Annotated in this window: 52 protein-coding genes and 1 pseudogene (1 of these 53 running past the window's edge); 18 read left to right on the top strand and 35 right to left on the bottom strand. The window is 60.5% G+C overall.

The window, feature by feature from the left end:
- The 5 genes from J4G14_05815 to J4G14_05795 form a co-directional block, all read left to right on the top strand.
- Positions 1-768, top strand: partial view of a DNA-packaging protein gene (locus tag J4G14_05815; GenBank protein MCE2457315.1) — the 3' portion only. The gene continues 417 nt to the left of window position 1, outside the view; only the last 768 of its 1185 coding nucleotides appear in the window; its start codon lies off the left edge, out of view; the stop codon is at positions 766-768.
- A gap of 401 nt (positions 769-1169) precedes the next feature.
- A complete protein-coding gene (locus J4G14_05810) occupies positions 1170-1457 on the top strand; it encodes a GIY-YIG nuclease family protein (protein MCE2457314.1) in 288 nt (95 codons plus the stop codon).
- A gap of 550 nt (positions 1458-2007) precedes the next feature.
- Entirely contained in the window at positions 2008-2358 is a 351-nt protein-coding gene (locus tag J4G14_05805; protein MCE2457313.1) for a hypothetical protein, read from the top strand.
- Between the two features lie 174 nt (positions 2359-2532).
- Complete coding sequence (locus J4G14_05800; GenBank protein MCE2457312.1) at positions 2533-3000, top strand: (2Fe-2S)-binding protein; 468 nt, start codon at positions 2533-2535, stop codon at positions 2998-3000.
- A gap of 83 nt (positions 3001-3083) precedes the next feature.
- Positions 3084-3947 carry a xanthine dehydrogenase family protein subunit M gene (locus tag J4G14_05795; protein ID MCE2457311.1) on the top strand — a complete coding sequence of 288 codons (864 nt, stop codon included), beginning with the start codon at positions 3084-3086 and terminating at the stop codon, positions 3945-3947.
- Positions 3948-4204: 257 nt separating this feature from the next.
- Here the strand turns inward: J4G14_05795 and J4G14_05790 are convergent, their stop codons facing one another.
- The 9 genes and pseudogenes from J4G14_05790 to J4G14_05750 form a co-directional block, all read right to left on the bottom strand.
- Positions 4205-5350 (bottom strand): aminotransferase class I/II-fold pyridoxal phosphate-dependent enzyme, encoded by a 1146-nt coding sequence (locus J4G14_05790; protein ID MCE2457310.1) that lies wholly within the window; start codon positions 5348-5350, stop codon positions 4205-4207.
- A 50-nt stretch (positions 5351-5400) separates the two neighbouring features.
- Entirely contained in the window at positions 5401-5775 is a 375-nt protein-coding gene (locus J4G14_05785; GenBank protein ID MCE2457309.1) for a four helix bundle protein, read from the bottom strand.
- A 10-nt stretch (positions 5776-5785) separates the two neighbouring features.
- Positions 5786-9146, bottom strand: a pseudogene (carB, locus tag J4G14_05780) (carbamoyl-phosphate synthase large subunit).
- Entirely contained in the window at positions 9143-9907 is a 765-nt protein-coding gene (locus J4G14_05775; protein MCE2457308.1) for a glycerophosphodiester phosphodiesterase, read from the bottom strand. The pseudogene carB and the gene J4G14_05775 overlap by 4 nt, the downstream one beginning before the upstream one ends.
- Positions 9904-10284: a PIN domain-containing protein gene (locus J4G14_05770; GenBank protein ID MCE2457307.1), complete on the bottom strand. Its 381-nt coding sequence runs from the start codon at positions 10282-10284 to the stop codon at positions 9904-9906. Before J4G14_05770 ends, J4G14_05775 begins: the two co-directional genes overlap by 4 nt.
- A 23-nt stretch (positions 10285-10307) precedes the next feature.
- Entirely contained in the window at positions 10308-10547 is a 240-nt protein-coding gene (locus tag J4G14_05765; protein MCE2457306.1) for a type II toxin-antitoxin system VapB family antitoxin, read from the bottom strand.
- 92 nt (positions 10548-10639) lie between these two features.
- Positions 10640-11704 carry a glutamine-hydrolyzing carbamoyl-phosphate synthase small subunit gene (gene carA / locus J4G14_05760; GenBank protein ID MCE2457305.1) on the bottom strand — a complete coding sequence of 355 codons (1065 nt, stop codon included), beginning with the start codon at positions 11702-11704 and terminating at the stop codon, positions 10640-10642.
- A 178-nt stretch (positions 11705-11882) separates the two neighbouring features.
- Positions 11883-13031 (bottom strand): hypothetical protein, encoded by a 1149-nt coding sequence (locus J4G14_05755; GenBank protein MCE2457304.1) that lies wholly within the window; start codon positions 13029-13031, stop codon positions 11883-11885.
- Positions 13032-13120: 89 nt separating this feature from the next.
- The gene (locus J4G14_05750; protein MCE2457303.1) at positions 13121-13981 is read right to left on the bottom strand and encodes an enoyl-CoA hydratase/isomerase family protein; all 861 of its coding nucleotides are present in this window, start codon (positions 13979-13981) and stop codon (positions 13121-13123) included.
- 314 nt (positions 13982-14295) lie between these two features.
- On the opposite strand from J4G14_05750, the gene J4G14_05745 reads away from it, so the two are divergent.
- Both J4G14_05745 and J4G14_05740 read left to right on the top strand, forming a co-directional pair.
- Positions 14296-15060 carry an SDR family oxidoreductase gene (locus J4G14_05745; protein ID MCE2457302.1) on the top strand — a complete coding sequence of 255 codons (765 nt, stop codon included), beginning with the start codon at positions 14296-14298 and terminating at the stop codon, positions 15058-15060.
- A 40-nt stretch (positions 15061-15100) separates the two neighbouring features.
- On the top strand, positions 15101-15343 hold the full coding sequence (locus J4G14_05740; protein ID MCE2457301.1) for a hypothetical protein: 243 nt from the start codon (positions 15101-15103) through the stop codon (positions 15341-15343).
- Positions 15344-15523: 180 nt separating this feature from the next.
- On the opposite strand, the gene J4G14_05735 is transcribed toward J4G14_05740, so the two are convergent.
- The 8 genes from J4G14_05735 to J4G14_05700 all read right to left on the bottom strand — a co-directional run bounded on the left by J4G14_05735 (position 15524) and on the right by J4G14_05700 (position 21467).
- Entirely contained in the window at positions 15524-15901 is a 378-nt protein-coding gene (locus J4G14_05735; protein ID MCE2457300.1) for a DUF5615 family PIN-like protein, read from the bottom strand.
- Positions 15898-16134 carry a DUF433 domain-containing protein gene (locus tag J4G14_05730; GenBank protein ID MCE2457299.1) on the bottom strand — a complete coding sequence of 79 codons (237 nt, stop codon included), beginning with the start codon at positions 16132-16134 and terminating at the stop codon, positions 15898-15900. The genes J4G14_05735 and J4G14_05730 overlap by 4 nt, the downstream gene beginning before the upstream one ends.
- Positions 16135-16180: 46 nt before the next feature.
- Positions 16181-17458: a dihydroorotase gene (locus J4G14_05725; protein MCE2457298.1), complete on the bottom strand. Its 1278-nt coding sequence runs from the start codon at positions 17456-17458 to the stop codon at positions 16181-16183.
- Between the two features lie 58 nt (positions 17459-17516).
- Positions 17517-17924 carry an NUDIX hydrolase gene (locus J4G14_05720; protein ID MCE2457297.1) on the bottom strand — a complete coding sequence of 136 codons (408 nt, stop codon included), beginning with the start codon at positions 17922-17924 and terminating at the stop codon, positions 17517-17519.
- A gap of 6 nt (positions 17925-17930) precedes the next feature.
- Positions 17931-18341 (bottom strand): NUDIX domain-containing protein, encoded by a 411-nt coding sequence (locus J4G14_05715; protein MCE2457296.1) that lies wholly within the window; start codon positions 18339-18341, stop codon positions 17931-17933.
- A gap of 173 nt (positions 18342-18514) precedes the next feature.
- Complete coding sequence (locus tag J4G14_05710) at positions 18515-19552, bottom strand: aspartate carbamoyltransferase catalytic subunit (GenBank protein MCE2457295.1); 1038 nt, start codon at positions 19550-19552, stop codon at positions 18515-18517.
- Positions 19549-20082, bottom strand: coding sequence for a bifunctional pyr operon transcriptional regulator/uracil phosphoribosyltransferase PyrR (pyrR, locus tag J4G14_05705; protein MCE2457294.1), 534 nt, complete (start codon positions 20080-20082; stop codon positions 19549-19551). The genes J4G14_05710 and pyrR overlap by 4 nt, the downstream gene beginning before the upstream one ends.
- Before the next feature lie 305 nt (positions 20083-20387).
- Positions 20388-21467, bottom strand: a complete 1080-nt coding sequence (locus J4G14_05700) for an SIS domain-containing protein (protein ID MCE2457293.1) — start codon at positions 21465-21467, stop codon at positions 20388-20390.
- A 298-nt stretch (positions 21468-21765) separates the two neighbouring features.
- Between J4G14_05700 and J4G14_05695 the strand changes: the two genes are divergently transcribed.
- Genes J4G14_05695 through J4G14_05685 form a run of 3 tightly spaced genes read left to right on the top strand, consistent with a single transcriptional unit; the run spans position 21766 to position 25313 of the window.
- Positions 21766-22857, top strand: coding sequence for an Ldh family oxidoreductase (locus J4G14_05695; GenBank protein MCE2457292.1), 1092 nt, complete (start codon positions 21766-21768; stop codon positions 22855-22857).
- A 9-nt stretch (positions 22858-22866) separates the two neighbouring features.
- Positions 22867-24348: a hypothetical protein gene (locus J4G14_05690; protein ID MCE2457291.1), complete on the top strand. Its 1482-nt coding sequence runs from the start codon at positions 22867-22869 to the stop codon at positions 24346-24348.
- Entirely contained in the window at positions 24345-25313 is a 969-nt protein-coding gene (locus J4G14_05685; GenBank protein MCE2457290.1) for an inositol monophosphatase, read from the top strand. The genes J4G14_05690 and J4G14_05685 overlap by 4 nt, the downstream gene beginning before the upstream one ends.
- A 14-nt stretch (positions 25314-25327) precedes the next feature.
- Here the strand turns inward: J4G14_05685 and J4G14_05680 are convergent, their stop codons facing one another.
- From J4G14_05680 to J4G14_05665, 4 genes are read right to left on the bottom strand one after another with little or no spacing between them, the layout of a single operon-like run.
- Positions 25328-25879 carry a Uma2 family endonuclease gene (locus J4G14_05680; GenBank protein MCE2457289.1) on the bottom strand — a complete coding sequence of 184 codons (552 nt, stop codon included), beginning with the start codon at positions 25877-25879 and terminating at the stop codon, positions 25328-25330.
- Positions 25880-25921: 42 nt separating this feature from the next.
- Positions 25922-26698: an NAD(P)-dependent oxidoreductase gene (locus J4G14_05675; protein ID MCE2457288.1), complete on the bottom strand. Its 777-nt coding sequence runs from the start codon at positions 26696-26698 to the stop codon at positions 25922-25924.
- A gap of 51 nt (positions 26699-26749) precedes the next feature.
- Entirely contained in the window at positions 26750-27133 is a 384-nt protein-coding gene (locus tag J4G14_05670) for an aspartyl protease family protein (protein MCE2457287.1), read from the bottom strand.
- Positions 27134-27181: 48 nt separating this feature from the next.
- Complete coding sequence (locus J4G14_05665) at positions 27182-28309, bottom strand: alkaline phosphatase family protein (protein MCE2457286.1); 1128 nt, start codon at positions 28307-28309, stop codon at positions 27182-27184.
- A gap of 131 nt (positions 28310-28440) precedes the next feature.
- Here J4G14_05665 and J4G14_05660 point away from each other — a divergent pair, with 131 nt between their 5' ends.
- Both J4G14_05660 and J4G14_05655 read left to right on the top strand, forming a co-directional pair.
- Positions 28441-29733: a hypothetical protein gene (locus J4G14_05660; protein ID MCE2457285.1), complete on the top strand. Its 1293-nt coding sequence runs from the start codon at positions 28441-28443 to the stop codon at positions 29731-29733.
- The gene (locus J4G14_05655; protein MCE2457284.1) at positions 29734-32496 is read left to right on the top strand and encodes a hypothetical protein; all 2763 of its coding nucleotides are present in this window, start codon (positions 29734-29736) and stop codon (positions 32494-32496) included.
- Positions 32497-32523: 27 nt separating this feature from the next.
- Here J4G14_05655 and J4G14_05650 read toward each other — a convergent pair whose 3' ends face one another.
- The 3 genes from J4G14_05650 to J4G14_05640 form a co-directional block, all read right to left on the bottom strand.
- Positions 32524-33642 carry an aryl-sulfate sulfotransferase gene (locus tag J4G14_05650; protein ID MCE2457283.1) on the bottom strand — a complete coding sequence of 373 codons (1119 nt, stop codon included), beginning with the start codon at positions 33640-33642 and terminating at the stop codon, positions 32524-32526.
- A 268-nt stretch (positions 33643-33910) separates the two neighbouring features.
- Positions 33911-34633 (bottom strand): sulfurtransferase, encoded by a 723-nt coding sequence (locus tag J4G14_05645; protein ID MCE2457282.1) that lies wholly within the window; start codon positions 34631-34633, stop codon positions 33911-33913.
- Positions 34634-34664: 31 nt separating this feature from the next.
- Positions 34665-35000, bottom strand: coding sequence for a hypothetical protein (locus tag J4G14_05640; protein ID MCE2457281.1), 336 nt, complete (start codon positions 34998-35000; stop codon positions 34665-34667).
- Between the two features lie 651 nt (positions 35001-35651).
- On the opposite strand from J4G14_05640, the gene J4G14_05635 reads away from it, so the two are divergent.
- Positions 35652-37016 (top strand): DEAD/DEAH box helicase, encoded by a 1365-nt coding sequence (locus tag J4G14_05635; GenBank protein MCE2457280.1) that lies wholly within the window; start codon positions 35652-35654, stop codon positions 37014-37016.
- Here J4G14_05635 and J4G14_05630 read toward each other — a convergent pair.
- Positions 37013-37408 carry a RidA family protein gene (locus J4G14_05630; protein MCE2457279.1) on the bottom strand — a complete coding sequence of 132 codons (396 nt, stop codon included), beginning with the start codon at positions 37406-37408 and terminating at the stop codon, positions 37013-37015. The two genes, J4G14_05635 and J4G14_05630, sit on opposite strands and share 4 nt — an antisense overlap.
- A gap of 17 nt (positions 37409-37425) precedes the next feature.
- A complete protein-coding gene (locus J4G14_05625) occupies positions 37426-38559 on the bottom strand; it encodes an LLM class flavin-dependent oxidoreductase (protein ID MCE2457278.1) in 1134 nt (377 codons plus the stop codon).
- 261 nt (positions 38560-38820) lie between these two features.
- On the opposite strand from J4G14_05625, the gene J4G14_05620 reads away from it, so the two are divergent.
- Positions 38821-40032 carry an MFS transporter gene (locus J4G14_05620; protein ID MCE2457277.1) on the top strand — a complete coding sequence of 404 codons (1212 nt, stop codon included), beginning with the start codon at positions 38821-38823 and terminating at the stop codon, positions 40030-40032.
- A 471-nt stretch (positions 40033-40503) separates the two neighbouring features.
- Here the strand turns inward: J4G14_05620 and J4G14_05615 are convergent, their stop codons facing one another.
- Genes J4G14_05615 through J4G14_05605 form a run of 3 tightly spaced genes read right to left on the bottom strand, consistent with a single transcriptional unit; the run spans position 40504 to position 42248 of the window.
- Positions 40504-40992 (bottom strand): DinB family protein, encoded by a 489-nt coding sequence (locus tag J4G14_05615; GenBank protein ID MCE2457276.1) that lies wholly within the window; start codon positions 40990-40992, stop codon positions 40504-40506.
- 24 nt (positions 40993-41016) lie between these two features.
- Positions 41017-41406 (bottom strand): type II toxin-antitoxin system VapC family toxin, encoded by a 390-nt coding sequence (locus J4G14_05610; GenBank protein ID MCE2457275.1) that lies wholly within the window; start codon positions 41404-41406, stop codon positions 41017-41019.
- On the bottom strand, positions 41403-42248 hold the full coding sequence (locus J4G14_05605; GenBank protein MCE2457274.1) for a hypothetical protein: 846 nt from the start codon (positions 42246-42248) through the stop codon (positions 41403-41405). The genes J4G14_05610 and J4G14_05605 overlap by 4 nt, the downstream gene beginning before the upstream one ends.
- A gap of 280 nt (positions 42249-42528) precedes the next feature.
- On the opposite strand from J4G14_05605, the gene J4G14_05600 reads away from it, so the two are divergent.
- Entirely contained in the window at positions 42529-45720 is a 3192-nt protein-coding gene (locus J4G14_05600) for a glycosyl hydrolase (GenBank protein MCE2457273.1), read from the top strand.
- Positions 45721-45764: 44 nt separating this feature from the next.
- Here J4G14_05600 and J4G14_05595 read toward each other — a convergent pair whose 3' ends face one another.
- Positions 45765-46034: a type II toxin-antitoxin system YafQ family toxin gene (locus J4G14_05595; protein ID MCE2457272.1), complete on the bottom strand. Its 270-nt coding sequence runs from the start codon at positions 46032-46034 to the stop codon at positions 45765-45767.
- Positions 46035-46037: 3 nt separating this feature from the next.
- Positions 46038-46295, bottom strand: a complete 258-nt coding sequence (locus tag J4G14_05590) for a type II toxin-antitoxin system RelB/DinJ family antitoxin (protein ID MCE2457271.1) — start codon at positions 46293-46295, stop codon at positions 46038-46040.
- Positions 46296-46521: 226 nt separating this feature from the next.
- Between J4G14_05590 and J4G14_05585 the strand changes: the two genes are divergently transcribed.
- Positions 46522-47715 (top strand): YcaQ family DNA glycosylase, encoded by a 1194-nt coding sequence (locus tag J4G14_05585; GenBank protein MCE2457270.1) that lies wholly within the window; start codon positions 46522-46524, stop codon positions 47713-47715.
- Between the two features lie 60 nt (positions 47716-47775).
- On the opposite strand, the gene J4G14_05580 is transcribed toward J4G14_05585, so the two are convergent.
- Positions 47776-48369: a sulfite oxidase-like oxidoreductase gene (locus J4G14_05580; protein MCE2457269.1), complete on the bottom strand. Its 594-nt coding sequence runs from the start codon at positions 48367-48369 to the stop codon at positions 47776-47778.
- A 220-nt stretch (positions 48370-48589) separates the two neighbouring features.
- Between J4G14_05580 and J4G14_05575 the strand changes: the two genes are divergently transcribed.
- On the top strand, positions 48590-50875 hold the full coding sequence (locus J4G14_05575; GenBank protein ID MCE2457268.1) for a CoA transferase: 2286 nt from the start codon (positions 48590-48592) through the stop codon (positions 50873-50875).
- Positions 50872-53784 (top strand): glycosyltransferase family 39 protein, encoded by a 2913-nt coding sequence (locus J4G14_05570; protein ID MCE2457267.1) that lies wholly within the window; start codon positions 50872-50874, stop codon positions 53782-53784. Before J4G14_05575 ends, J4G14_05570 begins: the two co-directional genes overlap by 4 nt.
- 315 nt (positions 53785-54099) lie before the next feature.
- Here the strand turns inward: J4G14_05570 and J4G14_05565 are convergent, their stop codons facing one another.
- The 3 genes from J4G14_05565 to J4G14_05555 form a co-directional block, all read right to left on the bottom strand.
- Positions 54100-54480, bottom strand: a complete 381-nt coding sequence (locus J4G14_05565) for a cupin domain-containing protein (protein MCE2457266.1) — start codon at positions 54478-54480, stop codon at positions 54100-54102.
- 223 nt (positions 54481-54703) lie between these two features.
- Positions 54704-56035 carry an MFS transporter gene (locus J4G14_05560; GenBank protein ID MCE2457265.1) on the bottom strand — a complete coding sequence of 444 codons (1332 nt, stop codon included), beginning with the start codon at positions 56033-56035 and terminating at the stop codon, positions 54704-54706.
- A 190-nt stretch (positions 56036-56225) separates the two neighbouring features.
- Positions 56226-57515: a hypothetical protein gene (locus J4G14_05555; GenBank protein MCE2457264.1), complete on the bottom strand. Its 1290-nt coding sequence runs from the start codon at positions 57513-57515 to the stop codon at positions 56226-56228.
- Between the last annotated feature and the right edge of the window lie 156 nt (positions 57516-57671).

The raw sequence follows: 57671 nt of genomic DNA, 5'->3' as shown, positions 1-57671 counted from the left end.
GATCCCCGCTGTGTGGTCACCACCACTCCCAAGCCGGTAGCCCTACTCAGAGAGCTTGTAGCCCGACCCGACGTGGTGGTCACACGAGGCACCACCTACGACAACGAGGACAACTTGGCACCCAGCTTCTACTCCAACATCAGGGCGCAGTACGAGGGCACCCGCACCGGAAGACAGGAAATACACGCAGACCTCCTCGACCAGTCAGAGGACGCCCTCTGGGAGAGACAGTGGATTGACGACGCACGGCTAAAGACTGCTCCCGAAAGTCTTGCGCAGGTCGTCGTAGCCATAGACCCCGCGGTAACATCCAACGCCCGAAGCGACGAGACCGGCATAGTCGTCGCCGGAGTCGACTCCGACAAGCACTACTACGTCATCGCCGACGGCTCAGGCCGAATGTCTCCCAACAGCTGGGCAGAGCGAGCCATAGCCCTCTACGACAAGCACAGCGCCGACCGGATCATAGGAGAGGTCAACAACGGCGGCGACCTTGTGAAAGAGGTGCTGCGCACCGCATCCGGCCGACAGACCTTCAGGTACGTGTCGGTGAATGCCAGCCGAGGCAAGTACGCCCGAGCCGAGCCGGTCGCAGCACTCTACGAACAGGGCAAGGTCCACCACGTCGGCACCTTCCCCGACCTCGAAGACCAGATGTGCACCTGGACCCCAAAGGGCCCAGCCGACGTCTCCCCCGACCGCATGGACGCCCTCGTCTGGGCCATCACCCAACTCATCAACCGAAGAATCACCAAGATATGGGTCTAACCCCATTGCACTCCATACAACTCCACAATAGACATACCCAGACCTCCGTTCGTCACCCTCGAACCTCCATCCGTCACCCCCGGCTCCCCACTCGTCATTCCCTATCCTCCCCTAGTCATTCCCGCGAAAGCGGGAACCCACACCTCGCCTACTCACATTGTCCATCCCCACGCCCAGTAGCCATTCCTCGCACCCCATTCGATACACCCGGTACCCCAGCCCCTAATATCCACCACCCCACTCGTCAATCCCAACACCTCCACACGTCATTCCCGGCCCTCCACCCGTCATTCCTGCGGAAGCGGGAATCCACACCTCGCCCACACACCTCGCCCTTCGACACCCCCGACGCCCCATTCCGGCGAATAACGAGAGCAGAAAACACACCCTGGAGAACCAACATGAAACTCCCCTGCGTCTACATCCTTGCGAACAAACGCAATGGCACCCTATACATCGGAGTAACCTCCGACCTCATACAACGCGTCTGGCAGCACAAGAACAACCTCGCAGAGGGATTCACCAAGCGCTACAACGTCCACAACCTCGTCTGGTACGAAGTCCACGAGACCATGGAAAGCGCCATACTCAGAGAAAACGCCCTCAAGAAGTGGAGACGAGTATGGAAGATCGAACTGATCGAGAAAGAAAATCCAAGGTGGCTAGACCTCTACAAAGAGATCTGCTGATGTTGCCTCCCATACACCACTCGCAATTCCTGCCACCCCGCCCACCTTTCCCGCTGCCTCACCCGTCATTCCCACGAAGCTTGTCCCCGTGGAAATGGGGAACGAGAATCCACACCTCGTCCACTACCATCGTCCTGTTTTCGCATTCCCCCGATCGCAGAGATCCACAAAGTGGCGCGTCGCTCGGCAATCCCCCCTCACCCCACTGGACTCCCGCTTTTGCGGGAGTGACGAACTTGCAACGGATTGTGCATTTGGACCGCTGAGGACAACGACTTCGATTGACACAAGTGTTCCAATGTGGCTACGATCAAGGTAGACATTTGGCCACCCTCTAAGCAAGGTCGAGCCTACATCAGCAAGAGTAGCTTCAGATCCAAAAGCAGTGCCTGAAGAACTGTAAAGGTCGTTCCCATACGCTTGAAGACTTGGACAACTACTGTCGTATCGTCGCTAGCCTGCAGGAGACCATTTACCAGATCGACAGGGTGACGTTGCACGAGGACGGACTATTCAGTTAACGACCCTTTAGAGGATTAGAGTCAACCGGGTGAGAGAAATCGACACGGAAATACAGAATACAAAGACATCTGATGGTACGAACTCTGACCAGACCAAGTCATCGACATGGAGGGCGCCTCTCAACTTTCGAGAGTGGACCACAATCGCCGTTTCTATCACGATGGTTATTCTTGTGATATCCGTTGCGGCTTTTCTTATCGGCGCCATCGAATCACGGGTAGAAAACCTGACCTCTCGAATAAATACCACAGATCAACGAATGGAACGCCTTGAAGTCGAAGTTAACGACAACAGCGACCGAGTATCGCGTATTTCAGGCTATATCGAAGGCTATTTTGACGGATACTCAGATGCTGAATTCGATGAACAGAACGAGTAGATGGCCCAATGCTGGCTTCAGCACGTTCCAGTCCTGCTCAACCCGCATCGGGACACTCATGATCCGACCGGCAAGCTATCACCCCCCAGTAGCCCCCTCACCTCTTTGCTGATATAATCGGCCTGCCTTGCTAGAGGCGACTCCTGACACTCTTTACACACGGAGGATTTTGCTATGGGTCGCGAGATTTCCATAACCGTCAACGGCACCCAGCACACATCTGACGTCGAGCCTCGACAGTTGCTCGTCGAGTTCATCCGAGACACGCTGAACCTGACCGGCACTCACGTCGGCTGCGACACCTCCGGCTGCGGTGCCTGTACCGTCATCCTCAACGGCGCGGCGGTCAAGTCGTGCACCATCTTCGCTGTCCAGGTCGACGGCGGAGAGGTCACCACCGTCGAGGGTCTCGCCTCCAACGGCGAACTTCACCCAATACAGGAGGGTTTCTGGGAGATGCATGGTCTGCAGTGCGGATTCTGCACACCAGGCATGATCATGTCCTCGCTGGACCTGCTTGCGAAGAACCCCAACCCGTCGGAAGAGGAGATCCGGAACGGACTGTCCGGCAACTTCTGCCGCTGCACCGGCTATCACAACATCGTCAAGGCGGTCCAGTACGCCGCCGACAAAATGTCCTAGCGGCGTCCCGATAGCCTACCGATAGCGTAGGGGCAGGTTTGAAACCTGCCCGTCTACACCCCTACAAGGAGGCCGAGCCTGAGATGGTAGCATCAGCATTCGATTATCACGCACCTTCTACTGTTGAAGAGGCGCTTGCTCTTCTGAACGATGACGCCGACGCCAAGGTGCTTGCCGGCGGACACAGCCTCATCCCGATGATGAAGCTGCGACTGTCCGAGCCGAGCGCTCTCGTCGACATCGGCAAGATCAGCGGACTCAGCTACATAAACGAGTCCGGCGGCGCCCTCGCCATAGGCGGGACGACCAGCTACTACGACATCATCAACTCCGACGCCGTCCAGCAGAATGCGCCTGTTATCGCCGAGGCGGCTGCGATTGTTGCCGACCCTCAGGTGCGCAACATGGGCACCATCGGCGGCAGCCTCGCCCATGCCGACCCAGCGGCGGACCTGCCTGCGGTCATGCTTGCGCTAGGTGCTGAGATCGTCGCGACCTCAGCAGGCGGCAGCCGCACGATCTCGGCTGACGACTTTTTCGTAGACCTGTTCACGACCGCCCTCGAGCCCAACGAGATCCTGACCGAGGTCCGGATCCCGGCACAGGGCGCGGGTTCCGGCGCGGCCTACGCCAAGATGGCCAACAAGGCCTCACACTTCGCGATTGTCGGCGTTGCGGCGTCAGTTACCGTCTCAGGCGGCAGTGTGACAGCCGCGCGGATAGGGGTGACCGGCTCTGGGTCGAGCGCGTCTCGCGCCTCCGACTCTGAAGCCCGGCTCGTTGGAAGCTCCGGCGACGCCGACGCGATTCGCAGCGCGGCAGGCAGGGCATCCAACGGCATCGAGATGAACGAGGACATTCATGCCTCCGCCGAGTACCGCGAGCACCTGACCAAGGTCTACGCACTCCGCGCCATCACCGCCGCCGTGGAGCGAGCCTCCGGCTAGACTCCACAAACCCTAACGGCACCAACAACAGAGGGCGGCACAAGCCGCCCTCTTTTCGTTATTGGATCGCTGCAGAAACTTCCTCCCCCTTGCTACGGGGTTAGGTAAACCGACAATTCGTTCGTCCTGAGCTTGTCGAAGGACACCCCATCCCTCTGGATTGCCGAGCGGCGAGCCACTTCGTGGGTTCCGGCCTTCGCCGGAACGACGGTGGGGCAGGATGTGGGGATCCGACCAAGGCTGACTGCTGAGAGTCCCTAGCCCCCGAAGAAGTCTGCAAGCCTCTCAAGCGCAACTTCGTAGCGGTCCCTCGGCGAGCAGCCGTACGAGATCCTGATGAAGTCGCTCCACTGGGTACCGAAGGCCCTGCCGGGGACGGTCAACACATGGGCGTTCTCAAGCAGCTCCGACTCTAGCTCCCGGCGGTCGCTGCCGACGGCGTCGGCTCTCACCATCGCGAACAGCGCGCCGTTGGTCCTTTGCCAGTGCAGGGCAGGGGACTCGACGACGACGCTCTGAAGCATGTCGCGACGCTCGTCGAGCTCTTCGATCATGCCCATCGGGTATGCGGGCATCTGCTCCAGCGCGGCAGTCGCGGCCACCTGGGCGATGATAGGCGCGCAGATGGCGGTGGCGTCCTGCACCTTCAGCGCCTGCCTGATGAGTCCAGGGTCGGCGACCATGTAGCCTATGCGCCACCCGGTCATGCCGAGGGTCTTGGACAGGCTGCCAAGTGTGACCAGGTACTCCGACGACTCGACGGCCGACATCGGGTCGGTGTGCTCAGCGCCGTCGTAGCAGAAGACCTCGTAGGCGTCGTCGGTGATGACGTAGATGCCGCGCTCGGTGAGGCTCCTGGCAATCGCCATGACCTCGTCTGGATCGTACACCGTGCCGGTCGGGTTGTTCGGGGAGATGATCACGACGGCCTTTGTGCGCGGTGTTATGACTCTCTCGACGTCCTCCAGTCTCATCTGGAAGCCGTCCTCCTCGCTCAGAGGGATTTCCCGGACTGCCCCCTGGCAGAGCTCGATGGCCATGTGGTGGTTGAAGTAGTACGGTGAGGCTATGGCGACCTCGTCTCCCGGGTCCAGGATTGTCATCATTGTGACCATGAAAGCCTGGTTGGAGCCCGGAGTGACGAGCAACTGACTGTCAGGGTCTACCTCGACGTTGTTGAAGTCTGACAGCTTCCGAGCGAGCGCCTGACGCAGCTCCGGGATGCCAGCGTCCGGGCCGTAGGTGTGGAGTCTAGGGCCGAAGCTGTCCAGCGCATCCCTGACGGCCTCGACCATCTCCGGCGGCGGGCCGAAGAACGGCACGCTCTGACCAAGGCTGATGACGTCGCCACCGGCAGCGTTGAGCTCCGCCATGCGCGTGTTCAGCGCATCGATCGGCGGCATCGAGACCCTGCGAACGCGCTCTGGAATTGTGAGACCTCGAGACGTGACTCTCAGTTCACTCTAGCATTCTTCGTAATGGTCGTCAGAATCGCTACGATCTGATTGGACTCGTCAAGCAGGTCGCCTAAGCGCTGTTGATCAACGATCCCTGCTGCCGATAGGAGCCTGAGCCAATAGTGTGTCTCTCGCGCCTCTTTGCAGGCTATCGATATCTTACTTACAAAGTCGGCTCGACTCTGGCCAGCCTGCGCCTCCTCAACATTTGCGCCTACGGAGGTCGCAGAACGAAGCAGCTGGTTTGCGAGAAGCCGATTTACACCAGGGGTACGGTCAAGGTACTGGCAGAGCTTTAGCACTCGATGCGCGAAGGCAAAGGTTCTTTCTGGCAGATCAACATGAACTTGCGAACCCTGGGTGTTCACCATTCCAAATTCACTATTCACTATTTCTGTAGGCGGGTAGGGGTTTGACGCTGTACTCGGCTCCTGAGCCGACCATGCTCTCGACGGCGGCGCGGGCCGTGTCCAACGATGTGAAGCAGGGTATTCGCGCTTCGGTCGCGGCGCGGCGGATGGCGAAGCCGTCCTGTAGCACCTCGCGGTCGCCGGTGACCGTGTTGACCACGGCCTGTACCGTCCCGTCTTCGATAACGTCGACGACGTTGGGGTGACCCACAGAAAGCAGCTTCGGCAACGGGACTACCGGCAGTCCAAGGCCGGATATCATGGCGGCCGTGCCCTCAGTGGCGTACATCGTGCAGCCCGCCGCGTTGAGGTCGCGCATCATCTGGACAGACTCGGCCTTGTGTCGGTCGGCGATGCTCAGAAGCACCGAGTCGCCGGGCTTCACTGCAAGACCTGCTGCCATGAGCGCCTTGGCGACGGCGGGGGTGAACTCGGTGTCGATCCCCATCACCTCGCCTGTGGACTTCATCTCAGGGCCAAGGTAGGTATCGACTCCAGTCAGCTTGGACATCGAGAAGACTGGAGCCTTGACGGCCACCAGCTTCTGGCGCTTCCAGAGGCCGCCCTCGTAGCCCTCATCCTTGAGGGTGCGGCCGAGCATGGCCTTGACGGCCAGCCTGACCATTGGAACGCCGGTCACCTTGGAGATGAACGGAATGGTGCGGCTGGAGCGGGGGTTGACCTCGATCACGTAAATCTCGGTGCTGCCGTTCTGGTTTTCACCCTCACCTGTCGAGGGAGAGGGAGTTGAGGATCTGGGACTCCTGTACGGCGAGCCGTCTCCCACGACGACGTACTGAATGTTCATCAGACCGCGCACTTCGAGCGCCCGGCCAATTCTCGTCGTGTAGTCGACGATCGTGTCGACCTCGTCTTCGCTCAGAGTGACGCCTGGGTAGATCGCCATCGAGTCGCCGCTGTGGACACCGGCGCGCTCGACGTGTTCCATGATGCCGGGAATCAGCACGGTCTCGCCGTCACAGACGGCGTCGACCTCCACCTCGCGACCCTCGAAGTACTTGTCGATGAGCACACGCCTGCCCGATCCGGCATCGAACGCGCTCGTCATGTAGCGCACGAGCTCGGAGGCGTTCTGGACTATCTCCATCGCGCGCCCGCCAAGCACGTAGCTTGGACGCACCAGCACCGGGTAGCCGATCTCCTGCGCGACGGTCAGAGCCTGCTCCATGTCCATCACAGCGGAGCCCGGCGGGTTCGGAATTCCGACCATAGCCAGGAACTCCTCGAACAGGTGACGGTCAGAGGCGGTGTCTATCGATTGCGCCGTAGAGCCGAGAATCGGCAGCCGCGCCTTATCTAGAGACTGGGACAGGTTGATGGCTGTCTGGCCTCCGAACTGCACCATGGATGGCGGGATGATCGGGTCTCCGTTCTCCGACCCGATGGCCTCGTTCTCCAGGATGTCCCTGACCGACTCCTCGTCGAGCGGCTCAAAGTAGAGCCTGTCACTGGTATCGAAGTCAGTCGAGACGGTCTCAGGGTTGGAGTTGGCCATCACGCTCTGGATGCCCTCCTCCTGCAGCGCCCATGCCGCGTGGACCGAGCAGTAGTCGAACTCGATGCCCTGTCCTATGCGAATCGGACCGCTGCCAAGTACCAGCGCCTTGGAGTCGGGTGTCGGCAGCGCCTCGTTCTCCTGCTCGTAGGTGCTGTAGAAGTACGGTGTGAGCGCCTCGAACTCGGCGGCGCAGGTGTCGACCATCTTGTATACGGGACGAATGTCCCACTCCTGGCGCTGAGCGCGTACCTGCTCGGCGCTGCGGTCGGTGAGAACGGCGATCTTCTCGTCGCCGAAGCCGAGTCGCTTGGCCATCCACAGCAGCTCTGGGGTCAATGTCTCGTCCAGCAGCCTCAGCTCCATCAGGGCGATGCGGTTGAATGCCCTGGTGAACCACGGGTCGATGCCTGTCGCCCTGGACACCTCTTCAGGGGTCTTGTTCCTGCGAAGCGCGGCCATGAGCGCCCATAGCCTCTCGTCGTTCGGGTTGATAGGCAGGTGGGTGAGAGGGTCTTCGTCGCTGTCCCACCCGGAGTCCTCCCAGAGCAGCGACCGGTTGGTGATCTCAAGCGACCTGACGGCCTTCTGGAACGCCGCCTCGAAGGAGCGGTCGATAGCCATGACCTCGCCCGTCGCCTTCATCTGTGTGCCGATAACACGGTCGCCGAGCGGGAACTTGTCGAACGGCCAGCGTGGAATCTTTACCACGCAGTAGTCGAGTGCGGGCTCGAACGCGGCGAGTGTCTGCTGGGTGACGGCATTCGGGATTTCGTCGAGGCGCTTGCCGACCGCGATCTTCGCCGCGACCCTGGCTATCGGGTAGCCGGTCGCCTTGGAGGCAAGCGCAGAGCTGCGGCTGACGCGGGGGTTCACCTCGATGATGTAATAACTGTCTTCGGCGCGACCGCCGCCTGGAAGCGTCTCGGCGACGACATCCCCGGGTTCGAGGGCCATCTGAATGTTGCAGCCGCCCTCGATTCCCAGCGCGCGGATGATCTTGAGGCTTGCGGACCTCAGGAACTGGTACTCCTTGTCGGTCAGCGTCTGGCTTGGCGCGACCACGATGCTGTCGCCGGTGTGGACGCTCCATGTTGCAGATGGTGATGCAGTTGTCCGCGCCGTCGCGCATCACCTCGTACTCGATCTCTTTCCAGCCGACCAGCGACTTCTCGACCAGCACCTGGGTGATGGGGCTCGCTGCGAGGCCGCTCCTGACGAACTGGTCGAACTCATCGACGGTGTTGGCGATGCCTCCACCGGTGCCGCCCAGCGTGTACGCGGGCCTAATGACCAACGGCAGACCGATGTCGTCCATGACCCGGTAGGCGTCTTCCACAGACTCTGCTATCTCAGACGGCGGCACAGGCTCTCCGATGCTCACCAGCAGGTCTCTGAACAGCTCGCGGTCCTCGGCGTTGCGTATAGTCTCAAGCGGAGTGCCGAGCAGTCGCACATCGTACTTGTCCAGGATGCCGGCGTCGGCAAGCTCCACTGCGAGGTTGAGGCCGGTCTGACCTCCGAGCGTCGGCAGCAGCCCGTCGGGGCGCTCCTGGTCAATGATCCGGTCCAGTACCTCGATGGTCAGGGGCTCGATGTAGACGACATCGGCGATGTCCTCATCGGTCATGATCGTCGCCGGGTTCGAGTTCACGAGGACGGTAGTGACGCCTTCCTCTCGCAGCGCCTTGCACGCCTGCGTGCCTGCGTAGTCGAACTCCGCAGCCTGGCCAATGACGATCGGCCCCGAGCCGATAACAAGTACTTTAGTCGGTTTTTCCTGAATGGGCCTACCTCCAGCCTGGCCTAATGTCATACATCTACCCTTTGACCACCTGGTCTGAGGGCTAGGTATTCAGTGAGTTTGTCCGGGAAGTTGATGGTCATGCCGTCCGCGCCGCACTCGACGACGTGTCGCATGAGATCCTCGCTGTACACGCCCTGACACCTGACCACGAATCCGCGCTCGTGGAGCGTGCGGACCAGTTCAGGGGTCGTGATGTTCGCTCTGGGGCAGACCTGGTCCAGTCCAAGAGCGACAGCCTGTTCGATGATCGAGTCGTCCCAGTCCACAGGTCCGAGCGGCACCAGCCAGCCGGTGGTCAGCTCAGGTGCGTACTCTCGCACCTCGTCGAGCCACGGTCTCCAGAACGACGTAATCGTGACGTCGTCGGTCATCCCGTGTGCCCTGACCATGTCGGCTACTCGACTCGCCAGCCCCTCAGCGCGGGCCTTGATCTCGATGTGGAAGTGCAACCGTCCCTTGTAGTGCTCGAAGAGCTCGGCCAGGGTCCTGATTCGCTCACCAGCGTACTCGGACCCGAACCACGATCCGGCGTCGAGTTCACGGAGCTCAGCGAGGGTCAGGTCAGCGACGGGGCCGGAGCCGTCAGTGGTGCGGTCCAGTGTGTCGTCATGTATGACGACGATATGGCCGTCGCGGCTGAAGTGGACGTCGATCTCAATATGGTTAACTCCCAATTCGAGCGCCTTGTCGTAAGCCGCAAACGTGTTCTCGGGGGCATATTCAGAAGCTCCACGGTGTGCGATGTTGAGGAACCCAGACGATGAAGTCATTGCTTGTCCGCTTCCTGAAAAGGAGGTTCGTACAGGTCAAGCTCCGGTATGCGGACGAACACTCCGTCAAAGGTGTATAGGGGAACACCGTACCTGATTGCGGTGGCGGCGATGACGATGTCGAGATCGGAGATAGTCACACCAGCACGCATGTAGCGCCCGCTCAGTCTCCCTGCCCACACCCATGTCGGCGGGTCCAATTCAAGAAAGTCCAGGGAGGTAATCCGTTCGCTCAGGAAATTGAACTCGTCGTCGGATCGAGCACCCCTCAGGTACTCCATGATAACTGGCCCCGTCACTGCGGCATCACCAGATACGATGAGAGAAGCTAGATGTCCCGCTTCTTCAGAATTCGGAAGCCTCTGTGCATGTACCAAGACCGAAGATTCCACCAAGATAGTCAAGAAGGATCCTTCCCGATGGAATCCAGGAAACTCCTTCGTCTCTCGTCGAGTTTGGCGGCTTCTTCACTGAAGTCGTCAACGACGATTCTGCCCCACGAGTCTATTAGCTCCTGAGCATACTTCCGACGAATGAACTCCTTGAGTGCCACGTTAACGGCCTTACTCTTGGAACTTTCACCTGTGGCGTTAACAACCCGATCCAGCAATCTGCTATCGATGTCGAGTGTAGTCCTCATCGGACAGCCTCACATTTATTTGCATCATTATCCAGCATCATTCTTAGACATCATAATATCACATCATGGACGCGTCTGAAGAGAAATGCGAATCAGGACGAGTGCTCCCTTACGAGGTCCATAAATCTGTCGAAGAGGTACTCGTTGTCGCGGGGGCCGGGGGATGCTTCGGAGTGGTACTGGATGCTCATGATCGGTAGGGATGTGTGTCGAAGGCCCTCGACTGTCCCGTCGTTGAGGTTGATGTGGCTGACCTCGAGGTCTGACGGCAGGCTGTCGGGGTCGACGGCGTATCCGTGGTTCTGTGCGGTTATGTGGACGCGGCCCGTTGCGATCTCCTTGACCGGGTGGTTGCCGCCCCTGTGCCCAAACTTCAGCTTGTAGTTCCGGCCTCCGAACGCACGGGCAATGATCTGGTTGCCGAGGCAGATGCCCATCATCGGCACACGACCGACCAGCCCCTTGGCGGTGTCGACTGCGTAGTCCAGCAGGTCCGGGTCGCCGGGACCGGGAGACATCAGCACGCCATCCGGCTTCATCGCGAGCAGATCATCTGCCGACGCGGTTGCCGGGTATGCCATGACCTCGCATCCGCGCGTGCGCAGGTTGCGCAGTATGTTGTACTTCAGACCGCAGTCTGAGACCAGCACACGGTACTTTCTTTCAAGCGGCTCAACACCGGTCAGGGGAGTCTCCCAGCCGTACGGCTCAGCGGTCGAGACCTCTCGCACGAAGTCTGTGCCTTCGTAGGTCGGCATCTCCCTGAGTCTGGCGAGAGCCTGTTCCGGTGACTCAGCGATCGCGATGGTGCCCATCATTACACCGCTCGTCCTGAGCCGGCGGGTGATCGCACGCGTATCCACGCCGCTGAGTCCGACGATGCCCTGCGACTTCAGGAAGTCGTCCAGCGTCATGTCGCTGGCAGCGTGGCTCGGAGCATCGCAGTGGTCGCGCACTACGAATCCTGATACCTGGATCTTGCGCGATTCGTAGTCGTCCCTGTTGATCCCGTAGTTGCCGATGAGCGGGTACGTCGGCACTACGATCTGACCAGCGTAAGACGGGTCGGTGAGGATCTCCTGGTACCCCGTCATCGACGTGTTGAACACGACCTCACCGTGCGTCCGCTGCGACGTTATAAGACGAGCCGTCTTCAAGTACCAGGTGGGCGAATTGAGTCATTGGTCGCAGACGAACCTCCGGGGCAGGCTGGGCCCATACAGGATAAAGGCGATTCGCCCTCGCGTGCAAAGCAGATTTGAGCCGACTGTGCATGATTGCACCGTCATGGAACCTAGAACTGTCGGACTTCGACGACAGCGGCTGACTTGACCACTACGGTTGCTGCGGGCTGGGCGTAGCTTCCAGTTGCTTCGGGTCGTAGCCCACCAGTTCCACGAAACCCCAGCCCGTTACAGGCTGGCCCTCGCGTTGTCCGGTCACTGAAACCGCCCCCTCCCAGTAGGATACTTTTATGAACTCGCTGGTGAACTCGGACTGTTCCACATAAGGCGTCAACTCCAGGTCCAGTCCCAGAGGTGCGACCTCCACCCGCCAGCCCGATGGGTACTCTACGCCAGTTTCCGGGCTCACCCAGATTCCCAGCGGGGTAATCGAAATGTCATCCTCGTCGTAGTGGGTCACGCCGCCGTTGGGCTCCCGGTAGGTGCCGTGCCCGGCCAGATGGCGGTGTCCGTCCGGGTCCCATATAACAGCAACCATCAGGTCCGAGCCGTCATCAAGCTGAATGCTGGACCAGTCCCACCCGATGTCAGTTCGGGTGATATCGCCCCATTGATGATCCATCCAGCCCGGGCCGCTCACCTCGCGGCGCCCTCCAGTGTCGTCTATCCAACCGGATACTGCGAGGCGAGTACGGGAGTAGTAGTACGTTGAGCCTGCCTCCGGCCCCATGTCCACAAGGCCGTTACCACCGTGCAACACCGGCTCCCGTTGGGACACTGCGCTCAGTTCCAGGTCAACCGGGCCATCTGCTCCGCTGAGCTGGAAGCCCATATCGTAGCCGTCAGGACCACCGCGCATGGTCCAACCGCCGGTAGCGATGTCCACCCCGTCGGCTTCGGGCTGTGTCGGCGCCAGCGCCGGAGTTTCCGCGTCGTAGTGCGCACCGCTCCGGTGGTCTCCCAGGGTCGCCTGCAACAGGTGAGGTGTACCGCCGCTAGTTCCCTCCAACTGGAAGGTGACGAAGTGATAACTGTATTCGCCGCCGGCATTGTCGCGCAGCATCCCGTTGAAGTACCACCATTCGATGGGCGTGTCATGAGACCCTTCGTCCTTTGGGAAGACCACTGCCGTTGTAGACGACTGTGGCGGAGACTCGACAGGCGATGGTTCGGCTGTGGGAGTGGGAGCGGGGGTCTGAGTCGGCGGCACGACTAGAGACGGTGCAAGTTCGGAAGCGGGTTCCGGTGGAGGCGGTCCTGATGAGCAGCCGATCGCGAACAGGATCGTTAGAGCGATCATGGAGAGGGTTTTAGGCCAGGTGAAGGACAGTGGAATGTGGATGCTCCTCTACATGCAAGGACTGAACCATCACAGAGTTTACGTTATGTCTATCTTGATTCTTTGTACCCATGGTCGCGTTCGTGCTTGAACGCGGCCCATCCCTGCTCCTCGCGAATGCGATGACGTCCGGCGCCGACCGTGTCCTCCGCCTCCAGCATGTCCTGAAGCGCGTCGTTTTCGCGGTAGCGAACGGAGTCGATCAGGCCCATCTGCTCGTACACGAGGTTGACGAGTCGCTTGTTGAGCCGGACCACCGAAGGCGGGAGCACCGCGAGCTTGTGCGCCATCTCGTTGGCGGCCTCATCTAGCTCGTCGTCCGGGACGACTCGGTTGACCATGCCCATGCGCAGAGCGTCCTCTGCTGTGACGATCTCGCCCAGGAGCAGTATCTCTTTGGCCTGCTTCTGTCCGGTGATAAAGGGAGTGATGAGCATCGGAATGCCGAATCCGTGGCGTATCTGGATCTCGCCCATACGCGCACTCTCGGCGGCGATGGTAAGGTCGCACACGCCTGCCAGCTCGCATCCCTGGCCCACAGCGTGGCCGCGTACTGCTGCGATCACGGGCTTCGGGAACGACCAGATGCGTAGCTGCAGATCGATCGCGTTCGGAGCGGGGTCGTCGTCAGGGTAGAGCGACGACCACAGGTCGCCTCCCGCCGAGAAGGCGCGTCCGGCCCCTGTCAGGATCACAGCGCGCACGTCCTCGTCTGACTCGGCCTGGTCGAAAGCGCCGTCGAGGAGTCGATTGACGTTCTTGTTGATGGCGTTGAGCACGATGGGGCGATTTAGCGTAATCCGCGCGACCCCGTCTCTGGCCTCGTACAGCACGTCGTCCGGCGACGGTGGCGGGATGGGGATGCCGTCGGGGGTCTTCTTCCAAGTGCTGGTGTCCTGGTCGGTTGTCATGGTGTTATCTCCTATGTCGGGACAAACGGTACCATACGGCTTGGCGTCTGCCTGGAGCTTGTGTCAGTTTGATAGGCAGTGTTTTCACCCTCACCCTAACCCTCTCCCTGAGGGAGAGGGGACTTTCGATGCCGGAGCGTGGGGCCGACTAAACTGATACAGGTTCGTCTGACTGCAGCCGATTACCTCTGGATATCATACGATGCTAAACTCGACAGGCGAACGGGGCAGCCTACCTACGGCGTACATGAGGCACTTGAAGTGGGTAAGCCATCTCCCAGCGTACACGCTAAGTCGCGACTGGAGAGGACATAATGGCAAGAATTCTTGAGGGCAAAGTATCGATCATCACTGGCGCCGCTACGGGCATCGGTAGGGCGACAGCCGAGCTGTTTTCGAGTGAGGGCGCTTCCGTGGTCGTGGCTGACCGGAACGATGTCGAGGGCGAGCGAACGGTGGCCAGCATCAATGAACGGGGCGGCGACGCCATATACGTCGAGACCGACGTTTCCAAGTCTGGCGACGTGCAGCGGATGGTGGAGCGGGCCGTTGAACGATTTGGTCCCCCGGATATCCTGGTGAACAACGCTGGGATCTTCATTCGTATGGTGCATCGAGTCCATGAAATCACCGACTTGGAATGGGATCTGACCCTGCAGACAAATCTGAAGGGTGCCTTCTACTGCTGCAAGTATGTGCTGCCTCACATGATGGAAAAGGGTGGGGCGGTCGTTTCGATATCCTCGGTATCGGCCCTCGGAGGAGGGGGCATGGCCAGTCCGTACGGCATCAGCAAGGCCGGTTTGATCAGTCTGGGAAGGGCGGTCGCGAGTGAGTACGCTGAGTACGGGATTCGGTCGAATGTCATCCTTCCAGGACTTACAGACACGCCGCAGGCCAGGGGATCGACGGGCAGCACGGAGCGGTTTGAGGAGAGGACCAACGAGATTCTCCTGGGAAGACCGGGGAAGCCCTCAGACATAGCTCAACTCATTCTCTTCCTGGCGTCGGAACAGTCTTCATTCATCACGGGGGCCAGCTACATAATCGATGGCGGCGGAAATCTTTCCAGTCAGTAGACGCTGCAGCGTTATCCCACGTTGAGGAGGTCCTAAGACCGTGGAGACATTGAGAGAACTGATAGAGATGGCCGTCGCAGACTACGGGTTCAGGCTTGCCGTGATGTGGGGTCCTGACGACGTCATCGCCATGTCGTCGCTAACCGACGAGGAAGCGTCGGTGCTGAAACGAGATCTGCTTCCAGAGCTGAAGGCTCTGCCTGATCCGGTGGAGCCGGCTGATCGGTCGGGGGTAAATGAGAGGCTGATGGAACTTGCGGAGGGGAGATTGGGGTCTGGCTGAGGGTAGTTCACCCCACAATTGGCCGTAGGAAGACATCAGCACCTGGTAGGAGCCTCAACCACCTTCGTCTCCCATCCCTCAAATTGCCCGAACCACTGTTTTGCCAAGCTTCATGTACCGAACGCACGAGTGGTGGTAGTGTCTCTCCGCGATTCTTCCAAAGTAAGTCTCCAAGACCGTCTATGGCTCACGCCGTTCTATTGGGAGATGCCGGACGCGAACCTGACGTTCGCTCACGCTTAAAATAGCTCCTCGGTCAATGTCTGGTTCAAATTCCGAGATCAGGTACGTTAAGTGATTATTGAGGATCTGAGGCTGCATTCTTCTGAGGCGAAAGATGATCACACTCGGCAGTTCGGCACCACTCGCAGCCATTAGCTCGCCAAAGTCGAGGTCATGAGTAAGGAGTATGCGGCTTTCACTGCGGGCCTTGTGCAGTATGTCCGGGTCCTTCATCCTGTGGAGGCGTTGTTCATAGAGATGAAGAGCATCGTGCCCGAGGCAATTTAGGAACTCAACTGTTAGAGGAGAAATCCCAACGTCTGCCAGGAACCTCACGTTGTGACAGGCTCCATCGGGTGAATGCTCTCTTCCGCCAGCCACGCTGCATATCGTAGGCATTGACGGACATCTTCGGATTCGAGGTACGGATACGCTTCTATGATCTCGTCCGTGGACATGCCGCTGGCTACCAGATTCAGCACGAGGGAAACCGTGATGCGCATACCACGAATACATGCACGTCCCCCCATTACCTGGGGATCATGAGTTATCCGGTCTAGCTCAGGCATTCACGCACCTCCGATCAACCTTAGACGATCTGATTGTACGTCATCATCAAGAGGCGTGTCCGTTCGAGTACACCACCTTACCGCCCACCAGCGTCATTGACACCTGGCCGTGGAGGGTTTGGCCGTGGAGGGGGGAGTTCTTGCCCTTGGACTCGAACGCATCGACGTCGACCGTCCACTTGGCGTTGGGGTCGAAGATCGTGACGTCGGCGTTGGCGCCGGGCTTGAGGCTGCCGATGTCGGTGCGGCCCAGGAACTCTGCTGGAGCCGAGGTCAGCTTCTCGATCATGAGCGGCAGTCCGACCTGGCCTGCGTGCACCAGCGACATGACAGACCCGAGCGCAGTCTCCAGGTTGCTGATGCCCATCGCCGCCTCCTCGAAGGTGCACAGCTTTTCGATCTGATTGTGCGGAGCGTGGTCGGTAGCGATCACGTCGATCGTACCGTCGCAGAGGCCAGCGGCCATAATCTCCATGTCGGAGCGGGCGCGCAACGGTGGGTTCACCTTGGCATAGGTGTCGTACGCGGCGGTCTCTAGCGCGTCGAATGGATGGCCGCCAGCGTTGCCCATTACCGCCTCGTCGGTCAGCGTGAGGTGGTGAGGCGTGATCTCGCAGGTCACACGGACACCGCGCTCCTTCGCGCTGCGGACGAGGTCCAGCGTTCGCTCAGTTGAAATGTGCGCCAGGTGGATGTGTCCACCGGTAAGCTCGGCGAGCATGATGTCGCGCGCGACCATCGTCTCCTCCGCCGAGTTGGGCGCTCCCTGGATTCCGAGACGATTGGACACCCACCCCTCGTTCATGTGGCCATCCCTGAACAGGTCCGGCGTCTCGCAGTGGTTGATGATCGGGAGCCCGAGTCCTGACGCGTAGCTCAGAGCCTGTCGCATGATGTTGGAGTCGACAACCGGGTGACCGTCGTCACTGAAGCCGATGCAGCCAGCCTCTGCGAGCTCTGCCATCTCTGCGAGTTCAGCTCCCGCTGATCGCTTCGTGACGCATCCGATGGGGAGAACACGCACCGCGCCCTCCGTCCGGGCCTTCTCCATCACGTACTCGACCGTGGCGCGAGTGTGCATGGTAGGCTCGGTGTTCGGCATCGCGCACACGGTCGTGAAGCCGCCCTTCGCGGCGGCGCGGGTGCCCGAGGCGATGGTCTCCTTGTACTCCAGTCCGGGATCACGCAGGTGACAGTGGAGGTCGATGAACCCGGGACTGACTACCATTCTTTCAGCGTCGATGACTTGAGCGTTCTCAGGTGTCGCGATATTGGCTTCGACACGAACGACTCTGCCATCCCCGATGAGAACGTCTCCGATCATGTCCACGCCCTCTGACGGGTCGATTACCCTACCGCCCTTTATGACAACTAGCGCCACTTTATTCACTCCTATTCAACATAGTCAGCATCGGTCGCACGTAGTCCCACATGGGTAGATCGGACTCGCCGTCCCACCATGCGAGTTCGACATGCTCATAGCTGAGTGAGACTTCGCCGCTCGCTTCAACAAGAAAAACGCTGTGTACCTGTCCCCAGAAGTCGCCAGTTTTCTGGCAGCCGAAGAACTCGCAGTACTCGAAGAGATAGTCAACCCTGGAGGCGACTAGTCCTGTCTCCTCCTTCAACTCTCTGTGCAATGCAACCAGCAGGGGTTCGCCATCCTCTATCCCTCCACCGGGCAGACTGAATTCGACGTCCACCGGCTCCCTGAGCAGTAGGAGCTTTCCGTCACGCATTACCAGTGCGGTCGCCCGGTGCCGGATCTTTCTCTTAGGTGTGTTGCCCATCTGGCTTCAGAGCCGCGCGACGATTCCGCGCACGTGCGGGAAGACAGGCGTGTCGTCCCTGGTGTCCCACCATGTGAAGCCGTCGACATCGCCCCGCACGACGACTTCGCCCTCGGCTTCCACTTCGTAGAGGTGGTGGTCGTTGTACTTGCCCTCGTGCGTGAACAGGTACCTGATTGACATCGCCTCCAGACTGGTCTCCTCATGAAGCTCTCTCGCGGCCGCTATGATCGGAAGCTCATCGCGCTCGATGCCTCCGCCGGGGAGAACATAGGCATCGCGCCCTCGGTCCCTGACCAGAAGCAATCTGCCGCCGCGCCACATGATCAGGGTCGCCCTGTGGCGGGGGAGTGTCCCATCCCAGCCTGGGTAGGAGGTGGGCCTGTCGGTGCGGGGTTCTGGTGATTCTTCTTGCATATGGTCTGCTCCTGCGGGTGTGTGAGGTGGGTGTTCGGCCTTTTCACCCTCACCCCAACCCTCCGCGGCGGAAGAGGGGGCCTAATGGCTGGTGTCCATGCTGGTCCGCATACCTTCACCCACTTCTGTTGTTCCTTTAGGGAAGGGGAAGCTTGTGGCCGCCTCTCACTCCTCTACGGCAGTCTTGGATAGCCTTCTCGGATTGGAGTGGCCACGCTGTACAGCAGCGCCATGCGGATGGCTACGCCGTTTGTGACCTGTTCTTCGATCATCGAGCGTGAGCCGTGGGCGACTGCCGGGTCTATCTCCACGCCCTCGTTCATCGGGCCGGGGTGCATCACCAGTGCTCCCGGACTTGCCAGCTTCAGCCGCTCCTCGTTGATGCCGTACTCACGTGAGTACTCTCTCAGCGAAGGAAGGTGCCCGGCCTGCTGACGTTCGAGCTGCAGTCGCAGCGCGTACACCACGTCCGCACCTTCGAGAGCGTTTTCGATGTCTGTGACGATCCTGACATTCGCGAACGGGTGGCCTTCGATGTCGGCCCTCCGGTCGAGCAGGTCCTGGGGAAGCAGTGTAGGTGGGGCGCAGAGCGTTACTTCAGCGCCCATCGTTGTCAGTCCCCACAGGTTGGAGCGTGCGACACGGCTGTACAGGATGTCGCCTACGATGGCCACCTTGAGTCCCTCGACGCGGCCGAAGTAGTTGCGCATTGTGTACATATCCAGCAGCGCCTGCGTCGGGTGTGCATGGGCACCGTCTCCGGCGTTGATGACGCACGCGTCCAGGTGCCGCGCCAGGAAGTGGGGAGCGCCGGAGTGTCCGTGCCTGACGACGATGATGTCGGCGTTCATGGCCTGCAACGTGAGCGCGGTGTTGTACAGTGACTCACCCTTCTCCACGCTGCTGCCTGAGCCGGACACGTTGATGACGTCTGCGCTAAGTATCTTGCCAGCCTGCTCGAACGACACCCGCGTGCGCGTGCTCGCCTCTGTGAACAGGGTGATGACCGTCTTGCCCCTCAGCGTGGGCACCTTCTTGATCTCGCGGTTCATCACCTCGCGCATGGCGTCGGCGTTCTGGAATGTGTCCTCGATCTCCTGACGGGAGAAGTCGTCCATGTCGAGTACGTGCCTGCGTCCGGGGACGTAGGTCGGCCTTGGGCGCTCGAACGGCACGACCGGAGGCCGCTCTATTGGGATCGTCTGAGTCATGCGTCCACCTTTCTGGACAGGAGCACCTCGTCCACGCTGTCGATCTCTGTCAGCCTCACGTCCACCTCCTCGTCGTTGGAGGTTGGGACGTTCTTACCCACGTAGTCGGCCCGCAATGGCAGCTCGCGATGGCCGCGGTCGACGAGCACGGCGAGCTGGATCTGGCTGGGCCGTCCGAAGTCGGTGAGCGCGTCCATTGCGGCGCGTATGCTGCGCCCGGTGTACAGGACGTCGTCGACGAGCACAACGCGAAGTCCCTGGATGGGCGGTATGCTGGTAGGGCGCATCAGTGGGCGTGCGCCGCCGGCCAGATCGTCACGGTACAGCCCTATGTCGAGCGAGCCTACCGGCACGTCCTTATCCTCGAAGCCCTTGACGAACTCCGCGATGCGTTGCGCAATCGGGACTCCCCCGCTGTGGAGGCCCACGATCACGAGGTCGTCCGCGCCGCCGTTGCGCTCCAGAATCTCGTGGGAGATTCTGACCAGCGCGCGCCGCATCTCATCGGAGGTGAGTATCCGTCGACCGATTGGAGGTGCTTCGCCCTGGGTCAACAAAAAAACCTCTTGCCGTTGCTGGCAAGAGGTTCGCGGCCGTGTCGGATGTGGCCGCGCGTGGCGGCGACCGTTGCTCCGCTTCGTCCCCCGTATCGTGGTACGGGGTGACGTTCCTTGCCAGCCTCACTGGACCGACTTAAAGGGTTAGGGCAGCCTCACGCCTATCAAGGCCACCGGGGAAATTCTAAGCAGACCGCTCCTGCGGTTGCAAGGTGCGGTCTTGTGAATTGACGACGAATCCGGCCCGTGCAGAGCTCAGTCAGAGTGTCAAGGCAGGCTTAGAGTGTGTAGTGCTCGCGGGCGGCGAGATGCTTGGGGTCGTCGAGCCTGAACGTGTCGGGGTTGTGGCCGAGTTCCAGGGCCAGCCAGTATGTCAGGAGTTGGAGCGGGACCAGGTACACGATCGGCGAGAAGATCTCGTCGCACTCGGGCACGCTGATGACCGTATCTACGAGTTCGGCACGGACGCCATCTCCCGCCTGGAGGATGCCTGCGGTGCGAGCGCCAACCTCGGAGGCGGCTCCCATGATGTCGACCGTCCTGTCCTCCGGGCCATCTTCGGGTGGGGCGATGAATGTAACCAGGCAGCCTTCATCGGTAGACACGAATGGACCGTGGAGGTACTGCTCGAGATGCAGTCCCTCTGTCGTCGTGTAGTTGGCCTCCTTCATCTTGAGGGCGGCCTCGTAGGCCGTGGATGCGTTCGCGCCTGTTCCGACGAAGTAGAACCGCTGCACGTCGACGGATTTGGCAGCCCACTCTCTTACTACGCTCTCCGAGGAAATAGCCTCCCGTACAAGATCCGGCAGGCCGGCGAGTGTCTCGGCTGTGTGCTGTGAGGATAGCTCGATTGCGAGCATTGTCAGCGCGGTAATTGCAGCTGTGTGAGAGACTGTGAATGCCGACGACGGGTCGTGGAAGGAGGTCTCCACGACAGCGTTTGCGAGTTCGCGGCGGGCATCCGAACCTATGCCTGTCAAAAGCGCTGTCTTCGCTCCAGCCTCGTGCGCGTATTCCAGTGAACGCAAAGAGTAGGTCTTCGTACCTCGGTGACTGAGGACTATTACTGCGTCATCGTCGCTAAGAGAGGGCGGACGGTTGTAGAACTCGAATGAGTTCCATGCACGCGCGTCCTCCCGATTTCCCACTGTTCTCAGGAGGTGCTCTCCGATGAGGGCGGCGTGCCAGGATGTGCCGATTCCGACGACGTGCACCCTCGAAGAATTGCGGACCAACTCCGCCACCGCACTGACGTTTTCGCCCTCGTCTGCGAGAACGCGAGCGATCGATTCCGGCTGTGCCATAATCGCGTCGTGCATGTGGTACGGGTGACCTGTCCGCATTGCAGAAAGTGTCATCGGGTTGCCTCCATAGCAAGCTAACTCTCACGTGCGAGGATACACACGGAAACGTCATCATGTCACCAGTTGGGCACCTGAGTTGTGCAGGGGTTGAGCCTGTGTCAGTTTGGTAGACAGTGTTTTCAACCTCACCCCCGGATCAAGTCCGGGGCAGGCTCTCACCATCTCCCTGAGGGAGAGGGGACTTTAGAAGGCACCCCCCAATTGACACAGCTTCTAAGTGGGTGAGACTTATTGACCGGAGTTAGTGCTAAAATCCAATTCGCCCTAAACACGCTGACAAGGAGTAACCCCCATGCTAGAGCGATTCAAGGTCCCGCACGAGGATGAGACGCGCGTTCCGCACGATGCGCTGCACGAGACGGTTACGTCGATCTTCGAGAAGATGGGCGTAACGAGTGACGACGCGGAGGTCGGAGCAGACGTGCTCGTGGCGACCGACTTACGGGGCGTCGAGACGCACGGCGTGTCGAACATGCTGCGCTCTTACGTTCAGGGTTACTCCCAGGGGACGCTGAACTCCCGGCCAGACTGGCGGATCGTGCGCGAGTCGCCGTCGTCCGCGACCGTGGACGCCGACCGCGGCCTCGCCGTGATACTGGGGCCAAAGGCGATGAACATTGCTATCGAGAAGGCCCGCAACGTTGGTGTCGGCGTTGTCACCATGTACAACGCCGGGCACTCGGGCGCCATCGGGCACCACGCGATGCTCGCGGCCCAGGCCGACATGGTCGGAATGACGGCCACGGCCGGCGGTCTGCTGGTGCTCCCTACGTTCGGAGCGGAGCCTCGAATGGGCACCAACCCGATCGCCATCGCCGCGCCGGCGAGGTCGGAGCCGTTCCTGCTGTTCGACGCAGCGACCTCTGCCATCGCCGGCAACAAGCTGCAACTCGCCAATCGCGTCGGGGCGAACATGCTGGGAGGCTGGATATCCGGTCTCGACGGCGATCCAATTCTCGACGAAGTACCGCTCCCTGAGAGGGGCCAGTACTACCAGCTGCCTCTTGGTGGCACCCGCGAACAGGGTTCTCACAAGGGCTACGGCTTCAGCCTGATGTCCGAGGTTCTCACGTCGCTGCTGTCCGGCGACAAGCCGACCATGCTCAGTCAGGAGGGCGGCGGAAGTCACCACTACTTCGCGGCGTACAACATCGAGTCCTTCTGCGACCTCGACGAGTTCAAGGACAACATGGACGACATGCTCAGGACGCTCCGGGAGACACCGCCTGCTCCGGGCCATGATCGCGTCATGTACCCAGGACTTTCCGAGTACGAGGAGGAGCAGGAGCGCCGCGCCAACGGCATTCCGCTGCATAACGAGGTCATCGAGTGGTTCAGCGACATCTGCGCTGAGCTGCAGCTTCCCGCTCTGCGCACGTTGTAGATTGGCGCGATGCTCGGCACCCGCACTCTGCTTGTCGTGGTCATGGCCCTGGCGATGATGGGGCTTGCCTGCTCAACTGAAGAGCCTGACGCCCCGGTCGCCGTGGCGACGCCCTTCAAGCCGAACCCGGGGACTCCCTCGGAGGCGCCACTTCCCAATTCGTGGGTCGTGGAGTTTACTGACGAGGGTTTCGTTCCCAAAAGGCTTGAGGTAGAGGTTGGCCAGCAGGTGCAGTTCGTAAACGCGTCCGGGTCAAGTCTGTGGCCCGCGTCGAGCATCCACCCCACGCACCAGATCTTCCCCGAATTCGATTCAGGCACTCCGGTCGGTGAGGACGGTGTCTGGGCGTTCACATTCGAAAAGCCCGGATTCTGGCGATACCACAATCACATGGTGCCCGAGTACAGCGGGCTGATCGTCGCCACGGGCGGTGATGCAGTTGAGTTCGTGGAGCCACTTTCTCTGGACATCGGAGACCTGAATTTCAAGAGTCCGCCCGACCTGACTCCGAAGGCGCTTACGGACCTGTTCACGAACGACGTGCTGCTGCGCCAGTACATCCAGGACTACGGCCCCGCAAACACCGTGAAGCTGGTCGCCGAGGCAGGCGACGTGGTGGGCCAGCTCTGTCATGAGCGCGCCCACGTGACGGGGCGAACTGCGTATGAGCTTTTCGGCGCCGCGGCTTTCGCGCTGTCCAGCCATGAGTGCGAGGCCGGCGCCTACCACGGCGCGACGGAGGCCATGTTCAAGGATCGCGGCACTGTCAACCTGGAGTCGGACGTCCAGGTGATCTGCGGCGGTTCCGACGTGTTCTTCTTCAGGCTCCAGTGCATACACGGCGTCGGCCACGGCCTCATGGCCTGGACGAGCTATGAGCTATATGACTCGCTCGACCTGTGCGACAGGCTGGAGATCGACCGTGACCAGCGCGCCTGCTACTCAGGCGTGTTCATGGAGAACGTGGTCGGCGGACTTTCCGGCACGATGGGGCACTTCACCGACTACCTCTCCGACGAGGACCCGCACTATCCCTGCAATGCCCTGACCGACCGGTACGTCCCGTCGTGTTATCTCTTCCACTCGACGAGGATGCTCCTGATGTTCGAGTATGAATACGATCAGGTTGCTGACGAGTGCGCGAACGCCCCGGAATACGGGAGGTACGAGTGCTTTGAGAGCTTCGGGCGTGACCTCGCCGCTTCCTCTCTGGGAAACCCTGCCAAGGGGCTAAAACAGTGTCACGACACCGTCGACGATCCCACCCATCGTGTATGGTGCATCCAGGGGTCAGTCCAGGCACGCTTCTGGGAGATCGGCCGCGCCGATGAAGCAATCGAGATGTGCAGTCTGGCGACCTCGCCGCAGGAAAAGGAGGGCTGCTCCTGGATGATCGTCACCCGAGCGAGAGAACTTTACCCTGACCGCCCCAGCCTGGAGGCCTTCTGTGCCAGGCTGGACGTAGCCTACCAGGCGTGGTGCACCAGATGACTCAGCCGCCAGATGACCAGCTTCTGAAGAGTATCGAGGACCGCGCCGTCGAGCTTGCGCGCGGGGCGGGTGAGATCCTGTCGCGCCACTTTGGCGGCAATCTGAGCGTGGAGTTCAAGGACGATCGCGGACGCGATCCAGTCACCAACGCCGACACCGAGTCGCAGGAGTTCCTGGAGAAAGGCATCAGGGATAGCTTCCCTGACCACGGCATTCTTGGCGAGGAGGATGACGAGAAAAAGGCAGCCGAGAATGAGGCCGTGCCCGACTACATGTGGGTGCTCGACCCCTTAGACGGCACCAAGAATTTTCTGCATGGACTGCCGTTTTTTGCCTCGTCGGTGGGAGTCATGTACCGTGGTGAGCCGGTGGTGGGAGCGGTCTTCACGCCCTGGGCGGGAAGTGCTGAAGGAGTCGTTCACCATGCCCGAAGGGGTGGCGGAGCCTACACCGACGGCGACCCGATCAACGTGCTCGCCCTCGACAAGCCCGGCGCGGACCAGCTTATGACTGTCCCCGGCGCGTTCGACCGAATCTACAGGTTCGGCAAACCGATGCGGGGCACCTCTGGCGACCTGCGAGTGACCGGGTCGATCGCCTTTGAGCTCATCCTGGTGTCGCGAGGCGTTACGCAGTACATGTACACGTCGAACCCTCACCTGTGGGACATCGTCGGTGGGGTCGCCGTAGCGATGGAGGCGGGCGCCGCGTTGATGGTGGGCCAGCGCAACTCAGGCCCGATGGGGCTGTTCCCGTCGATAGCGTGGCGCAAGTCGAACGCGCTGGTTGATGAGTGGAGACAGGGGAACGCCACCCTCAGAGACCTCAGGCGGTGGGCAAGGCCGCTGATCCTCGGTGCGCCGCCGGTGGCCGATACCGTGTCACGCAACATGACGTGGCGTCGCGACCCCGCACTCCGTCTGCGCTTCTGGTGGGCCCGCCGAAGGCGGCGACGTCAGCGGTGACTTCAGGTCACAACCTACGCGAATATCTCTCCTACCGGCATCTGCCACCCGGGGACGATGTCTTCGACATCGAGCGTGTCCCCTTCGGCCAGGACCACGATGTCCGTCATCGAACGGTGTACCTTGACGACCCTCCTGCGAGGGTCAACTAGAACGACTGCGAGCGTCCCAGCATCGAGCCAGTCTGCGACTTTTTCGTCAACTTCGGTATAGAGATCACTCGGCGAGATTACCTCGACTGCGATGTCTGGCGCTCCGAGAAAGAAAACACTTCTGTCGACGATCTGTTCCACTCTCTCTCGTCGAACGAATGCTGTGTCAGGGGCGCGAATATGGTCGGGATCGGTTCCTAGTCTAAAGCCAGTCTCGGCTGCACATACCTCCCCCAGGTTGTTGGCTTTCACAAAAGTCCCGAGGGAAATGCCTATCGACATTGCGAAAACTCCGTGACCATATCCCGCAGGAGCCATCCTTCGCAGTTCTCCTCTCACGAGTTCGTACCTAAAGCCATCGTCAGGCATGTTCAGGAGTTCTTCGGCTGTTACATGGGTGGTCGTGGTAACCATGATCTACATTCTCCCATGTTGGGGACTCTTCTGCTTGCTCTCCTACCTGTAGTCCTCTGCGTTGTCCTGCGGGGTGTACCCTAGGACATCCCACCCGCGCAGGGTGTCGTAGATCTTCCAGGTGTTGCCGGACGCTCCGAAGTAGATGTCGTAGTCGACGCCCTCGATCTCGATGCACCGGTCGACCATGGTGACCAAGTCTCGGCTGCTCAGCCAGCTTACGAACGACCGGGCGTCTTCGCCTGGCCTGTCCTCGACGCTCATGGTGCCGAGCCTGATACAGATTACGGTCATGCCGTACTCTTCGGAGTAGTACTTGCCGAGCGATTCTCCGAAAATCTTGCTCGCGGCGTAGGGCCCGTCGGGACGCGCCGGCATCTCGTGGGTCACGAGAGGGACGTCGTCGGGATTCAGTCCGTCGTATTTGCCCTCGGCGATCGACTTCCAGGGATCGTCGAGTTCGTAGAAGCCGTTGACGTGCATCGAGCTGAAGAACACCACGCGCGAGACGCCGCCCTGTCTCGCAGCCTCGAGCACGTTTGCCGTCGCCGTGATGTTGTCAGGCAACAACAGGTCCCACCAGATGTCTGGCGTGTGCCTTGGCTCGGCAGCGAGGTGGACGACCGTGTCCACGCCCTGGAACGCTGGCAGGATGCCGTCGAAGTCGGTCAGGTTTGCCGTCACTGATTTGAACCCATCGACCTCCACCGGAATGCGGTCAGTGCCGGACAGTTCGTACTTGTCTCCAAACCCGTTCCGCAGGAACGTGGCAATGCGACCGGCCGAGCCGGTCAGAAGGACTTTCTTGTTGGATGTCATGCGTATTTCTCCAGTGTATGGTGAACGGCGGTGAATTCGGGATTGCTCGAATCAGTCAACTTGGAATCCACTCAAAAGCAGGTACGGCGGTCCGAATTCATCCTCTGGCAGTCTTTCCAGTGATTCGGTGACGGGATTCACTCGATACCTCATGGTCTGCAGAAGGTGATAGCCGATCAGCGGAATCGGTGCTTGAGTAACGGTGGCACCGAAACCACGTCCGTCTATCTCTCCGAGCGCCCAGTATGACTGCTGTTCGATGATTCCGTTCGCAGTTCGAACCGAGATGACTCCATTCGGAATTGGCGAGAGATCGAGTTCGTCGAGTTCCTCCTGCGGAAGCCCTATATGGGTCGCACCTGTATCAACCAAAAACTCGTACTCACGGGTTTCTGCGGCACCGATAATCGTTGTGGTCGCGAAGGTCCTACCCACTTCGAGAGTCTCCAATTTGGAGTCTGCGAATCCGTAACCCAGCCTACATCATCTTAGCACCCGATCGAATATATACCGGCCGATGTCTCGGTTCTCGTTGAACTCGAACACGTCGAAATCGCCGTTGTAGCCGATTATCGGGATGTCCTGTTCGTGTGCTGATGCATGCGAGCGCAGGCTGTGACCTGCGCCTGTGTCGTCCCAGGTGTCTTCGAGGTCCTTCGGGCCGAAGACCGTATCGATATCGCCGGTGACGACGAGGTCTCCTATGCGGTCGTAGTTGAGCCTTAGCTCGTCAGCGGCCTCCTGACGGCTGTATACGCGCTCCACGCCGGAGGTCTCGCGAAGAGCCGCGGCCGCCTCATCGGCCCGGGACTCGCTTCCTGAGTGGAGGTAGATGAACATGCAGCCGCCCAGGTTGTTGTGGTGCACTACGTAGCGGTCTTTGATGATCGGTACAACCTCAGCGCCGATACCGTTTGCGGCAAGCGCGTCGGAGAGGTCTACCATGCGCTTCTTCGGATTCATGCCGTGGTCCGCAGTCAGCATCAGTGTGATGTCGGGATGCGAGTCGACGAGCTCGCCAATGGCATCGTCCAACACGCTGATGTGCTGCTGCGACTCCGGCTCGTCGGGGGCGTAGGTGTGCATGGCGAAGTCGGTCGTGGAGATGTACACGATGTCGGCAGGTTCGAGCTTCATCGCGTGGCTGGCTGCGCGTATCGTCCAGCCGTTGACGTCGAGCGAGTAGATCGGAGGCGGCTCTCCCACCCCTTCGACCGCCCATGCTGGAGCCTGCTCAGATGAGATCGCCACGTCCGCGCCGTCGGACAGGAGCGTCCGCAACTTGTCTTTCGAGGTCGACAGGATCGTTCTCGCTCCCATCTTCTTTGCGCGTTGGAAGAACGTCTCGGACAGGATGTACTCGCCGGACTCCATGTAGATGTCCTCGCCCGTCTCGCGCACCATCCTGTAGTTGGAGCTTATGCCGTGCTCGGAGGGGTACTCGCCGGTCACTATCGACACGTTGTTCACGTTGGTCACCGACGGCATCATGGACTTGCCGACACGGTAGAAGCCCTGGCGTGCCAGCGACATCAGGTTCGGCGCGTCGCAGGCCTCTATGTATTCCGGGTCATATCCGTCGACTGTGATGATTACGGTTGTACGAGGCAATTTGAGTCACCGCCTGAGTGAAGTGGGTGTCAACCGCGGAGGGTCGGCAATTCGTATCTTAACATGAGGCACCTGGCGTCCCGGCTCATTGGAGTAGCTTGGTGTGTCACAATATCCACCAGATGACAGACATGGAATCACAGGCAGTCAGACCCAGGCGCAGGTTCAGGTGGTGGCAGGGGATCATCCTCGTGCTGCTCCTGCTGACGCTGTTCATTCCCCGAACGGGCGGCCTACGCATAACACCGGTGGAGCGGATCGCGTTCGAGCACGTCTTCTCGCTCGTGGAGTGGGAGGTCGTCAACTTCCCACAGAAGTGGCTCTACTCACTGACGAACCTGGTCCCAGGCTCCAAACCTACTCGAGACGAGCGGCTCGAAATGGTCGACGAGTACCTACAGACGGTGAGGGCCGCGAACAAGGAGGAGCGACGGATAGAGGGCGCTAACCAGCTCAGGAGCTTCAGGGCAGGCGGCTCAGGGGCTAAGGCAGGCCCTGTGTCGGACGAGCTCTTCCAGGAGCTCATGGCCCGAGAACGGGAGCTTCGACCGGAGGTGGAGGAGGCGGTCGAGGCCGAGATCCACGCGGTCATCGCCGAACTGGATGTCGACTCCCGCTTCAGCATCGTGTGGCCGCCGATAGACATCAGGTTTGGCGACCTCCCCACGCTTCTGGTGATCTCTCCAAGGAACGAGATCAACATGGTAGGTGCGGTGTTCCTCGATCCCGATATCGAGCCATTCGACCGTGATGAGATCGAGCGCAGAGTCGTCAACGAGCTCGACTACGCCGCCTACGTCGACGACATCGCAGGACTGGCCACGTTCCCCAACATGGTCTCCGACTCACACACGACCCGCACCGTTATTCGCACCGCCGCGCACGAGTGGCTGCACTCGTTCTGGTTCTTCCACCCGTTCGGCAGGAACTACTTCGCATCGACCGAGATGACGACGCTCAACGAGACCGCCGCCACGCTTGCCGGAAACGAGATCGGCGACATCGTGTTCGAGCGCATGGGCGGAGACCTTTCAGTGAACGCCCGTCGCTATGAGACCGCGAGCCAGATCGATCCCAGGTTCACCACGTTCATGCGCGAGACCCGGATCGAGGCCGAGCGTCTGCTCGGTGAGGGCAAGATCGAAGAGGCCGAGGAGTATATGCGCAAGCGACAGTGGGACCTGCGGCTGCGCGGCTACTACATCCGCAAGCTGAACCAGGCGTACTTCGCGTTCAGGGGCCGGTACGGCGACAGCCCGGCGTCGATCAGTCCGGTCGGCGAGCAGATGCGCGAGCTGCGCTCATACATGACCGACATCGGCGAGTTCATCCGGATCGTATCTAAAGTATCCAACCCAGCGGAGTTCGAGGCTCTGTTGGAGCGTATACGCAATGAAAGGGGAGGGGACGTGAAGGGAGGCTAAATGGACCGCAAGGCGTTGTTTGCACTGGTGATAACTGGGGCACTGGTCCTGTCCCTGCTGAGCATCGTGACCGCGTTCGCCGATGACGGAGTGCGTTTCATCGACTCGGACGACATCAACCCCGACGGCACCCTCTCCGACAGCACTCCCGAAGACCAGGAGTGGGTTCGGCAGGGAGGCCGCGCGGGCCTGATGCTTATCGCTAACGACCTGGACCAGCCGATAAAGAGGGTGCTGATACCCGGCATCGATGCCACGATAATCGGCAGGGGCGATGTCGGCGCACACACTGCTGTGATCACCAACGCCAGTTCCGGTGTCACGTCCTCGCTGAGTGTGGGCGACTACGTACTGATCGGACGGAACACCGTTCGTAAGGTCGAGTCCGTAGACAGCGACAGCACTGTTACGCTCGACCAGCCATTCGCCACGAGCATGTCCAATGCGACGATATTCCGCATCGACGACACGGTTGCGGAACTCTCTGTTTGGGAAGAGAACTATTCCTCGTACGCGATGGCGGAGGTGATAGACGGTGGCCAGGCCAGCTACAGGGAGACAACCGGGGTCTCAAGGTTCATGTCCCAACACCCCATCGCCGACAGCGACGTTGCGGAAAGCGTGTCCGGTACCAGTGTCACTGCGCTGGACCGTCTCTCCGGCTCCGGTACGGGCACCATAGGCACCGGTGACGTGCTAGTGGTGAGAGTCTCCGGCAGCAATTCAGAAGTCATTCCAGTGGCCATCGTCTCCGGTGACAGGATTGAACTGGAGGACGTCCCAGGTGCGTCCACCAGCAACCCGCTTGGGCTGGATACCAACGAGACCGCCTATCTCGTGTACTGGGCCGAGGAGAGGAACGAGACCGGTTCGCTGGTGACCGTCCGCTCAAGGGTCCGCCCAGGCCCCGTGACTGTTGTGCTGACTGAGACCACGCCGGTCTCGGGTCAGTTCGTTGTTGAGATCGCGACCGTCGCGCCGGTGGACTCGCGGGGCAACCGGGTAACGGCCGATACGGGCGCGTCACCGCCCACCCTGCCGGTCAATCCGCGTGACACGATCACACTGTCGGCGGGAGACGCGAGCGGGACGCTGCAGATTGAGTCGACTCCGCCGTTATTCTCAGATCTCAGCCCTGCGCACAACACAGCGGTGCGAGATGACAGGCCCGAGGTGAAAGCGCGGGTCACTGACAGCGAGTCTGGGCTGGTGGCAGACAACATCTTCGTCACGTTCCGAGTCACCGAGGGCTCTACCAGCCAGACTGTCGAGCTAGTCCCCGCGTCGGACGGCGACGTTGATGAGATCCCGGGTGGCTTCGAGATCAGCCAGAGTCTACCCGGAGCCTATGCTCCGACTGGCGACGCAGTCATCGAGTGGTGGGTCAAGGCGATGGACAATGCCGGGAACGTCGGGCGCTCAGACAGCCAACCGACCAGTGTCACCGTCGACGACACCAGTCCATCACTCCTCCGGGCCGAGACAGGGCGTCACTGGGACGCCAGTCTCGACACGGGCGACTCCGACGACAAGACGGAATATCGAGCGTCGAGGGCAGACACCACGAGTGTGCTGGTGGTGTTCAACGAGCACCTTGATGGCGCGACCGTCACCGCCGCCGACTTCGAGGTCGACGGTGAGGCGCCGAGAGCCGCCGAGGTTCGCAACGTCACCGTGCGCGACGACAGCAAGAACGGCGACGGCAACAGCGCCATTGCGGGTGACAGCGTGAGAGATGTCGGACTCGACAGGGGCTATGTCTTCCTGGCAGTTGATGAGATGGAGCCGGATGCTCGGCCGAGGGTCGAGCTCGTTGGAGGCGTCTCTGACATGGCTGGAAACAGGCAGGGCGGCGGCAGGTTCAGGGAATCCGAAGACCGCACTGCCCCCGCACTGACCGTGACCGTTACCGAGGGGGATCGTCCCGTCACCAGGGACGTAGTCAACCTGACGATAACCTCCAGCGAGAGCATATTCTCACCTTCAGTCTCATACCGCAGGGTCATGTCCTCCAACGGCGAGCAGACTCTCGGTACAGAGAGGAAGGATGCATCGGTGGCGGTCAGGTCGGCCACCGAGTACACCGCGACCATCGAGCCACCAGATGACGGACTGTACACAGTGTACGTGTCCACCAGGGACAGCTCCAGCGGCAACGCGGGCTCCAGGGGCGACAACAGCGCACCTGTGGACGTGGACGGGGAGACCAGCGCCATCCTGTTCGAGCGGGACACCAGCCTCCGCGCTCCTGACGTGGACCCACACATGGCCGGTGTACAGGACGAATTCAGCACCGACGATCCGAATGCCTTCATCAGCATCGACTTCTCAGGTGAGGCCTCAGAGTACTACCAGGACACCCACGGCTCGGTGACCATAGTGTCCGCCACGTTGGGTGGTATCGACATCACTGACGATCTGCAGCCCAATAAGGCTGGCAATGTCTTCGTGTATAGGGCTTCAGGGCTGACGTCTGGAGACCATGCGTTGTCGATCACTGCAATGGACGAGGCGGGCAATACCGTCGGAGCCGACGGCGAAGGGGTCTATTCGTTCGATGTGATGGTGGATGCTGACGACATCGTCAGCCCTGTGCCCGTGCAGCCGTCACCGCGCACTTCCTATGATGATGACGGTGACGGCAGGATCAGCAGGTTCGAGGCTGCCAACGCCATGAATGACTACCTCTCTGGTGACGGTCGCATCACCAGAAGCCAGTTCATTCACACCGCCGTTCACTATCTGACTGGCTTCCTGAACTGAAGCAGGTCGTCAGAAGCGCGCAGACCCCTACCTCACTCCCAGTACCCGGTTGAGGTTGGCGTAGCGGGCGGGGTCGAGGTCGCGGCCGGTGAAGCCGGAGAACTCGGGGGCGTAGCGGTGTGCCCTGAAGATCGCGTTGCTCAGGTTGCGGCCGCTTCTGTCGGGTGCGAAGAACGGGTTGATGAACTCCCACACGATCTCGCCGTGGTGCGTGACCTCGAACAGCCGACCGTGGGCACCCTCGCAAATGAGCGTGTTGCCGTTTGGGAGCCTGTCGGCGCCGCTGATGTACGAGCTGAAGAATGATACGGCCGGGTTGCCCTCGTAGGTCCACTCGATCTCGTTCGTGTCAGGGTTGACCTCGATCACGCGCGACGCCGCCCTGTTCCTGGAGTGCGAGCCGTTGTCGAAGATCAGGATGTTGCCGGACTCCAACTCGGTGGCGTGGTGCTGGTGGCTAACCTCGCCTGCGCCCCACTCCCAGGTGATCTCACCCGTCTCTCGCGACACCCGAACGACGCTGCTTGTGCTTCTGAAGCTAAGCAGGAAGTCGCCAGACCTGGTCACGTGGATCGAGTTGGCGTGGGTCCACTCGCGCCTGCCTTCCAGCGGACAGATCACCTGGCTCTCGATCGACAGGTTCTCCCACACGCGCCACTCGTTGACGGCCTCACCGTCCATGTTGACCTCGCGGACCGCGTCGCCCAGCATGAATACAGGGTCTTCAGGCGTCCTGTATCCGCCCCGGACTCGCGTGGACAGATCGGCGGGCATCTCCTCCCACAGCAGGTAGTACGTGCTGCCGGTGAGCGACCTCTCGTAGTCGTGGTGCATGTAGGGATCGCGGTATTCCCAGACCTTCACGCCGTCCCAGTCGAGCTCGACAATCGAGCCGCCAGAGCCGCCGAGCCCGCGTGTCGGCTCGAAATCCGGCGGCGGGGGAGTACGCCCCAGCAGGTTGCCGTTCGGAAGCAGCACCGCGTAGGTCAGGCCCTCGTGGTACTCCCACCTGTGGCACACTCGACCGTCCATGTCGAGCAGCGCGACGAACTTGCCCGCGTTTGAGAACACGAGCGTGTAGCCCTTGTACGAGAACATCGGCGAGTGGTGGATCAGGCCCACCGGATGGTGAATTGACCAGCCCATCTATTTGTGAATGGTGAATGTTGAATGGTGAATTAGCAATGTGGAGGAGTTAAGACCTTTCTCAACGAACTCACGACAGTGTCTGAGGTGTGTTCAGCTATCCTCTAATGGAGCGCACTTCTCCATTCCCTATTCTCAATTCCTAATTCTCCAGAGGCGTGCCCTCACGGTTCGCCCACTCGCCCATGGAGGCGTCGTAGTTGCGCGTCCTGTCGAAGCCGAGGAGCCTCAGGGTAAACACACCGTGCGCCGCACGGATGCCGCCCTGTCAATAGGTGACGACGTTCTTGTCGGGCGTGACTCCTATCGCATCGAGCATGGATCTCAGCTCGGACGCGGGCTTGAACATGCGGTGGCGGTCGTCGGTGAGAAGGTTCAGCCACTCCAGGTGAATGGCGCCCGGTATCCGACCTGCTCGTGCGTTGCCCCTGTCGTTTGAGCCGTCCCACTCACCGTCGGATCTCACGTCCCAGAACACCGTGTCGTCGTTGCCGACCTGCCCGACGCCGTAGTCGAGCGTGCAGACCAGCGAGTCGTCGGTCTTCGGGGTGAACGTGACCTCTCCGACGTCCGGAGGCCGGTCTACCGAGGTTGGGTGACCTTCGTCGAACCACTTCTTCCAGCCGCCGTTGAGCACCTTCACGTTGGTGTGCCCATAGTAGTTGAGCACCCACCAGAAGCGCGCCGAGTTCAGGCTGCCTGAGTTGTCGTACGCGACGACGAGAGTGTCGTCGCCGATGCCCATGCTCTCCATCAGTTCCTTCATCACGTCCGGCTCGGCGACCAGAGGGTACTCTTTCGGCGCCGACGGATAGTCCGGGTGCTTGATGTAGTGGTGCACGCGGATGCCGACAGCGTTCTTGATGTGCGCCCGCAGGTACGGGTCGAACGGATCGCAGTCCACCACGCGGACGTTGGGGTCGTCTATATGCTCAGCAAGCCACTCCGTGGTCGCCAGCAACTCTGGTCTGGCGTAGCCCTGGTCACTCATATATCAGTCTCCTGGGATTGCTTTAGTTTGGTCAGTTCTCAGCGGTCTTGTGCTTAGTTGCCGAGCCTTCAGTTGCCAGCAGCTCTGTTACGTTCCAAAGTGCTTCAGCCGCCTCGCCGCAGTGCCCGCCGACGTGCTCAAACAGGTCTCTGAGATCGGTGATGAGTTCGATCAGACCTGCCTCATCGTCAGTCGACAGCTTTCTCTGCTGCTCTGGCAGTGGCCCTGTGAGCCGATCGGCAGTTGCCTGAAGCTCTTCAATTGCCGCGTGAACTATCACCAGTGCCTCAGTACCCTCCCTACCCGTTAGAGATGGACGCAGGGCAGCTATGTCCATGGGTCTGAGTGATTCCGGCTTCAGGCTCATTGCAAATCTCCCTCCAAGATATGCCTGTCGGAGACAACTGTGTGTTACAGGTACGGAATCTGCGCTCCAGACATAGCTTCTTCAAGGATACGCAACTCGGCGTTTAGACGGTCAAGTTCACGTACATAGTATCTCACCAGGCCGAGAGTGTACGGACTGGGTTCCGCTTCAGCGTTGAGTTGGGCTTCACTGAGCTTCAATAGATGTATGGAGATCGTTCGTGTCTTTGAACGATACGCCTTGAGAATAAATGTTGGCCCACTTACGAGAAGGTTTCGCACATGAGAGTCGATGAACCTATGGTGTCGTTGTGGGTGTGAAGACCGAATCGTCGCAACGACTTCATCAACGTTGTATCCGAACCGATTCACGCCCGCATTGTACCAGCTATGTCTACAGACTACTGAGGGTGCCTTGTAGACGCCTGAGCCAGGGCACATACAGTTATTGCGGAGAAGAATTGTCAGATAAGGGTGCTATCGGAAACTGGAATCTTAGAAGGGTTGTCTGTTAGACTAATTGGGCATAGTGGACCGGGTCTCCCGGGATCCAGCGGCATCTGTCCATCAGACATTTCCCCCTTTCTCACCTCCCCAGGCCCCTGCCACGCTGCTATTTCACGCCAATCAACGTAAGGAAGACACTTCTCGTATGCTCACTGCACCTTCACCTACTCGCCGTCGACGCTCCAGTATCAGGCAGCGTCACGACATCGTCTGCGCAGACTGCCGCAAGTCTGACACCGTTCCGTTCCGTCCCGCTCCCGACCGTCCTGTGTACTGCCGCGACTGCTTCAAGAACCAGCGGGACGACATCACACCCGCAGAGCGAAAGACCGAATCCGCTTCCAGCGCTGCGAGCCACGTGTTCCCGCAGATCTCGATGAGCGACGCCACCAGGTCGGCGATTGCCGCCATGGATATATCTGAACCTACCTCGATTCAGGCCAGGACCATCCCGCAGCTTCTTGAGGGACGCGACCTGATCGGTCAGGCGCGCACCGGCTCGGGCAAAACGCTGGCCTTCTCCATACCGATGGTGGAGCAGTGCGATCGTTCATACCGGAAGATCCAGGGCCTCGTGCTAGTGCCCACCAGGGAGCTGGCAATCCAGGTCGCGGGTGTAATGGAAGCGCTGGCTTCTCCGCACCGGCTGCGGGTAACGCTGCTGTACGGCGGGAGGTCTCTCAAGCCTGAGTACTCGGCCCTGGGGAGAGGCCCGCACATCGTGGTTGGCACTCCCGGGCGTACCCTTGACCACCTGAAGCAGGGGACTCTCAACCTGAATTCCGTGAGGATGCTCGTCCTGGACGAGGCCGATGAGATGCTCGACAGGGGCTTCGCACACGACGTCGAGGCCATCCTGAGGGGCACACCCTCCGAGCGTCAGACAGCGCTCTTCTCGGCAACCATGCCAGAGTGGGTGGCAAAGACTGCCAAGAAGCACCTAAGCAGCCCCGTCACAGTGGAGGTGGACGCCAATCTAAAGGCGGCGCCGACCGTGAATCACCTGGTCTACTCGATCCGGCGAGAGAACAAGATGGACGCCCTCAGGACACTGCTCGACGAACATGACGATGGTCCCGTTATCGTGTTTGGCCGCACAAAGCGCGGCGTCAAGAAGCTTGCGAGACAGCTTGAAACGTCCGGCTACAGCGTGGGCGCCCTCCAGGGGAACATGAGCCAGAACGCGCGTGAACGGGTGATGAAAGATTTCCGATCAGGTGATACTTCCGTGCTGGTGGCGACAAATGTCGCAGCCCGCGGCCTCGACATCGAGGGCATCGGACGCGTCATCAACTTCGACTTGCCTGACTCGGAGCTGCTCTTCGCGCACAGGATAGGTCGTACGGGCCGCATGGGGCGCACCGGCGAGGCGATAACATTCGTCACCGCCGACGAGGAAAAGAAGTGGGACGAGATCGAGCGCGGGCTTAACAGACCACTCGACCTCAAGCCCTGGAACTCATTCCGGCGGAAAGGCAGGGAGCGCCAGGCTTCCTTCGGCCGCCGCTAGTCTCCACCCAGTGCGGCAATGGCCGTGAGCTCGACGTCCAGTCCGGGATCCGCAAGGGCTGTTATCTCCACGTAGGCGTTGGTGGGCCAGTTGCCCTTGAAGTAGTGCTCCCAGACCTCAAGCTGAGCGCCTTCGATGGGCCACATCTGCGTCATGTCGGTCGTGTAGGTCGTCATGGACACGATGTTGGCGGCAGTCCCGCCCTCAGCTTCGACGATTCGCACGATGCGGTCGAGCGTCACCCGCAGTTGCTCCACCATCGGGCCGCCCTCGGCATCTGAGTTCCTCGCCGTGCAGCCGGAGACGTACAGCGTGTCGCCCGCTCGAATGGCGCGTACATAGGTCGGGCCTGCCGGGTAGATGTCCTCGTGGTTGTTCCTCGTGATCTTCACTAGATGATCTCCGTTCTTCAGTCGTCGCCCGTGAACTTCGGCATCACCTTCGTGGCAAATGTCTCCAGGTTCTTCAGCGTCTTGTTCAGCGGGATGCCCATGTGCGTGAACTCGACCAGCAGGTACTCGAGGTTGCACACCTCCTGAAGCTCCTGGATTCTCTCCACCACGTTCTCGGGGGAGCCTACTAGCAGAGTGCGAGGCTCCAGGAAGTCCCAGTCCAGCTTCACGTCGTCGTCCAGTACCTCGTCAGGGTTTGTGAACACCTGCCGGCCCCTGAAAGGATCGTTGAAGATGAACGCGGACATGATTCCCTGTTCAGCATCACGCCGCGCCTCCTCCATCGATGAGGCGACATACGTGGAGCGCATGACTGCCTGGTCTTCTCCCAGGGCGAACGGCCTGCCCTCGCGCTCCGTCCTGATACGGGCGTAGAGTTCCATTCGCTGCCTGATCCTGAGAGGGGGAGGCTGCCAGTAGCACGCCTTCAGGCCAAGCTCGGCAGCGGACGAAACAGATCGGTCCGTGGAGACGGTCATCCACAGCGGAGGGTGCGGCTTCTGGTATGGCCTCGGAGTCACCCGGAGCTTCCTTACCACATCGCCATCCTGCCAGTCAGGATTGGACGGATAACTCGGATGTGAGAACACGGTGCCCTCGGCAGGGAAGCTGAAGTTAGTCCCGCTGTACGAGAAGTACTCGTTGGCCCATATCTCCCTGACGATCTCGATTATCTCCTGGAACAGCTCCCTGTTCTCGGCGTCCCTGCGTGGGTCGGCGTTGGGATGAAACTGCGGGCCCTCATACGGCCAGATGCCTCTTCCGAAGCCGACCTCAACTCGTCCCCCAGTCATGTTGTCCAAGATCGCGAGGTCCTCGGCAAGCCGGATCGGATGCCACCACGGTGCGATGTTGGCCATCTGCCCGATGCGTATCCTGGACGTTCGGGCTGCAAGGTCGGCTCCGAGCAGGATCGGATTGGGAATGTCGCCGACGCCATACGGCCCGAAGTGGTGTTCCCCGAGCCACATGGCCTCGAATCCGAGCTCCTCGGCCAGGATGGTCTGCTGCCTGAGGTTATCGATGTGTTCCGCGGCGCTCGTTGCCTCCCCCGCAGATCCCGCCACGGTCGTGAAAGCTGCGAACCTCATGCCTGGCCCCTTTCTCTGACTTCAGCATAACTCCGGTAAAGGTCGAGTTGTCGAAATCAAGACCATTCACCCTCACCCCGAGGGAGAGGGGGTAAAGGTCTCAGGGGTAGCAGCGCTTTGCGCCTCCGAATGGGCCGTGTTACGCTTGCGCGCCACCATACTACAGGGAGCCGCGTCATGCGATCAGGTGGGAATCGGGGTCTAGTCCAGACCGTGCTGGGTGCTGTATCGCCATCAGGCTGAACCATGCACGGCCATGACATGACAGGTTCACGCGACGACCAGGCCCCGGAGTCTGGCAGGCGGATCATAGTTCCGGGCGTGGCTGTGGGCCACTCCATGTTTCACTGGATCCTGCAAAGCTTTGTGGTCGCCCTGCCGGAGATTCAGCAGGCGTTTGGTCTCAGCAGCGTGGGCGTGGGCGGAATCCTGTCCGCCCGAGAGTTCGCCTCAGGACTGGTCGCGCTTCCCGGCGGCGTGCTGGTCGACATCTTTCGCAAGTACTGGGGTCCACTGCTGGCGCTCTGCCTTGTCGCCTGCTCAGTCGGGTGCTTCATCATAGGCGTTTCCCCTGTGTACCCGCTGCTGCTGATCGGAATGGCAACCGTCGCGATTTCGCACTCGATCTGGCACCTGCTCGCGGCGGCATCCCTGTCGCACCATTTTCCTCAGCGGCGCGGGACGGTGCTGTCCTTCCACGGAGTTGGTGGCAGCGTGGGCGACGTTGCAGGCCCGCTGGTCACTGGAGCGCTGCTGGCGTTCCTCACGTGGCGAGATATTCTCAGCGTGTACGCGGTGGTGCCGCTCTTCATGGGCGCGATGGCCATCTGGGCGCTCCGAAACATCGGCAACATGGAGGAGGGCGAAGCCGTTGCGGGCTCGCAGCGAATCGAGGCCACAAGACTCCTCCTGAGGAGTCCTGTCCTATGGGGGCTCACCGTGGTGAGAGGCTTCAGAGGGATGGCGCTGGTCGCACTGCTGACGATACTCTCGCTGTACCTCGACAACGATCTCCAGATGAGCACCACGTTCAGGGGCTTCCACATAGGGCTGCTCATCGCCGTCGGGCTGATAGCCAAGCCGGTCGCGGGCATGCTTTCAGACCGCTTTGGCCGCAAGCAGGTACTCGCGCCGGGCCTCGCGTGGTCGTGCCTTATCGCGCTCGCGCTCCTGGCATTCGACACCGGCGTCATGCTCACCGTCACGATAGGGCTGCTGGGGCTGTTCCTCTACCCGGACCAGCCAATCCTGACCGCAGCGGTGTTCGACGAACTCGGTGACGAAGTGGCGTCCACCGGCCTGGGGATTGTGACCTTCGCCGCATTCCTGATGGCGATGTTTTCTCCGCTAATTGCCGGGGGATTGTACGAGACGTTCGGCTTTCAGGCGGTCGTCTACTATATCGCCGCACTCTTCGCCGGGGCTGCGGTGGTTGTCTCGGTGCTTCCGTTGAGGAAGACTACATCGCCGTGAGGCTCGAGATGTTGGGACAGCGCCTCTGTAACTACGGCGGTCATTGACTTGCGTTCATGGATGGCTTCCTGCTCTACCTTATCGTAGGTGGCTTCGTCCATCCGTAGTTGCAAAACTTTCATTGTCTACTCCTGATACGCTCCCTGTTTCTAACGGTAGTCAGTTATCTGACTCCGCCGGAGGCGCCAGCAGCAGCACTTTGCCCCAATTCCTTTCCGCTGCACGTTAGCGCTCGTATCCCGATGTCCCAGGATTGATCAGACTCGTCCAGAGACCTGGCAGACTCCAAGCTGTGAGCGCCGGCCGTGCCGGACACACAAGCTGTGGTCAGATCAGTCTCTCCTGCCGCGAGTCCTCTCCCGGAATGTCGGGGTCTCCACTAAAGCCATGCAAGGTTACGGCATGGCAGGCGACGCTGTCATAGCGACAAAATGGCACGCAATTGATGGATTTTTGGAAGGAAAGAGGGGACTAGCTGAGAGCGTCGGCCTTCCACGCCTTGAGGTTGTCCCTCATGAACTCGAGGTGCTCGGGGACGTGTCTCTCGTAGGTGTCGAGCCAGTCGTCGAGGGTGGTCTCGCCGTTTTCGGGATGGAACGACGAGTTCGCCCAGGTGGACTCGGGCAGCGTCTTGATCAGCGTGTAGCTCTTCTGCCGCAGCCACTTGAACAGCGCGAGTGAGTCCTCGACGCTCTGCTCATGATAGTCCAGTTCTGATGCCCACACGTTCTCGTCGTAGGCCATTAGCGACTCGCCCTGCTCGGCGATGAGCCTGCGGCAGCGGATGTAGCTGTTGGCCTCGGAGTCGGTGATGTGGACGACGTGCTCGTGGATGCTCCAGCAGCCGTGCTCGTCCCTGAGCTGCCTCATCTCCTTCGGAAACTCCTTCAGCGTCTCCAAGAGCAGGTCGTGCGCGCTGCCGTAGGACTCTATTCTCTGAAGGCGCTCCTGTGGTGTCATCGGTGCAAGTTCTCCAATTTGTGGCTAAATCGTCTGAACGTGAGCGTAACCGGCAATCTTGTCGTCGGAAGTCACCAGTGGACACTCATGTATTCTTGCTGTGGCGACGATGATCTGATCTGAGGGGTCACGGTGAAACCGGCCGGGCAAGTTGGTTGACTCGATCGCGACTTCAGGAGTTAGTGGCAGTAACGACACACCAGGATATCCCAGTGCCAACCGGAACCACTCGGACAGTCCGACAGGCAGGTCCAGGCGTCCGTATTCGCAGAGCTTGGCGACCTCCCAACAGGATATGGCGCTGACGCCTATTAGGTCGTCCTCGCTCTCCGTGATCCCCTGGCGCTGGGTCTCGCTCAACCGATCGGGGTCGACTGTCCACCACACCCATGCATGAGTGTCGAGAAGGATCATTCCGGGGTCTCCCAGTCGTCCTGGGCCACCGGCTCAAGTGGCAGGTTGTAGCGGTAGGGCCTTCCTCTCAGGGGGTAGCGATCGTCTTCACGCCTGATCTGTCTGACGGCCCACCTCGGTTCAGGTTCCAGGGTAAAGTCCTGATCGTACTTCAGTATGTAGATACTCGGTTGCGGACCGTCGACATTCACCACCCGGTACATCGTCGCTTCGCCGCTCTCCAAGGCGTCGTGTGAATTCTGGCTGGACACTTTCAGTTGAGACCACGCAAGGTCCCTTGATGCGGTGCCTTTCACCTCGATTCGCTGCTCATCCTGTCCATGTACCGAGAGCCGCAGGTCAGCGCCATCATGGTCCTCTTCGATCTCTACGTCATTGCCGTACTTGTCTCTGATGTACTTCTCGACGATGTACAGCGCCTTATGCTCCGTACTCAGCTCCGCTATCTCCTGAAGTTCTAGATCGTCGAGCGTAATGGTTTCTGCGACATCCCGCCCATTTGTTGATGCTTGCTTTTCACTCCGTCCGGGTGTTTCTGACCGCGTGAGAATCCGAGGTCGGGTTGGCCTTGCTGGATTAATTTGCCCAGCGGTGCGACGAACTTGCGCCCTGAGTTCCGCAGCGCGCATCTTTGCCATCTCTCTCTGCGCGTTCTGCTGCTCGGCGTCATCGTCAGGGTCAACGATCAACTCGAACTTGCCACGTCCCACGCGCCACGCCTTGGGTTCTATACCACGCTTGATAAAGTCCCCTATCCCATTGCCTTCACGTGAAATGCTGCCATTGTATGGAAGGACGCTAACGGTATTGGGGGAGAATCGCCCGGCTGGTGGGGTGAGCACATCAATGAGTTCTCTTGTCCTCCAGACGCGGGGTATCTGCCCCCCTGATCGTGCATCATGGATGCACTCCCAGAAAGTCCGGTCTTCGTTCACTTTGGCACTCCCGTTTCTTATTACTGTTATTTATTCATGTTATTAATATGCTGTCAAGTCTTGAGAGATCTCCGCAATTCCTCGTCCGCTGCTGATGAAGCAGTCTTGTCGTGACGACGCCCCATGACGATATAGCACCGTCCAGATATAATGCGCCCCAACTCATCGCTCACGTAGAGGTACCACCATGACCACTCAACCTGCCGGCAACGCCATTGATCCCAAGATGCTGAACGCCCTGGAGTGGCGATGCATCGGCCCGCCGCGCGGCGGACGTGTCGTTGCCGTTGCAGGCGATCCCGTTGACCAGGGAACGTTCTACTTCGGCGCATGTGCGGGTGGGGTATGGAAGACCTACGATGGCGGCACCTATTGGGAGAACGTCTCCGACGGCTTCTTCAACACGGCGTCGGTTGGCGCGATCGCTGTTTCGGACTCCGACCCTTCGGTCGTGTACGCAGGCATGGGCGAGGCGTGCATACGACTCGACGTCTGCCACGGCGACGGCGTGTACAGGTCTAACGACGGCGGACGCTCATGGGAGCATCTCGGACTCGAGGACACCCGCCACATCGCGCGGGTCAGGATTCATCCGACCAACCCCGACATCGTATACGTCGGCGCGCTCGGCCACGCCTTCGGGCCGAACCTGCAACGCGGCGTATTCAAGTCAACAGACGGCGGCAAGAACTGGAAGCACGTGCTGTTCAAGAGCGAGAACGCGGGCGCGGCTGACCTCACGATAGACCCGAACAACCCACGAGTGCTGTTCGCCTCCATCTGGCAGGTCCGTCGAAACTTCTGGAACCTCACCAGCGGCGGCCCGGACAGCGGGCTGTGGCGCTCGATGGATGGCGGCGAGACGTGGGAGGACGTGTCGAGCAACAAGGGACTTCCCGAGGGGCCTTATGGACGCATCGGCGTCTCGATCAGCCCGTCGAAGCCAGGTCGCGTCTACGCGACAGTCGAGGCCGGCGAACCCGGTGTGTTCAGGTCCGACGACTACGGCGACACCTGGGAGCTCGTATCCGACAACCGCGATCTCCAGGGCAGGCCCTGGTACTATCAGCACATCTTCGCCGACCCGCAGGACGCTGACACTGCCTGGGTGCTCAACTACTCGGCGTACAAGTCGATAGACGCCGGCAAGACGTGGGAGGAGGTCAACACTCCCCACGGCGACAACCATGACCTCTGGATAGACCCCCGCAATCCACAGCGCATGATCGAGGGCAACGACGGCGGAGCGTGCGTCAGCTACAACGGCGGCGAGACGTTCTCGACCATCTACAACCAGCTCACCGCGCAGTTCTACCACGTCACGACCGATACGCAGTTCCCTTATCGGGTGTATGGCACCCAGCAGGACAACAGCGCGATAAGCGTGCCCTCCCGCACTCACAAGGGCGGCATCCCGTGGGGAGACTGCTACACGGTCGGCAGCTCCGAGAGCGGCTACATCGTGGTCGATCCCAATGATCCGAATATCGTCATCTCCGGCGCGATTGGTTCATCTCCCGGCGGCGGCGGCAACATGCTGCGCTACGACCACTCGACTGGACAGGTGCGCATCATCACTGTCTGGCCTGAAATGAACACGGGCTACGGTCCCATCGACGCTAAGTATCGATTCCAGTGGACGTACCCGATCCAGTTCTCTCCTCACGACCCTGGTGTGCTGTACGCAGCGGGCAACGTGGTGTTCAGGTCCACCGATCAGGGAAGCAGCTGGGAGCCGATCAGCCCTGACCTCACGCGTAACGACCCGGACAAGCTCCAGCCCTCGGGCGGCGACATAACCGGCGATGCCTCTGGCGCAGAGACCTACTGCACCGTGTTCTCGTTCGTCGAGTCGCCCCACGAGAAGGGCGTCTTCTGGGCTGGCTCGGACGATGGACTCGTCCATATATCCAGGGACAGCGGACAGACGTGGGACAACGTCACACCTCCCGAACTCGTAGAGTGGACGCGCATCGACATGATCGAGGTATCGCCTCACGATCCAGCGATGGCGTACATGTCCGGCACGCGTTACAAGTTCGACGACAACCGGCCATTCCTGTTCAAGACTTCCGACTACGGACAGACGTGGTCGTCCATCACGAGCAACCTGCCAGATGACGACTTCACCCGCTGCATCCGCGAGGACACCGAGCGCCAGGGGATGCTCTACGCCGGCACTGAGACCAACGCGTACATCTCCTACGACGACGGCGGCACATGGCACTCGATGCGCGGCAACCTGCCCGTGGTGCCCGTGTATGACCTAAACGCCAGGAACGGCGACCTCGTGGCCGCCACGCACGGTCGTAGCTTCTGGATCCTGGACGACCTTGAACATCTCAGACAGGTATCCGGCGAGTTCGCAGACGAGGACGCCCACCTGCTCACGCCTCCGACCAAGATTCGCATGGCTGCTCCGTTCAGGGGCCGCGGCGGAAGTCGTGCCAAGAACTATCAGCTAGCGCTCGGCGCGGCGGTCGCCTTCATCGATAACAAGGACGAACTGGGTAGGATCGACCGCCAATTCCTCGACGCCGGCAACAACCCGCCCGCGGGTGTACGTGTCTGGTACTGGCTTAACGAGGCTCCTGAAGACGAGGTCACGCTGACTTTCCTCGACGCCGACGGCGAGGAGATCAGGAGCTACACGAGTGCAGAGAAGAAGTCCGACGATGACGACGATGGCCCGGACATGCCTCGCGTGCCTGCTGAGGCTGGCATGAACCGATTCGACTGGGGTATGCGCTACCCCGGCGCAAGCACCGTGCCGGGCGACAAGACCACCGAGGGTGTGGGCCGTGGGCCTATGGCTCCTCCCGGTTCGTACCAGGTACGTCTCACCGTCGGCGAGCAGTCGCAGAACGTGAGCTTCAATCTGGTGAAGGACCCTCGCGTGGATGCCACGCAGGAGGACTTTGACGCCCAGTTCGAGCTTGCGATCAATCTGCGCGACAAGATCTCCGAGACGCACGACAACATCAACAGGCTGCGCAGCGCGCGCTCCCAGGTCGAGGAGTGGGCCAAGCGCGCCAGGGGCACCGCCGCAGAGCATGCAGTCTCTGACGGTGCAGAGTCGGTGACCTCCAAGTTGAACGAGATAGAGACTGCGCTGATCCAGACCGGATACAAGGGGGCGCGAGACAGGCTCCACATGCCGGTTCGCTGGAACGCCAAGCTCGCCGGACTGATGCCAGTCGTCACCTCGGGGGACTACCGGCCTCCTAAGCAGGCATACGATGTCTTCGCCGAGTTCTCAGAGGTACTCGACGGCTACGGTGCATCGCTCCAACAAGTCCTCGACGAGGACCTGGACGAGTTCCAGAACCTCCTCGCCGAGCTGGAGGTGCCGCTAATCGCCCCGACTTCTGAGACGTAAATTCACAGCCGAATAAGACACTTGTGACGAGCCCGAAGACCGCATCAGCCAAACAGATCGGAGTGGCTTCCAGTCCGCACCAGGATCAGAACATCGTCATCGGTTGAGTCCCAGATAAGCAGCCAGTCAGGCTCTATGTGGCACTCCCAGCAATGAGACCAGGCTCCCGACAGGCGGTGCGGCCTGTTCCGGCTACTGAGAGAACGTCCTTCTAAGAGTTGCTCGACGATGGACCAAAGTTTGTCGAGGTCTTTGCCGCGTCTTCTGGCGCGGCGAAGATCCCTCTCGAACCGTGAAGTTGTGGATAGCCTCATGGGTTAGTCGATACTGGCCTTGAGCTCATCCAGACTGCCGTACTCGGTCAGACCATCCCTGTTTCTAGCCTGCTCCAGCGCCTCTACGGTTTCCTCGTTGGGTATCCTGACTGCAAAGGGCAGACCCTGGTGCAGTGTCACCTGTTTGTAAAAGAGTGTTATGGCCTCTGTCGTTGATAACCCGAGAGTCGAGAAGAGGTCCTCGGCTTCTCGTTTCAACTCTGGCTCGACGCGGGCGCGTATCATTTCGGTCTTAGCCATTTGATACCTCCACCATATGTACAGTAATTGTATCACGAACGGGATACATGCGAATTCAGGGCCGTAAGAGTAAGGCTAGAGCAGATCTCCGAGGCTGTGTTAGAAATACTTGGCACAGGTGCTGACTCTCAGCCAATTCTTAGGGGAGCGGAACTCCTTGACTCAAGCTTATTCACTTGCTGCCGTTCGGGCCCTTGCTCTGCATACTCAGGGGCTCTCGGAACCTATGCGCCGCGGTAGTCGGCCCGGTATCGATGATGTGTACTCGACTGTTGAGCGCGTTGGCTGGGTGCAGATCGACACGCTCCAGGTGGTCAGGCGCGCACAGTACCTGACTTTGTGGAGCAGACTCGGTACTTACGACCCTGACCATCTGGACAGCTTGTTGTTCGACGACGGCAACACGTCACCCGACAATAGCCGCCGCCTCTTCGAGTACTGGACTCACGCCGCGTGTATCATCCCGCTGACACAGTACCGCTACATGCTGCCGACGATGCGGCAACGTTCGGTGGGACGAGGCGGTTGGCACCGGAAGTGGGCGGCAGAGCCTGGGAATCAGAAATTCGTGAAGTCTGTCCTGGAGCGGGTCCGAACCGAAGGCGCGTCCCGTCCGGCCGACTTCCGTACTGAGAAGAGGGCCCCCGGATCGTGGTGGAACTGGGACCACTCCAAGATCGCGCTCGAATACCTGTATGACATTGGCGAGCTTGCGATCTCAAACCGGGTCAACTTCCAGAGACACTATGATGTCCGAGACCGTGTGCTGCCGGAGTGGGTTGATCGTACCGAGCCGACCGAACACGAGGCGCTGTCCCACCTGCTTGAGATCTCGATGAAGGCGTTCGGCGTCTGCGCCCCTGTACAGGTCGGCGACTACTTCCACATGAAGCGGACAGTGTCGAAGCCGATCGTCGAGTCACTCATCGCGGATGGCGTGTTCGTCCCGATCAGGGCAACGCTTACCGATAGGCAGGAGCATGACCTGCTCGTACACCGCGACAACCTGCACCTGCTCGAAAAGGCTGCGGACGACGAACTCAATCCGAGACGCACCACGTTCCTCAACCCGTTCGACAGTCTCTTCTGGGCGAAGGGACGGGACGTGAGTTTCTGGAAGTTCGAGCAGGTGCTTGAGTGCTACAAGCGCGAGCCTGACCGGCTCTGGGGATACTTCTGCCTGCCGATTCTGGACCGTGACAGGGTGGTGGGACGCTTCGATCCAAAGCTAGAACGCAGCACAGGAGTCCTGCGACTGAAGAAGCTACATCTGGAACCCGGGGTCAGACCCAGCAACCGGCTTGCGTCGTCGTTTGCGCGCGCCATGCGTGACTTCATGCGCTTCCATGACGCCACCGACCTCGTGATCGAGCACAGTAACCCGGGTCCCTTCGGGGAAATGGTGAATAGAGAATTGTGAGTGGCGAGAGCTAATGAATCCCTAAGCCAATTCGCAATTCCAGATTCAACATTCACAATTCTAGTAGGTCAGGCTGCTCCAGAAGCGCTCTTCCTTCCAGGGGTCGCCCTCCATGTGGTAGCCGCGCATCTCCCAGAAGCCGGGCTCGTCCTCGGCCATGAACTCGATGCCGTTGACCCACTTCGCGCTCTTCCAGCCGTACCGCTTGGGAACGACGAGCCGCATGGGGCCGCCGTGCTCCGGAGTCAGCGGGGCGCCGTCGTGTGAGTGCGCGAACATCACGTCGTCGTCGACAAGAACGTCGAGCGCGACGTTCGTCGAGTAGCCGCCGTAGCCCGGCTTGGGCGTGACGAGCTTCATGACGTCGGTGAACAGGATGCCCTGCCAGGTGTTCTGGAGCTTGCTCCACTGGGTTACGCAGTGGAACTCGGCGTCGAGCGTTATCTGCGGGAGGTCGTTGAACTGTTTCCAGTCCAGCGTGATCTCCTCGTCGACCAGACCGGAGATCTTGAACTGCCAGTCATCGAGATTGATTCGAGGTGTCGGGCCGAATGTCAGCACTGGGAATCTGTCGGTGACGAACTGACCGGGAGGCGCATCGGGCTGCACACGGTCCGGGTTGAGTCTTGTAATACGTCCGAGCTTGTTGAGCATGTCTAACTCCAGGTAGGGACAAAATGGGACTAAGTAATTCTACATCAACTGCGCAGTGCAGGTGTCAGCGGCCGCTTCCACACTTACAACTATTCAGATGCGTTTCTGCCCAGTCCAGATTCACTATTTCCAGAGAGCGTGATAGTTGTCTTATCCTTGACACCTTGCAGCGGCCTCAACACAATAGCGGTCACTGTGATTTCTGATAGGACTTTCCTCCATGCCTGAAACTCCGTCTGCCCTCGACGGCATCACGGTCGTAGACCTGTCGACCGGGCTGGCCGGTGGGCTCGCTTCGATGTTCCTGGCTGACAACGGCGCTCGCGTCGTGCGCATTGCTTTCTACGACGAAGACGTGGTGCGTATGCCCGGCATCTTCGCCGTGTACGACCGGGGCAAGGAGGTGCTCAGGCTCGACCCGGACGCGTCGCCAGAGGCCGTTGGGGAACTGTGTGCGGATGCGGACATCGTGCTCGACGACTTCGCTCCGGGCTCGTCTCTGAGAGCCCAGCTCGGAATCGACGGTCTCAGGTCTGACAACGAGCGGCTCATACACTGCTCGATTACCGCATACGGCTCGGACGGTCCCCTGAAGGACGAGCCTGCCGACCACGACCTCGTGGCAGCCCGGACGGGTGTTCTTGCAAGCCAGCCCTCGTACCGTGGCGGACCGATTCACGTGGTCCATCCGATCGCGTACGTAGGGGCTGGAATGCTCGCTGCGTTGGGAATATGCGCCGCGATCTACCGCCGCGAGAAGACGGGCATCGGCTCGCGAGTGGAGACCTCGCTGATGGCGGGTGCGCTGCTGTACACGCCCAAGGCAGTGAGTGACGCGATTCCCACGCGGAACGCGCTCCCGTCTCCACAGGGCGGCGGACCGTTCTACAGCGTGTTCGAGTGCGCTGACGGTGAGTGGCTCCAGATCGGCTGCATCCATTCCGGTTTCGTAGACCTCGCCTCAGTGGTGATCGGCGTCGCCGACGTCATCGCGATGAATCCAGAGTTTGGCGACGGCCGCTGGCCAGCTACTGAGGACGCTCGCAGGCGGCTCTTCGACATAGTCGCCGACAGGATCCGTACCCGTCCCTCGGACGAGTGGATAGAAGAGCTGTGGGCTGCCGACGTCCCGTGCGACCTCGTAAGAAGCGCGCAGGAAGCGATGTCAGACCCCCAGATCATCCACGATGGCCTCGTTCAGCAGTTGGACGACCCTGTGCTTGGTGACACCGCGATGATGGGGTTGCCCATCAAGTTGGCCGCGACCCCGGGACAGGTACGTGGTCCACGCGTGGGCGGGTTACAAACCCGCCCCTACCGGGAACACGAGAACCGCTCCCAGTCCCGTCATTCCCGGGAAAGCGGGAACCCAGGGGTAGAGGAGGGTGAATCCAGCCTCCCGCTCTCTGGCGTCCGCATCATGGAGATGACCAACGTGATTGCCGGGCCGGTTGCGGGGCGGCTTCTCGCTGACCTCGACGCTGAGATGGTCAAGTTCGAGTCGCTGGACGGCGACATCTCCAGACCAGCCGGGGGCGCGGGCTTCATCTCGTACAACACGAACAAGATATCGGTCTCGGTCAACACGCGCACCGACGAGGGCAAGGAGGTTGCCCGGCGTCTAGCGGCCACCTCTGACGCCATTCTCGCCAACATGAGGCCCGGCGCGACAGACCGCATGGGACTGGACAGCGAGACGCTCAACGAACTCAACCCCGGACTAATCCAATCGCACGTCACTGCTTACGGATGGGACGGACCGTACTCGCACCGTCCCGGAGTCGACCCGATCGCGCAGGCGATCACAGGACTCCAGCACGCCCAGGGCGGGTACGATAACCCTCCGGTGTACCTGGGTGTGCTCGCCCCGTGCGACTACACAGGTGGCGCGCTGGGGGCGTTGGGCACGGTCCTCGGCCTGGTGGCGCGGGAACGACTTGGGACTGCCCAGCGGGTCAACACCAGCTTGCTGGCTGCCGGATCTCTCATGTGCATGGATGGCTTCATGCGGTACGAGGACATGACGCCCAGGCCGCTGCCGGACAGCGACCAGTACGGGGTCAGCCCACTTCGCCGAGTGTACAGCGCATCGGACGGCTGGATTGCGGTAGCTGCCGATTCACCTGTAACCGGACTGACTTGGCTATCGAGCTCGGAACAGGCCGAGCGTGCCATCGCTGACATGACGGTCAGTGAAGTCCTGAATACGCTCCGACAGCACGGCGTCCCATGTGCTCCGGTGGTCGAAAACTACGTCAACGGGTTCTTCGATGATCCGCAGACGCAGTCAAATCGAATGGCGACCGTACTGGACCACCCCTCGCTGGGACCGGTGAAGATGAGCGGCAACCTCGTGGCCTTTGACGGTTCCACCACGTTGCCGACTCGACCGACACCGCTTCTCGGCCAGCACACCAGGGAAGTGCTGGATGAACTCGGATACACCCCGGACCAGATTGACGAGTTGTACGAACTCGGTGTGGTGAAGACCGAAGCTCCGGCATGAGCGCCCCGGATAACCCTCCCGACTCTTCCGGCCCTGGGCCCAAACTCATTCGTGAACAGCTTGGTCGCGCTGCGGCTGTCAGGTTCACGCTCGTCGCGTCCGCCATCGTCCTGGCCATTCTGGCAGACCATTTCATACGCGCTGACGACATGAAGTGGGCCATTGCGCCGCTCGTCATCGCTGTAGTGTGCCTGGCGCTTGCGGACACACGGCGAGAACAGACAACGGACGAGCGAGCCGCCTCTACAGGTAGAGGGAGGTCTCAAACCTGCCCCTACTCCCGTAGGTTCCCAGCGGACCCCAACTCGCGTTTCGGAGTCGATCTGAACGAGAGAACGATCGGGGCCCTCGCCGCGCTCTGCTCCATCGTCCTGATGTTCGTCGCGCTCCGCAACTTCGGACACGACGAGCCCGAGAGCCTGACCCTCGCCTGGTACTCATTCGGAGCCGCAGTCGCTCTCACGCTGGCTGCCATTCCCGCCATGGACAATCGGTGGACCGCACTGATACTCAGGCTGAAGGCCGCGGGCGGACTGCATATCGGACTGCGTTCGACAGTGCCGTGGCTCGTCCTGTTGGCGATCCTCGTGCTGGCAGCAGGACTGCGGCTGTACAACCTCGATGACCTGCCCGCCGGGCTCTGGTTCGACGAGGCTGACAACCTGTTCCATGCCCGCGAGTACGCAGGTGACCCCGGGCAGATTCCGGTGTATGAACCCTCCACTAATCTTCCGACGATGTTCCTGATGCCTATCGCTGCCGTCGTCAAGCTCGCGGGCGTGGCAATCACCACGCCGAGACTCGTGGCCGCTGCGTTCGGGTTGCTGGGCATTGTCGCCACGTTCCTTTTCGTCCGTCATGTGCTCGGGGCGTCGGCTGCGCTGATTGCCGCATTCCTCGTGGCCGTCATGCGCTGGGACCTCAACTGGAGCCGCATCGGGATGCACGGCATCACCGGCGTGCTATTCGCGGCCCTTACCGGATGGCTGATGCTCCGTGCGATACGAACCGGGCGAACGTCGGACTTCGCATTCGCCGGTGCGTCCCTTGGTCTGGGTATGTGGTTCTACTCCCCTTTCAGGATGTTCCCGCTAGTGGTCGGGTTGATTCTTCTACTGCACCTGCTGGTGTCGCGCCCCAACTTCAGGGCGTACGCGGCAAATATAGCGACGATGGCGATTCTCACTCTGTTTGTGGCAGCGCCCGTCGCGCAGTACGCGATGGAGAATTCCGAGCAGTTCTTTGAGCGAACCGAGACGACCTCGCTGTTCAACCTGACTCCACGAGAGGACTGGGGGAGCAGGCTCCTCTCCAGCCTGGACATGCATGTGCTCATGTTCAACGTCGAGGGCGACCCCAACCCGCGACACAATCTGCCGAACGCGCCGATGCTCGACCGCATAACCGGCGCGCTGTTCGTTCTCGGCTTCTTCTTCGCGCTGATCCGGTGGCGGTCCGTCGCGCTGTTTATGCTGCCGTTCTGGGTGTTCTTCATGGTGCTCCCCGGCGTCCTCACCGTGCCGTGGGAGGCACCCCAGTCACTGAGGTCGATCCTGGTCATTCCGGCTGTTGCAGCGCTGGCCGCACTTGTCATCGATCTGCTGTGGCGAACGTGGAGAGACGTCCCGTGGAGTCTCGCGAGACGAATCGCGCTGCCAGCTATCCTCGCTCTCCTGGGGATTGTCGCGTACCTCAACGTCGACCTCTACTTTGGCGACCAGGCGAACGATCCCAGGGTGTACGCGGGGTTCTCGACCGACGAGACGCTGATGGCGCGTAGCCAGGTCGAGCGTCAACGGCTCGGCTACTCGCTGTGGGTGTCGAGACAGTTCCTGTTCGGCCTGACCAGCACGCTGCTCGCCAACCATCCAAGGGTCGAGGTGCTGAAGGCTCCCGAGACTCTGCCGCTCGTCTCGACGCTTGTCTGGAGAGGCGCAGCCGCCTACTTCGAACCGCGTGAGCGTGGCTTCTGGGAGGTGATGAAGGCCTACTACCCCGACGCCGAGTTCAACATCGTGACCGCGCCCGCTGGCGGCGACCCGATGTACTACACCGGCTTCGTCAGCCGTGAGGAGCTTGCCTCTCGGCAGGGTCTGGACGCGACGTACACTGTGAACAGGAACGAGGTCCCCGGAAGGCGAGACAGCGTTACGGACTCGACGTGGCACCCCGACGCCGGCCCAGAGCAGTTTCCGTACCGTGTCGCGCTCTCCGGCTCGCTGCATGTACCAGAATATGGCGAGTACGAGTTCATGCTCGACAGCTCCCACGCCGTCGTCGATCTGAACGGCCAGCGAGTCCTGGAATCAAACATGACGACCTCGCGAGTGACCCTCGCGTCCGGTCTGCACGAGTTATCCATCGTCGCCGACATCGAAGGCCCTGACGGTTCAATTCGGGTGCTATGGCAGAACGAGGACGGTGTCCGCGAACCCATCCCATTCAGCAGGCTGTACCGTGGCTCTGTCAGACCAGTGGGCCTCGCCGGACGCTTCTTCGAGGGCGAACGTACGTCAGGAGTCCCGGGCTCGATGCAGGTCACGCCCTCGATGGACCTCTTCCACTACAGCCCGGTCATTCCACACCCATACACAGCAGTCTGGGAGGGCTCTCTCCGGACCGACACGCTCGGTGCTCATCGGTTCAAAGTCAGCCGCACTCACAATGGGGAGATTTCCCTCTACGTCAACAACCGCCTCGTCGCCGAGGACCCTCCCGGCGACAACACGGCCACGACCGGCGAACTCAGACTCACCCCAGGACAGAACCGCCTACGCATCGAGTATAAATCTCCATCAGGTCCGACCCAGTTCGAAGTCCTCTGGGCCCTCGACTCAGGCACCTACAGGCCAATTCCGGTTGAGCTACTGACTCCTGCTCCTGAGCACATGATGCAGGTGGTGGAGTAGGTAAGCCTCGGTCATATTCGAAGTCTTCAAGGCTCCATTGTTTTCGTCATTCCCGCGAAAGCGGGAATCCACGAAGTGGCTCCTACCGAGAAATTCTAAGCGCCTCTCAATTTGCCAACAAATCTGTTGCCAGCGATATTGTTGGCGTGGCCAGTGTGGGTCACTGAGTCCTCCTCACCTTTACATGCTAGGCAATCGGAGTTGAGAATAAATGCCTAAGGTGATGCGGCCAGTTATACAAAAGAGCTAGCAGTCTGAGAACTGTTCGCTGAAGTCTTTTGAAATCCGGAGACCTGCTGAACTCTCAGGTAGCCCCTACCTATGCACCTCGGGCGGCTCTCCCTCTAGGAACTTGGTCCGTAGGAACGGGTCTTTGGCTGGGAACATTCCGATGATGGTGGCTGGGCCGTCGCCGATGGCGGTGAAACCGTGTGGGACGTTGGGGGGTACGACGATGGTGTGGTCTGCGCCTACCTCGTGGGTCTCGTCACCGTAGCGGACGCTGAGCGTACCGCTGAGGACTACGATCAGCTCATCGTCTTCGTGGGTGTGCAGCGGGGCTCCAGTGCCGACTCCGACCTCGCTTATCGCGGCGTCCGTCGAGGTCGTGCCGTCGCCCTCCTGCGTAATCGCCCACTTGCGGTAGTTTGGCCTCCAGGGCACCTCAGGAGCGTTGTTGTGGTCTACGATTGGCATTGTGTGTACCTCCTATTTGGTCCCCTCTGCCTCACGGCTCACAGGGGTAGGTATTCGTGCTTTTCACCCTCACCCCAACCCTCTCCCTGAGGGAGAGGGGGTCTGTTGGTTGGTGTTCGTGCTTGTTTGTACGCTTATACCTACCCTTGTTATCTCCTACTGGGGGAGGGTTGGGTGAGGGCGAACAACCCTCACTCCACTCCTGTCTGTTACTTGTGAAAACCTATGCCCGCGCGACGGCCCTCGCGGGTTGAGTGAGTCTTGGTCGCGTTGCCAGCAGGAACAGCACTCCGCCGACCATGTTTAGACTGGCGAGCACCGTGAACGCAATCGTGTACTCGCCTGTCACGTCGTACACCACTCCCGCGAAAACAGGCGCGGCGAGCAGCAGTATGTTCATTGGCACCTGGGATATGCCCATGATGACTCCGAACGACTTTCTTCCGAAGTACTCTCCGCGTATGGACACTGTCAGCGGGTTGCGTCCGCCGAAGCCGGCGCCGAACAGCAGCGCGAACCCGTATGCCACAGGCAGAGTCGCCGGCCCGAGTGTCAGCAGGAACACACCGGATGCCTGTATCCATGTGAACACAAACAGGGCGAGTCGCTTTGGCACCCTGTCACCGAAGTAGCCGCCGATTAGCTGAAAGACCATCGACACGACCGTGTACCCCGTAATGACGAACGACGCTGTCTGCAGGCTGTAGCCCCGGTCTACCATCATCGGCGCGAGGTGGGCCATCATTGCGATCAGCACCATGGACGTGCAGCCGTGTCCGACACTGATCAGCCAGAATGCTGGTGTTCGCACCGCCTGCTGCCATGTGAAGTCGATCTGCTCCGGCGCCCGCCTCGACACCGTCTCCGCAGGCCTGTCATCGGAAGACACGCTGTCTGACGGTTCACTGGCGGGCTCTTCAGGCTTGTCCCCGTCCGGCAGCAGTCCGTAGTCCTCCGGCCTGTTGCGGATAAGCAGCGAGAGCGGAAGGTTTACCACCAGGATCGCGATGCCGATGATCACGACGGTCAGCCGCCAGCCGAGCCTCTCAAACTCAGGATCGATTGCCCACGCGATGGCCGGGATCATGATCAGAGTGCCGACCCTGCTCGTCGAGTTCGAGAGTCCCATCGCCATCGCTCTGCGACGGTTGAACCAGTTGTTCAGCATCGCCATGAGCGGGAGCCAGCTTCCAAGTCCCTGGCCGAGCGCGATGAGCATATAGACCGCATAGAACGTGAGCGGCGGGATAATCGCCTGCGTGAAGTCCGGCAGCACGTGGAACGGCATATCCCTGAGGATAGGCACGTCCTTTGTGTCCTGGACAAGGCTGAACAGCAGCCAGCCGAAACCCATGATGGTCATGCCGATTATCACGAGCCGTTTGGTGCCCAGCCTGTCGGTCAGGTACCCCTCGACCGGGCCCAGGATTCCGCCCTCGACTCGCGTGAACGCGAACGCCAGCGATAGCTGCGTCCGGGTCCAGCCGAAGGAGTGCTCGAGCGCGACGAACCACAGGCCCATCGCGTGGAACATCGGGGTGGTCGAGATGACCATGACCGAGCCAGTGATGAAGACCAGCCACCAGCCATAGAAGACGCCGCCAACCTTGGCGCGGATCCAGCCGGATGGCGAGCCATACAGTGTGGCGAAGTCCTGGCCTTCCGGCGGCCCGTTAGAGGATGAGGGGGAACTGTCCTGAGAGTCGTCGCCGGAGGGTTCGGTTTGCGTGCTTCTGGAGTCCAGCCTAGCCCCCCAGGTCCATGCCCATGTCCACCGGGATGTCGCGCCGTTCTAGCGCCTTGTCGAGCTTCTCCCTGAACTCCATCCATACCGCCTCTCTGGCACCGGCGTCGCCGTTGACGTCCTGGATGCGCTCGCGGTACTCGTCCATCACCAGGTCTTCCGACCTGCCCATCGGCATGTCGAAGAAGCCCGGCTCGAACTTGGGAAGCTGCCCGGTCTTGAAGTAGCCCTTGTCCTCGAGGGTGTAGGCCTCAAGGTTCTCCGTCCCCTTGCCGAGGACCTCTGCGGTCTCGATGTAGTGGGACATCACCTGCGGCATCCCGTAGCGCTGGATGGGACACACCTTCATGCACACGCCGCAGCCGGAGTAGCTGGTCATAACCGGACGACATCGGCGGAAGTCCAGCTTGCTCTTCTCGACGCCTCGGTACCAGATCTTGTTCTGATTGATCGCGCGGCCAGGACAGCGCATGAAGCATATCTGGCATATCTCGCAGAACTTGGTGACTCCGTAGTCCACCGGCCTGTCGTGCGTGATGAGCGCATTGGTGGTGATGATTTGCAGTCTTGCCCGCGACCCGAAGTGCGGCGACAGCAACTGGCCGTTGATGCCCAACTGTCCCAATCCGGCCTTCACGAACAGCGGGATCATTGCGCCGAAGTGCCACGTCGGGCCCCACACTTGTGTTCGATAGCCGAGCGAGTGGATGAAGTCGACGAGCTCATTCGCCATCTCGGCCTGCCGCATGTGCGTGTCGCCGTGAGCTGACTCGGCCTCAAGGCTCGGCAGCGACTGAGTCGCGATGTAGTCCTGCTCGACGGCCAGGCAGATTGCGTTTCTCAGGTCTCCCTTGATGTACTGCCGCTTGCTCTTGTAGGCGAACCTGCGGTCGAAGTTGGTGAACCCGACCTCGCCGTAACCGAGTTCGCGAGCCTTGGCTCGTATGGCCTCTGTCACGTCCTTGCCGGTCGGCTCACCTGTGGGCTCCATGTCGCCCGTGGACTTCAGCCACTCGACGACAGGTCCGATCTCCTCCTGGTGCTGACGGTACAGGTCGGCCGTCTTGGGGGCGGCATCCTCGCGGACGTCCAGCGCCCACAGCGACGACGCACTGTGCTCGACGGCAACGCTCTCCAGCGGATACTCACGCGCGTAGTAGGTGACCTCGTTGTCACGGATCGGCGTACCCGGCACCGACTGCAGGTCTTTGGCTACCGGTATCTCCACCGGCGGGTCCTCGACACGCCTGCCCGGCCGATTCACTGTGTATCCGACTCTTCTCCTAGCCATCGTTCCCCCTTCAGCCCGCAGAATGCACAACTCGGAGTGTATTTTCTGCCCGAAGCTATGTCAACGAGAGGGGGGCGTTGTAACCGTCCCATAGGTGGTGAGATAGTTTGATGTGAAGTTTGCTGTGCGCAGGTTGGGCGTGTTCACGGACGGACC

The organism is Dehalococcoidia bacterium (assembly GCA_021295915.1).
Lineage (GTDB): Bacteria > Chloroflexota > Dehalococcoidia > Lucifugimonadales > UBA1123 > VXRN01.
This window is presented reverse-complemented; position numbering and strand designations above follow the sequence as displayed.

Coding starts and splice junctions, on each gene's coding strand:
- J4G14_05810 (MCE2457314.1), top strand. CDS start 1,170: ATGAAACTCCCCTGCGTCTACATCCTTGCGAACAAACGCAATGGCACC.
- J4G14_05800 (MCE2457312.1), top strand. CDS start 2,533: ATGGGTCGCGAGATTTCCATAACCGTCAACGGCACCCAGCACACATCT.
- J4G14_05795 (MCE2457311.1), top strand. CDS start 3,084: ATGGTAGCATCAGCATTCGATTATCACGCACCTTCTACTGTTGAAGAG.
- J4G14_05790 (MCE2457310.1), bottom strand. CDS start 5,350: ATGCCGCCGATCGATGCGCTGAACACGCGCATGGCGGAGCTCAACGCT.
- J4G14_05785 (MCE2457309.1), bottom strand. CDS start 5,775: ATGGTGAACACCCAGGGTTCGCAAGTTCATGTTGATCTGCCAGAAAGA.
- J4G14_05775 (MCE2457308.1), bottom strand. CDS start 9,907: ATGACTTCATCGTCTGGGTTCCTCAACATCGCACACCGTGGAGCTTCT.
- J4G14_05765 (MCE2457306.1), bottom strand. CDS start 10,547: ATGAGGACTACACTCGACATCGATAGCAGATTGCTGGATCGGGTTGTT.
- J4G14_05755 (MCE2457304.1), bottom strand. CDS start 13,031: ATGATCGCTCTAACGATCCTGTTCGCGATCGGCTGCTCATCAGGACCG.
- J4G14_05750 (MCE2457303.1), bottom strand. CDS start 13,981: ATGACAACCGACCAGGACACCAGCACTTGGAAGAAGACCCCCGACGGC.
- J4G14_05745 (MCE2457302.1), top strand. CDS start 14,296: ATGGCAAGAATTCTTGAGGGCAAAGTATCGATCATCACTGGCGCCGCT.
- J4G14_05730 (MCE2457299.1), bottom strand. CDS start 16,134: ATGCCTGAGCTAGACCGGATAACTCATGATCCCCAGGTAATGGGGGGA.
- J4G14_05725 (MCE2457298.1), bottom strand. CDS start 17,458: ATGATCGGAGACGTTCTCATCGGGGATGGCAGAGTCGTTCGTGTCGAA.
- J4G14_05720 (MCE2457297.1), bottom strand. CDS start 17,924: ATGGGCAACACACCTAAGAGAAAGATCCGGCACCGGGCGACCGCACTG.
- J4G14_05715 (MCE2457296.1), bottom strand. CDS start 18,341: ATGCAAGAAGAATCACCAGAACCCCGCACCGACAGGCCCACCTCCTAC.
- J4G14_05710 (MCE2457295.1), bottom strand. CDS start 19,552: ATGACTCAGACGATCCCAATAGAGCGGCCTCCGGTCGTGCCGTTCGAG.
- J4G14_05700 (MCE2457293.1), bottom strand. CDS start 21,467: ATGACACTTTCTGCAATGCGGACAGGTCACCCGTACCACATGCACGAC.
- J4G14_05695 (MCE2457292.1), top strand. CDS start 21,766: ATGCTAGAGCGATTCAAGGTCCCGCACGAGGATGAGACGCGCGTTCCG.
- J4G14_05690 (MCE2457291.1), top strand. CDS start 22,867: ATGCTCGGCACCCGCACTCTGCTTGTCGTGGTCATGGCCCTGGCGATG.
- J4G14_05685 (MCE2457290.1), top strand. CDS start 24,345: ATGACTCAGCCGCCAGATGACCAGCTTCTGAAGAGTATCGAGGACCGC.
- J4G14_05680 (MCE2457289.1), bottom strand. CDS start 25,879: ATGGTTACCACGACCACCCATGTAACAGCCGAAGAACTCCTGAACATG.
- J4G14_05675 (MCE2457288.1), bottom strand. CDS start 26,698: ATGACATCCAACAAGAAAGTCCTTCTGACCGGCTCGGCCGGTCGCATT.
- J4G14_05660 (MCE2457285.1), top strand. CDS start 28,441: ATGGAATCACAGGCAGTCAGACCCAGGCGCAGGTTCAGGTGGTGGCAG.
- J4G14_05655 (MCE2457284.1), top strand. CDS start 29,734: ATGGACCGCAAGGCGTTGTTTGCACTGGTGATAACTGGGGCACTGGTC.
- J4G14_05650 (MCE2457283.1), bottom strand. CDS start 33,642: ATGGGCTGGTCAATTCACCATCCGGTGGGCCTGATCCACCACTCGCCG.
- J4G14_05645 (MCE2457282.1), bottom strand. CDS start 34,633: ATGAGTGACCAGGGCTACGCCAGACCAGAGTTGCTGGCGACCACGGAG.
- J4G14_05640 (MCE2457281.1), bottom strand. CDS start 35,000: ATGAGCCTGAAGCCGGAATCACTCAGACCCATGGACATAGCTGCCCTG.
- J4G14_05635 (MCE2457280.1), top strand. CDS start 35,652: ATGCTCACTGCACCTTCACCTACTCGCCGTCGACGCTCCAGTATCAGG.
- J4G14_05625 (MCE2457278.1), bottom strand. CDS start 38,559: ATGAGGTTCGCAGCTTTCACGACCGTGGCGGGATCTGCGGGGGAGGCA.
- J4G14_05620 (MCE2457277.1), top strand. CDS start 38,821: ATGACAGGTTCACGCGACGACCAGGCCCCGGAGTCTGGCAGGCGGATC.
- J4G14_05615 (MCE2457276.1), bottom strand. CDS start 40,992: ATGACACCACAGGAGCGCCTTCAGAGAATAGAGTCCTACGGCAGCGCG.
- J4G14_05610 (MCE2457275.1), bottom strand. CDS start 41,406: ATGATCCTTCTCGACACTCATGCATGGGTGTGGTGGACAGTCGACCCC.
- J4G14_05600 (MCE2457273.1), top strand. CDS start 42,529: ATGACCACTCAACCTGCCGGCAACGCCATTGATCCCAAGATGCTGAAC.
- J4G14_05595 (MCE2457272.1), bottom strand. CDS start 46,034: ATGAGGCTATCCACAACTTCACGGTTCGAGAGGGATCTTCGCCGCGCC.
- J4G14_05590 (MCE2457271.1), bottom strand. CDS start 46,295: ATGGCTAAGACCGAAATGATACGCGCCCGCGTCGAGCCAGAGTTGAAA.
- J4G14_05585 (MCE2457270.1), top strand. CDS start 46,522: ATGCGCCGCGGTAGTCGGCCCGGTATCGATGATGTGTACTCGACTGTT.
- J4G14_05580 (MCE2457269.1), bottom strand. CDS start 48,369: ATGCTCAACAAGCTCGGACGTATTACAAGACTCAACCCGGACCGTGTG.
- J4G14_05575 (MCE2457268.1), top strand. CDS start 48,590: ATGCCTGAAACTCCGTCTGCCCTCGACGGCATCACGGTCGTAGACCTG.
- J4G14_05570 (MCE2457267.1), top strand. CDS start 50,872: ATGAGCGCCCCGGATAACCCTCCCGACTCTTCCGGCCCTGGGCCCAAA.
- J4G14_05565 (MCE2457266.1), bottom strand. CDS start 54,480: ATGCCAATCGTAGACCACAACAACGCTCCTGAGGTGCCCTGGAGGCCA.
- J4G14_05560 (MCE2457265.1), bottom strand. CDS start 56,035: ATGGTCATCTCGACCACCCCGATGTTCCACGCGATGGGCCTGTGGTTC.
- J4G14_05555 (MCE2457264.1), bottom strand. CDS start 57,515: ATGGCTAGGAGAAGAGTCGGATACACAGTGAATCGGCCGGGCAGGCGT.